Genomic DNA, 57,391 nt, shown 5'->3' with positions numbered 1-57,391 from the left:
AAGACAAAAACGGTCTGCGTCAAATCATGTATCAAATGGGCAGCTTAGCGCTTGGCGAGCTAGCTTCTGAGCGTATACAGGTGGCGTTCGTCACTGGCTCTACCGAAGATGAGCATGAATGCTTTAGTGATTTGACCCATTTAAGCTATGCCAATAATGCCCGCGGTATTCAAAATATCTTTAATGGCGGCTATAAAACCGTCGCTGGCAAGACAGTAGGCGGTTATGGACTAAAGAATTATCTTGTCGATACCGGCAATAAAGAAGCGGCTGATAAACTTGCTACTGATTTTGCTAACGTCGAAGCAGCGTTTAAAGTCATCGTTGAAAAAGCTGAGAAAGAAGGCATCAAGGTCGATCAGATGATTGCAACCGTAGGTCAAGCCAGCAAGCACGGTATTTCTGCTGAAGAGCAAAACAAACGCCGCGGCTGGATTGAAAGTAGTATCGCAAGCTTACAACAGCTAACCGATGGTATCGAAAATGCAGCAAAAGCCGTTGGCATTGATAATTTAGACGCTGATGCAGGTTCACAGTTTTAAGTAGGTCTTATTTAAAAGAGCGCTTATTTAAAAGGGCAGTTATTTAAAATGAAGTTTTCGGTTCCAATTTAGGAAGCCTTAATAGCCTGTATTTATGTGCCTGATGAGTCGTTATCAGTGAATGAGAATTATTTTTATAGAAAAATAATTTGGGTATAATATACACGTTGTCGACCGCTGTTGGCAGCGTGTTTTTTTATAGCGCAGCAATGATTTATCGAATTAAAATATTTATTGACTAAAAATGCTTATCAAATAAAAGTGAAAAAATTATAGCACGCGTTTTTAATGGTTCCATACCAGAACTAAGGTTCCCTATGAGTAGCAGTAATGTGTCAACCGCCAAACAATCTACCGCGTTTTATTTTCCTTTAATATTTAAAAATTCGCTATTAAAGCTATCGCTAGGAGTGACATGCGTGCTCTCATTAAGCGCCTGCCAGCCATCTCCAACGGACGACACCGCCAATAATAACGACAACAAAGCCCAAGACAGTAGCTATTTGCAAAATATAACGCCTGAGCGTACTCAAACGATTGAAGCGCTAGCGGGCGTCCCTATGCAGCAGCTTGCCAGCTTTGATGCGCAAGAAATCAAACAAGGTGGCGATACTGGCATTAGTATTACCACGAGCGAAAGCTACTCTAAACCTTCCTCAAATATCACCGCTTCGCGTAAAGGGTCTTTCTTTATCGGCAATGCGTTTTTTAGGCAACCTTGGGTGGTCGCGCCGGCGAGTACCGATAGCCGTGATGGGCTTGGTGCGTTATTTAACGTCGCTGCCTGTCAATCTTGCCATATCAAAGACGGTCGTGGTCATGCGCCGATGAACGCTGATGACGATGCCGACAGCTTGCTGATTCGACTTGCGATGCCGGCGACTACCGATGTGCAGCGTCAAAAACTAAAAGATTCTTTGATTGAAAAAGTCGTCCATCCTATGTATGGCGGTCAGCTGCAAGATCGCGGTGTGCAAGGTGTTCCTGCTGAAGCCCGAACTGTAGTACAGTGGACTGATAAACCCGTTACCTTTGCTGATGGTCATGTCGAGACCTTGCGCGCGCCAACCTTTAATCTGACTAAACCCGGTTATGGTCCATTTGATGATGCGCTGATGGTATCGCCGCGTGTTGCCTTACCAATGATTGGGCTTGGGTTACTCGAGCAGATTCCAGACGATGATATTAAAAAACAAGCAGTCAAAGTAAATAACGCTAATAACGACATTAGCGGTAAATTTAATATGGTCATGGACCCGCAAACGGGTAAAGTGGCATTAGGACGCTTTGGCTGGAAAGCGGGTCAGACCAAGCTGATTACTCAAAACCAAAGTGCGTTTAATGAAGATATGGGGCTGACTTCGAATATCCGTCCGCATGAATCGTGTATGCCAGCGCAGACCGCTTGTGTGAATGCCGCAACAGGGGCTGATGAGCAAGGTAATGGTAAGCCGCCTGTCGAAGTCAATGATGAGGTAGCAAAATTCGTCGAATTTTATACCCGTAATCTGGCGGTGCCGCATCGCCGCAATGCCGAAGACAAGCTGGTATTGGCAGGCAAAAAACGCTTTTATGATATGGGCTGTCAAAGCTGCCATACGCCGCGTTATCAGTTGCCAAAAACTGACGATGGCCATCTTGAGCAGCACGGACAAGTGATTTATCCTTATACCGATTTATTGTTGCATGACATGGGCGATGGCTTAGCTGATCGTACCATTGCGGGTAAGCTACCATCGAAAGATTTACAGGTTGAGTTTTTAGCCAACTCTTATGAGTGGCGTACGCCTGCTTTGTGGGGCATTGGTCTTGCGCAAACCGTCGATCCACAAGCGACGTTTTTACATGATGGGCGCGCGCGTACTTTGATGGAAGCGATACTTTGGCATGGCGGCGAAGCGGAAAAGCAGAAGCAAAAAGTACTTAAGCTTGATAAACAAGGACGCAGTGAGTTGAATGCGTTCTTAAAGTCATTATAAAAATAAGCGTATGAGCGTTAAAAGCGATGGTTATTCAACGTAAGAAATACCAAATTAAATAATTACTTATATCAATATTCATCCAAATACTGAGAAATCTATGAAAATAAATCCTGCTTTAGCAATGGCATTATCAGCGCTAAGTGCTGGTATTCTAATTAGCTGCGTCAAACCTGCGGAAGAAAATAAAGTATCAGAGGTAGATAGCCAAGTCGCCCAAGAAAGTGCTACTTCTACTACTCCTGACAAAAAAGACAATAATGCTGAAAAGATTAGCGCTGTTGATATTAGTCCTGATACCGAAAAAACCTATCTGACCCACGTGGCAAATGACATTGTCATTCCAGCCTATGCAGATGCCGCAAAGCAGAGTGATTTATTGCATGATTTGGCGAAGAAATCTTGTCAGCAAGCGCCCGTGAGCGGTGATGCGCTAAAAGAATTGCGCGACCAATGGTTGGTGCTCGCACAAGCTTGGGCAAGCGCTGAGATGGTTAACTTTGGACCAGCGACGGCGAGCATGAGTAATTTATATATCAATTACTATCCTGATGAGCGCGGACTGGTACATAGCGGGGTCGCTGATTTGATTGCTGCCAATTCCAAGCTTACCGCCGAGCAGTTGGCTAACGAGAGCGCCATCGTGCAAGGCGTGCCAGGCTTAGAAGAGGTGCTTTATGCCAATGATAATTTGGATGCTGGGCAGTGCGCTTATGTGATGAGCGCGAGCAGCGCTTTGAGCACACGTCTAAAAGATATCGAGAAAAACTGGCAGCAAAATGCTACTGATTTACTAGCAATTGATAAAACCGCCGAGAGCGATCAAGGTTTAAACCAATGGTTTAACTCGCTGCTGTCATTGGTTGAGACGATGAAATCTAACGCTATCGACCAGCCATTGGGTTTAACTGCTAAAGCAAAAGGTCATTTGCCAGCTGCAACCGCTGGACAAAGCCGCGCGATTATCACTGCGAAATTGGCAACCTTAAATCAAGCAATGACTGACCCTGTTTTGACTGCTATTCTTGGTGGCAATAATGAAAATGCAGTGGCGGATAATCTATCAACCGCGCTTGCTGATACCACGACGTTACTGGCACAAATGCCGGAAGATTTAGCGACTGCTGATAAAGCGACGCAGCAGGAACTACTTGATCATCTCACGAGCATTACGCGCATTATTAAGCGTCAATTGATTCCAACCCTTGGTCTGCGCGTTGGCTTTAACAGCACCGATGGCGATTAAAAAATGTACTCTCTCGATACTAAAACTGCAGGTAAATCACAAGAGCAGCAGCCTAATAATGAGCTGCTAGTAACATCTGCATTGACCACGCTTTCTGCTGTCATGGGTACAGCCGCGCTTGTCGGTATCCATCATAGTTTTCGTAAGCACAAGCAACCAGATGCCAGCTTATGGGATTATGTGGCAGGTATGGGCGCGCAGTTGCAGTTGATAAACTTGACGCCTAAACGCGAGCTTGTGCAATTTCGCCACGCTTGTCAGCAAGCGGCAGTTGCATGGCAGCAGGCTTATCGCTCACAGAGAGATGATGACGAGCAAAATAACAAGTCTCATAGCGTAAGCGATTTTAGCGCAGCCCATACGACCACAATACTGCCACGTCCAGTCTGCTGGGTAAGCGGCGTGGCGTCTATGCCAAAAAACATCGCTTTAGCAACTGAAGACAGTGACGGCAGTCATAATGAGCACGACTTCGGCGTGGTTGGTATCGACGCCGATAGACAAATCGTTTGGCAAACGACCATGCCCGAACGCGTGCATGATATTGTCGTTCAACCTATTTCTGATAAGCAAAAATTCTCTACTAAGAATAACCAAGCACGTGATGTGGTGGTGATGGGTCGGCGCCCGAGCGTAAGGTTTTGGGTATTAGACACGGCAACTGGGCAAGTAAAGTTTGCTATTAAAGCGTCTACGCATCGTCATTTTTATGGTCATGCCTGTTATAGCCTAGATGGTAAGCTGCTCTATGTGACCGAAAATGACACCCTAAGCTTAGACGGTAAAATCGGTATTTATAATGCTTGTGATCATTATCAAAAAATAGCAGAGTATGACTCGCATGGTATCGGCCCGCATGAGCTGATTATGCATCCTGATGGCGAGACATTGGTGATTGCCAATGGTGGTATCAAAACCGAGCAAGCGTCGCGTGAAGAGCTTAATTTAGATACGATGCGACCTTCATTGGTTTATCTCAATCGCCATACTGGCGATTTGCTTGAGCAGATTATGCCTGAGCACAATCAGAGGAGCGTGCGTCACCTCGCCATGCATGACGATGGTACGGTGATGATAGGTATTCAGTTTCAAGGCGAAAAGCATATCAATGTGCCGTTAGTATTGACCCATCAACGCGGTGAGTCTGATTTTAAACCCCTTATTATGCCCAATGATCAATGGCAACGTTTCCACCAATATATCGCTAGCGTCGCGGTTGATAGTGAGCGTAACCTATTATGTGTGACCACGCCAATTGGCGGTTGTGCGGCGATTTATGACTTAAATACTCGTACATTGATTGATGATATTAGCTTACCAGATTGTGCCGGTGCAGCCGTATTAGCAAATCAGCATATTGATAAAGCAGGCGATAACAATGCCAATGTTAAGGCTAAGGCTAATGCGCACTCAGGTTTTATCGTTAGTGATGGACAAGGTCAGTTAACCGCGTTAACTGTTAATCATTTAGCAACTGCTGAACTTGCTAGAGTAGATAATGTTGAGCGTATTTTTATCAACAGCAAATATCATCTGATGTCGTTTGACAATCACTTGCAAGCGCTGTGAGCATGAATGTGCTGTCACAGTATGATTCGCCCTTATTAAATAGCGCTATACGTTGTTTGGCGCAAGCGGATATTGAGCTACACATCAGCAAAAAGCGCGTTAAAAATATCAATTTTCGCTTAAAACCGCATAAATTAATGGTCTCTGTACCCATCTCTCTTAGCTCAGCGCAAACTGTTCAGGCGATAGAGAAACGCGTGCCTTGGGCAATCGCCAATCATGCGCACGTATTAGAACGCTATAAACGTCAGCAAATCCCATCACAGCAATCTATAAAAGAGACTTCAACTGCCGATCGCACACTGCTATTGTGGGGCGTAGAGCAATCATTCACCTTAAACCACGATAAAAAAATTGCCTACTATCGGCAACATCTCTCTGAAGTAATGCCTGCATTATTTAATAAATGGCAACCGATTGTCGGCGCTTATGCTAATGAAATACGTCTAAAGAAAATGCATACGCGTTGGGGCAGTTGCAATACCCGCGCCCGGCGAATTTGGTTGTCTGTCTATCTGCCAGCTTATCCTATCGAATGCACCGAATACGTCATCGTCCATGAGCTTTGTCATCTGCATCATGCCAATCATAGCCGTGCTTTTTGGCAAACGGTGGCAACGGCGATGCCCGATTATCGATACTGGCATAATATGTTGGCGGGTAAAACAGGGCAGCTAGACTAAAGTAGGAGCTACTGCTAAATAACCAGATGTCATGCCTTAATCTGCTAAGATAAGGTTTTTTTATCGAAACAAGGATGTGCTATGGAAAATGTCAATCAAGCGCAGTTTTGGCAGCAGCGTTATGAAGAGGAAAGTATCGGCTGGGATATGGGGCAAGTGTCACCACCGCTCAAAGCTTATATTGACCAGTTGCCTGAATCTGCTAAAGAGCAAGCGATTTTAGTACCGGGCGCGGGCAATGCTTATGAGGTCGGTTACCTGCATGAGCAAGGGTTTACCAATGTCACCTTGGTTGATTTTGCCTCTGCGCCGATTGAGGCTTTCGCAGAGCGCTATCCCAACTTTCCAGCAGAGCATTTGGTCGGTGCTGATTTTTTTGCGTTATCGCCAGCGCAATATCAGTTTGATTGGGTGCTTGAGCAGACGTTTTTTTGTGCCATAAATCCTGCGCACCGTGATGAATATGTGGCGCAGATGGCCGCATTATTGAAACCGAATGGTAAGCTGGTTGGGCTGCTGTTTGATAAGGATTTCGGACGAGAGGAACCGCCGTTTGGCGGCACGAAAGCTGAATACCAGCAGCGTTTTGCACCCTATTTCGATATTGAGACTATGGAAACAAGCTATAACTCGCATCCTGCGCGGCAGGGCAGTGAGCTGTTTATTAAGATGCATGTAAAATCTTAATCTCACGCTTGATGTTTTGCCGAGCCTGCGTTTCTAGCCGCGTAGAGTAATAATCCGTCAGATAAAGTGTTGGGTGCGCTAACAATTCTGTTAATACGGCTATACGTCCAACGCGATAATCTATGTTTGAGACATGCGCATATTCTTGCCGAACCGCTTGGGCATACTGCTCATACTCAAGCCAAGATGCTCCCAAAATACTCAAATCCATATCTAGTAAATAAGCGGCATCAAAGTTCTTTTGGGCGCTTGAGCACTCAGCGAGTCTATGATTGGCCGTCATTATAATGAGCGCATAAATATGTTGGCACTGCGCTGCCGATAAATAAGGGCGTAGCGTCTCTACGGCATATTCTGCACTTTTAAGCTCATTATCTGAGCGCGTTGGCGCATATATCACGTCGTGATAAAATAGTGCCAATGCGATAATATGCGGCTCATTTAAAACATGCTTAATCTGCTTAAACTGCGCAAATAACTGCTCAATATGCTGCAAGCTATGATAAGCACGTTGGTTTTCGCTATAACGTATAGCGATATCTTGCCAAAGATTGTTAACCTTTTCTGATTCTACAGCGCTATTAATAGCTGTAAAATGCTGCGCAAAAACCTTACCAAGCTCAGTCTCTATGTGCGCAAAAGCCTTTATCATTTAATTTCCTTATTCCTCATCCTTTTTAGCCAACTTCCATTCACCACCGGTCATTTATTTTTTATGATCTGCCTCTTCAAATGCTTGTTTAAATAATTGCCCAAGCAAATTAACATCATCAACGCGGGCATAGTTTAAGCGGGTGACAAAAGCGATATGACGATGTGGCCCTTTTTCTGCTAATGGCACTGCGACCGCATTTTGGTTTTGCAAATGCAGCTGATCGAGCGCCATCTCTGGCACCAAGGTCGTGCCCATATTGGCAAGCGCCATTTGTATTAGGGTGTTTAAGCTGGCATCAGAAAAGCTTGATTTCATTTGCGCGCGGTCGAAATGACAGACGGTTAAAGTTTGATCGGTCAGACAATGGCCTTCGCCAAGTAACATAAGATTGGCCGTTGCTAGCTCATCGGCATTAATTTTTTCAAGCTTGGCATGGACGTCATCCCGTGGAAAGACAGCAAAGAAATCTTCCGCCCAAAACTCAAAGGTATGCAAACCATCGACCGCATAAGGCAATGCAATAATGGCGGTATCAATATGACCATAGCGCACTTGCTCAAGCAAACGTTCGGTTTGCTGCTCGATAACGGTCATGCGAAATTCAGGGTAGTGTTTGCGCAGCGCAGGTAGGACTTTTGGCAGCAGATAAGGGGCAATCGTCGGAATGATACCAACCGTCATCGGGTACGCAAGCGGTGATTGATGGCTGTGCGCACGCGTAGTCAAATCATTGACTTCAGAAAATATACGCTGCGCCCGCGTCAAGATATCTTCACCGATAGGCGTAATCAAAACTTGCTTATTATTACGCTCAAAAATCTGCGTATCTAATTGTTTTTCTAACTCGGCGATACCTAAACTCAGTGCTGATTGTGAAATATTACAGTCTTCTGCTGCCCGTTTAAAATGACGATGTTTGGCAACTGCTAAGGCAAACTCAAGTTGACGTAAAGTAATCATAAAACCTCTCTATTAATGGGTTTTGGACGCCATTTGTTTTGGGCGTTTATCTTGTGTACTATAGCAATTTAATGCCGATGTTCGGATAAAAAAAGCCGTTAGAATAGTTTAACAAGTTTAATAAAACAAAACATCACATTAAAAACTTTTAACTGGATTAACCATAGAATTCGCGTATAGTTTGTCTTGTAACCCAGTTAATGAGTGGGTTAATCAAAACCCGCAGCCATAAACACAATTAACTTAACGACAATCAATCAAAAAAAGGAGCCAATCATGGCGTCAATTATCAATCAAGAAATTCCAGAGTTTTCAGCAGAAGCGTTTGTAAACGGTGATTTCAAAACCATCACTTCAGAAGACGTAAAAGGCAGTTGGGCAATCTTCCTATTTTACCCAGCTGACTTTACCTTTGTTTGCCCAACTGAACTTGAAGACATGGCAGCCCATTACGAAGAGCTTAAAGGCTTAGGCGTAGAAGTGTACTCAGTATCAACTGACACACATTTCACACATAAAGCATGGCATGATTCTTCAGACGCTATCGGCAAAGTCACTTATCCAATGATTGGTGACCCAACTGGCCGTATCACTCGTGGCTTCAATGTCATGATCGAAGAAGCAGGTTTGGCAGAGCGTGGTACTTTCTTAGTAGACCCAGACGGTAAAATCCAAGTCGCTGAAATCCATGCAGGCGGTATTGGCCGTAGTGCAAAAGACATGCTACGTAAAGTAAAAGCGGCACAGTACGTTCGTGATAACGACGGCGAAGTTTGCCCAGCAGCTTGGGAACAAGGACAAGAAACCCTTAAACCAAGCCTAGATCTAGTTGGTAAAATCTAAGGATATACTTAGATAACTTACTATTTAGACTAGCGAAAAGATAAGTATAAAATTTAATAGTGAGTTTTCGTTTTTAAAAGAAAACGCTATTAAATAATGACTTAAAAACGCCCCATCGGTTTTGATTGATGGGGCGTTTTTTTGTCTATTTTTTATAGGCAGATATTTAGAGATAGATAGTGTTAGGACAAGATTACAGGCTGTCTACAGATTGTCACCTAAGTTCATTCGATTTTTATCACAGGATGCTTATGATTTAAAGATATCTACTTCAACATCCATTTAAGTAGCATTATAAGCGTCATTAGTAAAAACGATACATCAATAATTTGATTACTTGCGATCAGGTTGAATGTTCTTTGCTTGCTGCCATCACAGTAGAGGCGACGAAGCACTCACCTTAGTTGCACAGAAATGGTTTTACATTGAACCTATCACATAAATCGGTAATGAAGAGAGGATATTATGAGTAAAGACAAATCATCTGCTAAAGAATTTCCGAAACAAGAACAATCGCTACCAGGCTCGCAGCAAAAGCAGCACCCAAGCCCTGAGGTACTGCCAAAAGAGTATCCAAATGGCAAGCTTGCTGGGAAAGTTGCTATTATCACTGGCGCGGATAGCGGGATTGGGCAAGCAGTGGCGATATTATTTGCCAAAGAAGGCGCGGACGTAGTAGTCAGCTACCTATGTGAAGATGATGATGCCAAGATGACCAAAAAGCACGTAGAGTCTTATCAGCAGCGCTGCTTACTGGTGGCGTCAGATTTATCAGAAGAAGCTAACTGTCAAAAGCTAATCGATACTGCCATCGCTGAGTTCGGCAAAATTGATATTTTAGTCAATAACGCTGGGATGCAGGTTGAGCAAGAATCGCTCACCGATATCAGTAGTGCGCAATTTGATAAAACCATTCATACCAATTTTTATCCGCACTTTTGGTTGAGTAAATTTGCCTTACCACACATGCCAGCGGGTAGCTCGATTATCAATACCACCTCTATCACCGCTTATCGCGGCAGTGACCATTTGATTGATTATGCTGCCACTAAGGGCGCGATTTTATCTTTCACCCGCGCTTTAGCCAATAATTTAATGAGTCAGGATAAAGGTATTCGCGTCAATGGCGTCGCACCCGGTCCTATTTGGACGCCGCTTATTGTGGCGTCATTTACCCCTGATGAGATAGAGAAGTTCGGTCAAAGCACGCCGATGGGCCGCGCCGGTCAGCCAAACGAGGTCGCGCCTGCTTATTTATACTTGGCCAGTGACGACGCAAGCTACGTTACAGGACAGGTTATCCATGTAAATGGCGGCGAGATTGTCGGTGGATAAAGTGAGTAGATGAGTGCTTCATTAAGTACATAGTTAATTTAGCCAATGCTCATCGAGCGTTTATTGACTTATATTGATTTAAGTCCAATAAAAGTCGCGGCAAAAAATAGCGGCTTGGTTCGATAAGCAAGTAAGCATCGCACCAAGCCGCTATTGAATCAGTTAGCGTTATAAACTAAAGCGTTTACACCGCAGAATTGAGTTTATTTTTATCGATTATTTTATAAATCTCATCTTTTAAGTGCAGCTTTCGCTTTTTCATTTTTTCTATTTCTTCGTCACAGCTGGCGTGCGTCACCAAATCCTTATCGAGCTGGTTGATTTGCTGATCAAGCTTGGTATGCTCATCAAAAATGGTCGCAAAGTAGCTGTCTTTTTGCTTAAGTTCGCAAATAATATCTCTGTTGTCTTGCCATGTATCAGTCTTTCTCATGTTGTCATCCTTGTTATGAAGCGCAGGCTTAGTAAAGCCATAGCGCATTTTAGTTAAGAGTGCTCTGATGAATTTATATGATTGTGAGACTTCAGTCTTACCAAGCCAAATCGCAATTCAGCTCAGTTTTGAACAGGCTTGTGCGCAGCAGAAAGGGCGTTTGTTAACGACAACTAGCAGTCAATCTGCCGACCGGTAAATAAGAGTGTTTCTTATTCGCCTCATCTGATTGTAGCGAAAAAATTTACCCGTTACCATGACTGTCATGGATTTTCTTTGATTGGTGGTTTTAAAATTAAATAATAATATCTATATATGATTTGTTTTATTAAACATAAAGTTTGAGTTTATCGGCTTGCGTGGTACGTCCAAAGCCTTGATAATAGACGTATCAAAGGTGGTAAGCCAAGTATTTATGGCTTTTTAAATCAGATACTTAGCTTGTCACCAAACCCTATTCAAATGTGCAGCGATATAGCTGACGTTACATAACCGATAATAATGAGGAACAAACATGATAGATCAAGGTTTATTAGACGCAGTCAAAAGCTATAGTGAAAACATGACCCGCCCCATTACCTTTGTATTGGGTAGCGGCGAACATAGTAAACGTGCTGAGCTGATTGATTTTTTGACTAAAATCGCTGGCACCACAGATAAGATCAATTTTGATGCAACAGCAACTGATAACAGCTTACCAAGTCCGATTAGCTTTAAAGTCGTCAGTCATATTGATAATGCATTGACCGATACGGGGATCGTTTTTAGCGGTATTCCGGGTGGTCATGAGTTTACCTCGTTGATTTTGGCGATTTTGCAAGCGGGCGGTCATACCTTAAAACTGGATGAAGGGATTCAAAAGCTGATTAAGCGCTTTAATAAGCCGCTACAGTTTCAGACTTATGTCTCTCTGTCTTGCCACAGCTGTCCGGATGTGGTGCAAGCGCTGAACCAATTTGCGCTGCTCAACGATGACATCAGTAATGAGATGATTGATGGTGCCTTGTTTCAAGAGCAAGTCGAAGCCAATAATATCCAAGGTGTACCAGCGGTATTTTTAAATGGTAAACCTTTTGCTAATGGTAAAATCGATACGGCTAAATTGATTGAGAAGTTACAAGAGCAGTTCCCTGATTTATTGAGCGAAGTGGCTGATGACGCTGAGCAGTTAGAGCAGCAAGACGTAACGATTATCGGTGCAGGCCCTGCTGGTGTGGCGGCGGCGATTTATACCGCGCGTAAAGGCCTAAAAGTTACTATGGTCGCCGACCGAATCGGTGGACAAGTGAAAGACACGCAAGATATCGAGAACTTAATCTCTGTGCCTTTAACAACCGGTAGTGAGCTGTCAGCGAACTTTGAAAAACATTTGCACGAATATGACATTACGCTCAAAGAGCATGTCAGCGTCAAAGAAATCAGTGAAACTGAAGAAGAAAACTACCGTATTCATCTCAATACTGGTGAGACGTTTGAGACGCGCAGTATCATCTTAGCGACCGGAGCCCAGTGGCGTAAGCTTGGTGTTCCCGGTGAAGATGAAAACGTGGGTCAAGGCGTAGCCTACTGTGCGCACTGTGATGGTCCATTCTTTAAAGGTAAGGATATTGCGGTCGTTGGCGGAGGTAACTCAGGTATCGAGGCAGCGCTAGACTTGGCAGGTATTGTTAAACACGTGACCGTCCTTGAATTTGCCGATGATTTAAAGGCGGACCAAGTACTGATTAATAAAGCCAAAGAGAAGAGTAATATTGATATTATTACTAGTGCTGCAACGCAAGAGATTAAAGCGCAAGATGGTAAAGTGACTTCGCTTGTTTATCAAGATCGTAGCAGCAGCGAAACCAAAGAGCTAGATACGTCAGCGGTGTTTGTGCAAATTGGTTTGGTACCAAATACTGAGTTTGTCAAAGGCTTTGTTGATTTAAACCGCTTTGGCGAGATTGAGATTGACGAGCGCTGTCGCACCGACCGCAAAGGTATCTTTGCTTGTGGTGACGTGACCACTGTACCATTTAAGCAAATTAACATTGCCATGGGCGAAGGTTCAAAAGCCGCATTATCAGCGTTTGAATACTTGGTTATGCAGTAAGTTATCCCTACCGTTAGTGTTAAAAGCCATCTCATTTGAGATGGCTTTTTTTGTGCTTATGCAATCAGTTTTTATTCCGAATCAACGCAATCACGGGAAGCGCAACCACATACATCAACACACCATATACCGCAGCGGGTAGAGCGATGACTGGCAACGTACTGACTCCCATAATAATAGGCGCCAAGGTAATCGCAGTCGTGCTGTTTTGAATACTGGTTTCTATCGAGATGGTTTTGGTATCAAACCAGCTGAGATTCATAGCTTTAGAGGTCAAAATACTTAACGCAAACAAGATGACAATGATAAAGACCAACTCAAACCCAATAGATGCCAGTTGCTCTTGTAGTAATTGCCAGTTGGTCGCAATAGCAGCAAAGACGATTAAGACAAAAAACAGACTGGCTAAGCCATTTAGGATGCCGCTTCTACGTACCATAAAGTCAGTAAATTTATAACGCGCGAGCATACCCAGTGTTACAGGTAAAGTTGTTAATAAAAACATTACCACGCCGATTTTTAGTGCGCTGATAGAACCTGCCTGATCTTGCATAAAGTGATTAAAAGCCAGTGTAATTAAGATAGGCAGCGTCACTACTGATAACAGGCTAACTACACCCGTGAGCGCCACTGACAGCGCGACATTCCCTTTAGCATAGTAGGTAAGCATGTTGCTAGTCACGCCGCCTGGGCAAAAGCTAATCAGCATGATACCAAAGGCAATGGCAGGTGGTGGCGACATGAATAAGACGACCGCTAACGCCACTAAAGGTACAAAAATAACTTGGTTAACTAAGCCGACGATAAACGCCTTTGGGTGATTGACGATGACCTTAAAATCACTTGGCTTAAGCCCTGTTCCTAAGGTAAACATAATATAGGCAAGGGCAAGCGGCAATAAAGCCAGTACGTTATTACTCATGAAACATTCCTTGTTAAATTGGAAGTCAGTTCAAATGATCTTTGCAAGTCGCTCACATTCCTTGTAGCGCTAGTTTTTGTCATAGTATTTTAAGTAGGGGCATAAACGTTATTTAGCCCATATATTAATATGGGCTAAATGATTGAATAGTCTGTTAAATTAATAAAACACTAAAGTATTAGTCGTCTAACAAATCCATACGCTTTGCTGCTTCATAGATACCTGTCGAGCGGTTACCGGTACGGCAAAAAATCAGTATAGGCTGCTCAGCTTGGTTAAAAAAGTCAGCAAATTCTTCGACATGGTTTTGATTGAGCTCGCTACCGGCAAAAGACACTTCTTTATAAGCAAGTCCTGCTTTTTTAGCCGCGGTTTCAATCTCAGCACTGGTTGGTTGGTTTGGTTCTTCACCATCTGGACGGTTGTTAATAATGGTCTTAAAACCATTTTCAGCAATCATAGGTACTTGATCAGGGGTGATTTGTCCGGTAAAACTCACTTCATGGCTCATAAGAGCTCCTTTTTATTTTTTAGCGTAAAAACGAAAATTTTGCGCTTGGATTAAAATATTTCAATAAAGCCTATCTGCTTTCTATAGTAAACCTTGCATCAGTGCACTTTGATAGAGCAATTTGGCGCGTGCACCCGTACCGCAAAACATCAGGATGGGTTTTGGCATGCTGCGATAAAAGGCGGCAAACTGCTCGACAGTCGCCATGCTTAAACGCTCATCATCGAACGGTAAATGCTGATAGTTGAGGTTGGCCTTTGCCGTTGCACTGGTAAAGTCACAGCTATTAGGCTGCGTCTCTGTCTCAGCATCAGGTCGAATATTGAGCACAGAGCGGTAGCCAAGCTCAGCAATCTTGACGCATTGGCTTGGGTAAATTTGCTTATAAATGGTTAAATCATCGGTCATAAGTTTTTCGGTCGCGTATATTAAATGGCGTAAGGTTTTGTCTATTTCTAGATTCTGTAAATTTTAATGGCTTATTACAATCTAGCATAACAAAGTGGTCATCATAGCTATATTTTGTCACTGATGTTTTCTCAAAAGCATTTTCTGTCAGGATTAATTTAAGCGAAAAATTGATTAGCTATAAGCTAATTATCTTTTAGCGCATTGACCGCATCCATGGTGCTTAAATAAACCTGCCCTGATAGATGGGTTATGACTGGTGTATGCTCGATAATATCCATCACCGGTCCCTTAATAAAGCTAAAGCTTAAGTGCTTTTTTTGATTCAATAGCTCTTGATTGAGGCTGATAAGCATCTCTTGTCCGGTCAAGTCAATATGATTGACCGCTGACATAATCAGGATAACCTCATGCGCATCGGGGTACTGCCGCGTCGCTTGTATGACGCTGCGATGCACGGATTCACTATTGCCAAAAAACAAGCTCTCATCGATACGCAGCATCAATAAATTGCTAAAGGTCACCACATCATGACGATTGATATTACGAAAATGTCCTGTACCCGCTAGCTGACCGACGACTGCGACATGCGGCTTGCTTGATTGCCAAATAAGGCTAGCAAACGACACCATCAAACCGATGACTAAGCCAGTATTTAACCCAAATATCAGCACCCCGATAAATGCCGCCAAAAAGCTCGCCGCATCTAAGCGGTCGCGTTGCCATGCTGACCTTAAAGTCGCCATATCAATGAGACCGATAATTGACGTCATAATAGTCGCGCCCAAGAGGGCGTAGGGCAGAGGAGCTAATAAATGACCAAAAGCGATTAACGCCGCAATCATAACCAACACAGTGACCAGACTTGCGACTGGCGTTTTGGCGCCTGAGTCGGCATTAATCGCCGTACGTGAAAAGCCGCCAGCAATGGTAAAGCTCTGAAAAAAGCCGCCAGCCATATTGGCCAGACCCAGTCCGGTTAACTCACGATTGGCATCAAAGGTTTCACCGCGCAGGCGTGCATAGTTGCTGGCTACTGAGCTGCTTGAAACAAAGATAATCAACGCCATTAAACCGGCGCTCGGTAATAGATTGAGCGCTTCATGAAAATCTGGCAAGTATGGCAGGGTAAAGCTAGGCAGCCCTTGCGGAATAGTACCAATTGTCGCTACGCCGTGCGTTGTCCAATGCAAACTCATACTTAATATAATGGCAAGAGCAAGCAAAATAAGCGGAAATAGACGCTCAGCCCATTTTGCATAAGAGGCTGACAACCAAGAGCGCCAGACCCATTTACTCGCATAGCGATTAGCAAATAATAGCGTAAATGCAATCACGCCGATGATCAAGGTTAGCGGATGCAGCTGGTGGCCATACATCTGCATACTCGATAAATAACCGATAAGGCCATTACCTGCAATAGGAATCCCCGTCAGATACTTAAGCTGACTGACAAAAATCAATACCGCCGCGCCACTGATAAAGCCTGCCGATACGCCGCGACTGATAAACTGCATAATCCAGCCAAGCTTCAGCCTTCCCGCCAGCCATAACATCGTGCCAACCATCAAAGACAGTAAACTGGCCATTAATATATATTGCTGCGTGCCATCATTGGCATAAGGGTGCAAACTACTGGCTGTCATAATCGCTGTAATGGCGACAGGCCCTACGGCTTGGACATTGCTCGAGCCTATCCAAGCATATACCAGCACGGGTACAATGGCCGCATAGAGTCCATAGACCGGCGGCAACCCTGCTAGCACCGCATAGCCTAGGCTTTGCGGAATGACGAGCACCCCAACGACCAATCCCGCGATGACATCAGTCGGCAGGGCAGACAGCTGGTACTGACGTAACCAAGCAGGAATCAGATGAGCAGCGATAGAAGGCATAGCAATATAGGTCATCACAATAAATAAATTTAAGAAGAGCTAAGAGCTAAATGACCAGTTAGGCGTCTGTTTTGGCACAAAAGCGCTCATATAATAACTGCAATACCGATAATGCGTCCTCACTTGCGATACTATAGTAGATTTGCTTACCTTCACGGCGAGTAGTGACCAGCTCGTCTTTACGCAAGATACCTAGCTGCTGCGATAAACTCGGCTGACCGACACCAACCAAGCCCTCAAGCTCACTGACACAGTATTCACCTTGTGTCAGCTGACATAAAAGTAATAAGCGATCAGGATGCGAGAGCGATTTTAATAACTGGCTGGCTTGCATGGAAGCTTGTTGCATTTGCTCTGCAAGGTCTTTGGGCGCAAAGTCTGCGACGTTGGCAGATGCAGGCTTGCCAGTGGGGGTGGTGGTTGTGCTCAATGCTGAAGTTGAAGTAGTCAGAGCGAGCTCCTTATAAAAGATATAAATAGAAAAAGCAGAGTTTATAGATAAGTTATGGATATATATAATTAATTATCAATGATATTGCGATTTATAGCAAGTTATCATTATTTACATTATATAAATTGATAAAATGTATAATGATTGCTATAGTGCTGGTAGTGTTAGGCAGAAGCATAGGAAATATAGGCAACACTAGGGATAGATACTATAGATCAGCAGCAAATACCATAAATAAATGCCCATTATACGGAACAATATCTTAAAAACTAAAACATTCCTATACAAGTAAAGAGGTAGCCATGCAAGTTCATTCTTTCTTACATAGCGACACAGAGACTTACACTCACGTACTCACGGATGTGCAACAGCAAGTGTGTGCCATCATCGATCCTGTACTGGATTTAGATGCCAAATCCGGACATACGGATACCGCGAGTGTCGATGAAGTGATAGGATTCGTTCGAGAGCAGGGCTGGACGCTGGTTTATATTATAGAAACCCATGCTCATGCCGACCATATATCAGCTGCTATCCATGTAAAAGATGAGCTTGGCGGTAAACTGGTCATCGGGCAATATATCACCGAAGTGCAAAAAATATTTAAGCAAATCTTTAACTTTGATAGCAGCTTTCGTACCGATGCCAGTCAGTTTGATATCTTGACCGATGAAGGCGAGACCTTGACGCTTGGCGGTATTACGATTACTGCTATGTATGTGCCTGGTCATACCCGCGCGGATATGGCGTATCTTGCCGCTGACGATGAAAAAACCGTGGTCTTTGTCGGTGATACGCTATTTGCCCCAGATGTCGGTACAGCGCGCTGCGACTTCCCCGGAGGCGACGCCAAAACCCTGTATCAGTCTATCCAAAAATTGCTCGCACTGCCTGACGAAACCATCATGTATCTGTGTCATGACTATCCGAGTCAAGGTCGCAAGCATTGCCCAACCACGACGGTAGCCGCGCAAAAGCTTGGTAATATCCATGTCAAAGAGGGTATCAATGAAGCGGAGTTTGTCGAGATGCGCGAGCGCCGCGATGCCACGCTAGAGATGCCGCGGCTGATTATCCCATCAGTACAACTCAATATCAATGCCGGACATTTTCCAGAACCCGAAGACAATGGCACCCGTTATCTAAAAGTGCCACTTAATGCGCTTTAGGCAGTCATGCGTTTGATTTATTCATCCAAGATTGATATGTAATTAATAGGTAAAAAATACGCAGACCGTTACGCAATCACAATACGTGCAACGGTTATCTTGATGCTAGTCTATTTATGAGAGCGTTACTAAGACGCCCGCCGCTGTTATTTTTAAAGGAGTTGTATTATGAGTGAGCAAAACTCTCATCTAGTCTGTCCGCATTGCAGTGCCACCAATCGCATACCTGCAGCGCGCCTTAATGCAGCACCGAAATGCGGCAAATGTGGTCAGCCATTATTAACGGCCACTCCACATGAACTCAATGCGCAAACGGTTAGCAAAGTTATTCAAAAAAATGAGGTATTGACCATCGTTGATTTTTGGGCGAGCTGGTGCCAGCCGTGTCTAATGATGGCACCGCAGTTTAAAGCCGCAGCCAGTCAGCTGCCACAAGTGGTGTTTGCTAAAATACAAACCGATAAATATGAGCAAGCGGCGGCACCTTATAATATTCGTAGCTTGCCGACGATGGTGGCCTTCAAAAACGGCAAAGAAATCGCGCGCCAGTCTGGAGCTTTACCGAGCGATCAAATCGTGCAGTGGGTGAGAAGCTTAAACTCTTAATCTCAGACTGAGTTAGTGCTCGTCATGATTAAACATAAAAAAGCCAATATGCTTATCGCGTATTGGCTTTTTTTGTAAGAGACTTTCAAAACTATGAAACAGCTATGAATGATTACTCACCATAAATCTTAATACCATTGGCAAAGCTACAGCGCTGGATACGAGCCGATTGGATAATGGCATCACGCTCACCATAGAGGCGAGATAATTTGGCATCACGAGCTTTGGTATTATTACTTTTACCCACGCCAAAGCTGATATTAGGCGAGATACCCCAACGTCCAGCGGAAACCCCAACGCCGACACCCGAGGTAGCTATGGTCGATTGCTCATTGCGTGCTGCATTGACATAGCGATTGACACGGTTATATTCTTGGCTCAGTGCTTGGCAGTCATAGCTTTGATAAGTGCTCGGTGGCACGTATTGCGGCGTAATGTTACCCGTTGAGGCGCAGCCCGAGAGAGCAAAAACGCCAGCTGTTGCGAGTAGTGTTGCTGCAGTAAGAGTTTTCATAATGTCTCCGTTAGGCTACGTTGATGTGATGGTATCTATTTAAGATATCAAAAAAACGGCGATTAAGATATTGAAAAAATATGTCTTTTAGTCCCGATTAAAACAAATTACCCGGCTTGGTAAAGGCGAGTACCAAGATACCAACATAGGCGATACCCGCGATCAGAATGCCCGTTTTTCTTTGGCTAGGCGTGGCTTTATCATTAAAGGCTTTAATACTGGCACTGAGTGCGGCAACCAACAAGATGACTTTAGCAAATACCCACTGTACTGGCGCATTAACACTCATGAGTTGCACCAACATGCCAGCCCCTGAAATAATAATGACGGCATAGAGAATATGGGTCGATATTTTTACCGCAAATGGTGGCTTTTTGTTTGCGCTTAATACCACATAGCTTTGGTATAAAAACAGCGCAATCAACAGGACGGCCATGAGCATATGTAGATGTTTCATTGGATAGGGTTTCCTTTAAAGGTGCCGTTTGCCAGCTTATCTATGTTATTTGGGAATAGCGTTAAGACTAATTTTTGAGACTAGCCTTTATTTTGCCCTGCGCATAATGGGCTGTCAGGGCTTTGGCCTTGCCATTCTGTTGGCGTATAAGCGTGGATAGCCAAGGCGTGGATTTGACCACCTTGTGAGGTCAAAAGTGGATTTGCTAGATTGTACACGAGCTGATGCCGCGCCACCAAGCGTTTGCCTTCAAAGGCATCACTGACAATGGTCAGTTTAAAGTGACTTTCTTTGCCGTCAAAATAACCGGCATGGTTCATTGATTCATTCACCAGTTCAATATGCTGTGCTTGCAGGGCTTGCAGTTCCTTATTTAGGGCGTCTGCAGTCGGCGTATGAGTTGTCATAGTATTCCTCGTTATTATAACGCTTGGCCTTTCAAATGGCTGATGGCACTTATTATAGCAGACCCTGATATTTATGCTGCAATGCCCTCTATGCAAGTGTCATGACACGTTAGTTATGCGCATAAAAAAGCAGAGCGTAACCTTATTACGCTCTGCTTTTATCGTCTATTATTGTCGTCTATTACTATTTACTATGAATACCATTTGCCATTAAATTTTAACGACGTGCTTTTTGATATAACGGCATTACCTTAGGCATCAATGATTGCAATTGCGCAATTCGGTTGCTGCTGGTTGGGTGAGTGCTCAAAAATTGTGGTGGCTCACCTTGACTGGCGCGTTGCATTTTTTGCCACAAGGTAATCGCGGCTTGCGGGTTGTAACCTGCACGTGCCATCAGCTCAAGACCGATTTGGTCAGCTTCTGCTTCTTGCGTGCGGCTGTGCGGACGGCTTAAACCTAAGTCTCCTGCAACGTTAGCAAGCTCAGCCTGACCTTGCGATAGACCAAAAATACTGGCTGCGACACCGATACCCGTTTGCGTGGCATATTGACGCGATAAGCGCTCGCGTGAATGCTCACGTAGGGCATGAGACATCTCATGACCCATAATAGCGGCGATTTCGTCATCGCTAAGATTTAAGCGATCAATGATACCGGTGTAAAACATAATCTTACCACCTGGCATCACAAAGGCGTTCAAATCGTTAGACTTAATGGTGTGAACTTCCCACTTCCATTTCGCTGCGTCAGGACGATAAACGCCCACTTGGCCAATCAAACGGTTAGAGATATTTTTTAAACGATTGAGCTGGGCCTTATTGGTATCAAGCAAACCGCGTGCGCGTGCTTCTTGGATATTTTTATTGTAGCTTTGCGCTGATAGTTGCTGTACTTGCTCGCTAGAAACCAAAAGCAACTGCTGACGGTCAACGCCGACAGCGCCGGTACTGGTGGTACTTGAGCAACCAGTCAGGGTCAATGCCGACAAAGATGCCGCCATGATGGTGGTGGTAAATAGCTTCTTCATAAAAAGTCCTCGCTGTAAATATATAAAAAAATTAAACAATATTGAAATTAAAAGGGTCGCGGTAAAGATGGTTTTTTATTAAAAAAGGTTAACTGATTAAAAACTTGTCATGCCTGCTGATCTACCGAAACGATAAAGCTCTACCGCAACTATCTATCGTTAGGCATAAGTATAATAATGTTGGCAAGTGAAAACCTAGACAGAAAAAGTAACAATAGGCAGTAGGATTGTAAATACGTTAAGTGCAAGTTTGCTACGCGTTTATAGTAGGCGTCATAAAATTTGCTACGATTTCTAAATATTTTAAATTTATAGCGTTATTATTAGGAATGAAAATAGTAATTGAAATCAATAATATATATGTTTTCTTGCCTTGAAAACCACTCAAAGCTTCAGTTACGGGCTAAAAAATTGAAAAAAGCTATTGACACCTACAGAATATTTGCTAAAATAGCCAGCCTATCGAGACGTAGTCGTTGTTAACAATATTACGATTTGATATTTAGCGGGATTAGCTCAGTGGTAGAGCACAACCTTGCCAAGGTTGGGGTCGAGAGTTCGAATCTCTTATCCCGCTCCAAATATAGCTTGCGAAAGCACTAAAGCCTTACTTCTTATAAGAAGTAAGGCTTTTTTTTATATTTTAAATTTAGCACTTAACATTTAAAAGGCAAGTTTGCAGCGCTATTAAAAGCTTATAGATATACTAAAAACCCCTGCCTTATAAAATGCACCCGTTACAAATTACGGATAATTTGTCACACTCATTTAATTTTAGTCGCGCATAATAATAGTCTGTAGATTTTAAAAATAATAATAACGATGATAAGGATTTTTTATGCAAGAATTTCAATATATAGTCAGCTCAAAATAAAATTGTTATGGTTGGGACAAACATCATAAAACAATTTGGATAAGTCGTTTTCCATCCAGCCTTGGCGTAGAAACTTCACCTGAGCCCATTTTTTCTCCCACTCGAGCACAGCTCTCGTCTTGCGCTCGGGCAAAGCAGTGCTTTGCTTTATCCTCGCTCAGGATTCAGATCAGGGCTGTACGGCGGCAGCCATAGAATACGATGCCCGTGCCTGTTTAGTAGCTTTTGAATACGTTTGCTCTTATGAAATCTGGCGTTATCCATCACAATCACGCATTTGGTTTTAAGACTTGGGATTAGGGTTTGTTTGCACCAGTTGTAGAATATGCTGCTGTTGATGTTTGTCTCAAAGTAATCAAGCGCAAACAGCATCTTTTCATACAGAGCACCAATAACGTTGGTTCGCTTTTTACCTTGCCAGTTGTAGCTATCGATACAAGGTGTACCAATCGGTGCATAACCATGAGAGCGAATGGTTTCAGCCTCAAAGCCACGCGCGTATATATAAACGATGGGATAGCCTTGTTGTTTAAAAGTATCAAGCTTACTTTGATATATCGCTCTTTTTATCAAACAGGCTTTTGGATGCTCTAAAGTCTTTTTTTTGACTGATGCCTAGGCGCTTTAGGGCATGATGAATGCCTGTTTTACTACAGTTTAAACGACGTGCTCGCTCGTACTGATAATCATCAGGATGTTCTTTGACATCATTGAGTAGCACGTCATCTGGTATTTTATAGGGTTTGGTTTGCCTGGTTGTTTTACTATGAACACGTCTCTTCCAGTTTTGTATGGTGGTTGGGCTGAGGTTATAGAATTTAGCTGCCTCGGCAAAGGTCATACCCTCGTCTAAGCTTTTTAGTACTTGTTTGCGGAAATCTAGTGAGTAAGTCATGGTCTTTATAATAACAATTGGGTTTGATAATTAGTTTATAACATTTTTAAGTAGGATTGACTATAAATCCATGTCGCATCTCCTTATGACTGATGGATAACTTAAAATCATACTAGCAGTATAGTTTGAGAATTTATAGCGACTTAAAAAAACTGCTCAGTGTGCCAAATTGGTTTTATTAGAATTTATCCCAATAAGGGTCATCACCAAAACGCTCGGCAATAAAATCAATGAGATAGCGACAGCGCTGCGACAAAAAGCGATTTTTCGGGTAGACCGCATAAGCGTTTAAAGTGGGCAGTTGGTACTGCTGCATAATGGGCACCAGCTTACCACTGGCTAGGGTTTTATAAGTGATGAAATTGGGCAAAAAAGCAATACCGTGTCCCTTTACCGCCATATCGCGCAAAAAATCGCCGTTATTGACTTTTATTTTTGAATTGATAGCGACTTGATGTTTTTTGCCTTGCTCGTCTATCAGCTCTATCGTGCTAGATTTACTCAGACCGTATTGTAAAAACGCATGCTTGGCCAAATCTTCTATGGTTTTTGGTGTGCCCATTCTAGTCAGATATTCAGGACTGGCACATAAGGTATAACGAATCAGCGCCAGACGTTTGGCTTGATAGCTTGAATCTTGCAGCTCTCTAATCCGAATCGCTAATTCAAAGCCTTCTTCGACCAAATCGGTATGGCGGTCAGAAAAGTTTAATTCAAAGTTCAGATTAGGATGCTGATTGGCATATTCATCGATGACATCGTTTAAGTGCATCAAGCCAAATGACAAAGGCGCAGTCATTTTTAAGGTGCCCTCGATACGTGTCGGCGCGCCACTGGTTTCCTCGTTTAGCGCGTCCACTTCGCTGAGGATATTGTTCACCTTTTGGTAATATTGCTCGCCAGCTTGGGTTAAGTTTGATTGGCGCGTGGTACGGCTAATCAGTTGACTGCCCAAACGCGTCTCTAAATCCTTGAGTCGGCGGCTCACTGCTGATTTAGCAATATTAAGTTGCTCGGCGGCCTTGGTAATGCTACCCGCTTCGACTATACGCACAAACATCGCCATATCTTCTAGTTGTCCCATCTTAGCTACCTCCTTACTGTTATTTGGCTGTTATTATTTAGCGGTTAATCATATAAAAAATAAAAGACCGAGTTAAAAACCCAGTCTTTTTATCAATAACGCCAAATAGTTTAGACTGTGTTCCGTATAAAATACGGTTTAAAGTCGTCAAGCCGTCTTATTTAAGATCGGCTTTTTTACTGCCTTCTACCTGAACGACCAGTTTGATGTCTTTCATCATACCGCCATCGGTAAAGGTGTTGATGCCCCATTTGGTTCTATCGATCGTGGTTTCAAAATCACCACCGCACGCTTCAGCTTTTAATAAAGGACTGTCATAACAGTTAAATTTAGTGGCCGTTAAAGTGATTGGATGCGTCTGACCTAGCAGCGTTAAATCGCCTTTGACCGCTTTGACTTTATCGCCGTCAAATTCCCACTTAGTCGATTTAAAATAAGCGGTTGGGTGTTCTTTTACATTGAAGAAATCGGCAGATTTAAGGTGACCATCAAACGCTTTAATACCTGTGCTCAAGCTGCCCATCGGGATAGTAATACCGACAAAGCCTTTTTTCTCTTTAGGTGCGTACTCAAGCGTACCTGATAGATTATAAAAGCCGCCAGCGTTGGTCGTGGTACCAAAGTGATCGACGAAAAAACGTACGGCGGTATGTTTGGAATCAAGCTCATAAGTTGCAGCGTGACCTAGTGTGCTAAGCAAACCAAGCGTACCGATAGCAGCAAAAGTAATGGCGCGGTTTGTTTTTTTAATAGAATTTATAGTGATCATAAATCATCCTTTTTAGGTAAGTAAGTAGAAGCTAGCGTTAAGTATGTCTTACATAATAACATAATGAGTGTAGAAAAAAATTAGGATATTAAACGCTAAATGGCATCGAAAAATGTTTCTTTCTGTGGCGCTTATCTCTAGCGTCTAATAGTATGGCTAAAATGCTAACTGTCTTAATAGTGAGTATAAATAGCACGTAACGCTATTGACGTTTTTAATATTGTACCAGTAGAATTGCTATTTGACTGTTCTCTAAAAGAGAACTTATATTTGCGATTATCTTGGTTTATCTGCTATTAAGCAACGACTACAATAATGCCATCATTTAATCGAACAAAAGTCTTTTGGGTAAAATTTTTATAATGATGACTTTTATGTTATTGGAGAATACTTATGGATAAGCTGTAAGAGCTGAGCGCCCCAATTGGTCGCTTATTGTTATCGATGATCTTTATCTTTTCTGGCTTTACCAAAATTACTGGCTACGCGGCCACCCAAGGTTACATGGAATCGATGGGCGTACCTGGTATGCTATTGCCTTTAGTCATTGCTGTTGAGCTGCTTGGCGGTATCGCAATTTTATTAGGCTTCAAAGCGCGCTTGGTGGCGATTTTAATGGCTGGTTTTAGCATTGTGTCGGCGCTACTTTTCCATCAATTTTGGATTGATGAATCACAAATGAACCCGTTTATGAAAAATATTGCCATGGCAGGCGGTTTCTTGATGATTTTTGCTCATGGACCAGGCTCATATTCAATTGATAACAGTCATACGCGCAGAATCTAGTAGAGTAAATGGTTTAAACAATATCATCTTATGATCATAATCAAGGAGCCCCTATGAGCGCATCCATAAATATCGCATTAATTATCGGTAGTTTGCGAAAAGAATCCATCAATCGTAAATTTGCAAGCCAGTCGTCGCGTGCCTAATCCTATCTCTGCAGAGGCTGCCAAGCCGCCCAGTTTTTGGCAACGTCATCAAACGCCCGTATTATTAACCGTGGTCGGCGGTGCGATTGATACCATTGGTTTTATCACCTTGTTTGGTTTTTTTACTGCCCATGTCACGGGTAACTTGGTGATGGCTGGTAGTGGCTTGGTGAAAGGTGAGGCGGGTTTATGGATTAAACTTGCCGCTTTACCGTTGTTCATTTTAACGGTTATGGTCACCAAGATATTTATTGACCATAGTCAGAATAAACAACTGACCTTGAGCTATTTATTTTTAGCAGAAGCGGCTTTTTTGACCGCATTTATGGTGGCTGGGCTTTATTATCAGCCGTTTGTTGATGCCGGCGATATTACCGTAGCAATAACGGGTGGACTCGGTCTCATTGCACTGGCGATTCGTAATACCGCTAGCAAGACAGTGATTAAGCACATGAGCCCGACGGTATTGATGACTGGAAATACCACGCAACTGGGTATCAATTTGACTGATTATCTCCTTAACCGAAACGCCGATAATGGCAAAAAACTGGCACACAGCTCAGTATTGGTGTTTAGCTTTTTAGTTGGCGCGTTAGTCGGTGCGCTGCTATATACGCAGCTGAGTTTTTGGGCTGTAGGTTTGTTTGTATTGCCCGTGCTGTATTTATCAGTGATGGCACGCGATAAAGAATTCTTAGCGCATATCGCTTAAGGAATACTACCAATAATAAATCTCACCTAAACCATTGCCAATAAAAAACGCCCTAGCTTTATTGATAGGGCGTTTTTCTTGCTTGCTGGTTAAGCACTTATGTATCGCTATTCAAGGCGTAGCGTTATGAAATACTGAATTGTCTTGGTACTCTGGATGCTTGTCAATATAAGACTTTACATAAGAACAAGTTGGTTTCACTCGCAGGTTTTTCGCCGCTGCATCATCCAAAATGTATTTGACCAGATAGCTTGCAATGCCTTGACCACCTAACTCTGCTGGCACTTCGGTATGTTTGTATTCAATACCTTTTTCGCCGGCGCTCGTGGTGAAAAATCCATAATCCTCTAAAGCGATTTTGTCATCGATATGAATCTCAAAACGCTTCTTTTCGGAATTATTAATAACTTCATAATGTAATGGTTGTTTATTCCCTACATCTGTCTTTGCCATATCTGACATGGTTAAATTTCCTTATATCGTATGATTAACATCTTCTAGACTTAATTTACACCTGCTCGCGTTACTTTTTTCATCACACTTTTATCGTAACTTTGGTCATAGTAACAGCTCATGCTAGTTGTACTGTTATGAGTATACAGAGTTCTGTTATAAATATATTACCTTAAATTTATGATGATATTGTTCTAAAAATAAGAATAGTCAATTGCGGATATTGTTATTTATCTGTTAGTAGACAACAATTATAATAGTTTCATTGTTTAAACGAGTTAATGAATGTCAAATTCTAAAGCAGTTTAACTTATTAATAATTAAGGATACATTATGAGAACCATCTATCATGCAGCAGATTCTCGTGGCGATGCCAACCATGGTTGGCTAAAGAGCAAACATACCTTTAGCTTTGCCAATTATCACAATCCAGAACGTATGGGCTTTGGGGCGCTACGTGTTATTAATGATGATTTTGTCATCGCAGGTCAGGGTTTTGGTAAACATTCACATCGCGATATGGAAATTATCAGCATTCCTTTATCAGGCAAGCTCGGTCACGGCGATAACATCGGTAATAATGGCATCATTGAAACCGGTGAAATCCAAGTCATGTCGGCGGGCACGGGTATCACCCACAGTGAAATGAACGCCGATGACCATGAAGCGGTGAGTTTTTTACAGATTTGGGTCATTCCAAACAAAATGAACGCTGAGCCTCGTTATCAGCAAATCCGTATGGATGAATTGATGAAGCCAAATGCGTTTAACCAAATTTTATCGCCTAATAGCGATGATGCAGGCGTGTGGATTCATCAAGATGCTTGGTTTAGCATGGGTGATTTTGATAAAGGCGTGACAGAGACATATCAGCTTAAAAATCCTAACAATGGCGTCTATATTTTTGTCATTAGCGGTAAAGTCGTTATAAACGGTAACACTTTGGATACCCGCGATGGTCTAGGTGTTTGGGATACCAAGAACTTTACGATGGATGTCCTCGATGGTGCTAAAGTATTACTAATGGAAGTACCTATAAACTTTTAAGACTAAATGAGCTTTTAATGCCAAATAATAGACATTAATTTTTATCTTTTGGTCACACTAGATTCTATATCACATCATAAGAGGTAAATTATGAGTATTGAAACCCTAGAGCCGCGCTTAGCAGATGTGGGCGGCATTCCCATTGCTCGTCTGTTACCCAATAAAGGTAAGCAGCCAATTGGTGCTTGGTGCTTTCTAGACCATGCAGGTCCTGCTGAATTTAGCGAAGATGAAAGCGGTATGCAAGTCGGTCGTCATCCGCACACCAACCTGCAAACCTTTAGCTGGATGCTAAATGGTGAAGTACTGCACAAAGACAGCTTGGGTAATAAGCAAGTGATTACCAAAAACCAAGTCAACGTCATGACAGCAGGTACTGGCCTTACCCAAGGTATCAGTCATACAGAGCAGAGCGTTTTTCCTGATACCGGTGGTTCGGCAGATGCCGCTCGTGGTCTAAGTATGGTACAACTGTGGATTGCGCTACCGACCGATCAACAAATCGAACGCAGTTTCCACCATTATCCAGAGCTACCGACATGGCGTGAAGATAACGTCGAGATGGTATTGACGACGGGCAGCTATGACAGCGTCACAGGTAAGCGCTATGAAGCGCCAACCATTCAGTACTCAAAAATGGTCGGTATCGACGTTTACTTTTTAGAGGATGGTGAAGTTACGCTTAACCTAGAACCGGGTTTTGAATATGGTATCTTGGTGACAGAAGGACAGATTGAGTCTGAAGGCAAAATTTGTGAGCAAGATCAATTGTTCCGCTTCCACGATAGCGACGTTGCCAATAATAAAAGCATCAAGCTAGTCGCCAAAAAAGGCACCCGTGTGATGTTTATCGGCGGTGAGCCATTAAACAATCAAGTGCTGCTGTGGTGGAACTTTGTCGCCGACAACAAAGAAGAGATTGAGCAATCTATCATCGACTGGAACAACGGTCATGAGCGTTTTGGTAATATCGACTCAGACATGAAACGCTTGCCAGCACCAGAATTACCGCAAGGCTTTAAAGGTTAGTTTGTTTAGTTTATTTTGGTTTTCATAAACTATTAATAAGATATAATTACAAAAAGGAAGTATTGATTAAGGTCAATCTTTCTTATAATACAGCAGATTTGTTGATAGTACGCTTGCTTGGTATTACCCATTAATCGTACTCGTATTCATTAGCTTCTAATCACTAATATTCCTAATAAATAATATGGAGAAAATTATGTCAGACCTAAAAACATTAGAGAAATTGGCAGAAAAACGTCGTTCAGTTTATGCTTTGAGCGATCAATTACCCGTTTCAAATGATGAGATCGTCAAGTTGGTTGAACATGCGGTTTTACATACGCCATCGTCATTTAACTCGCAATCAACGCGTATCGCTGTTTTGTTTGGTGACGACCATAACAAGCTTTGGCAACTAACCGAAGATACCCTACACGATATCGTCGATAACGAAGAGCAATTTGCGGCGACCAAGCAAAAAATGGATGGCTTTAAAGCAGGTGCTGGTACTATCTTGTTTTTTGAAGATCATAGCGTCGTCAGAGACATGCAAGCTGCTGCGCCTTTGTATGCAGACAAATTTCCAATTTGGGCGCACCAAACCAATGCGATGCACCAGTACATTATTTGGACGGCGTTAGCCAGTATTGATGTCGGCGCCAACTTACAGCATTACAATCCTATTATCGATAAAAAAGTCGCTGAAGAGTGGAATATTGATGAGCATTGGGAGATGAACGCGCAATTGGTATTTGGCGCTATCGAACAACCCGCAGGCGACAAGGAATTTAAGCCTCTCGAAGAGCGTATGAAAGTATTTGGTAAATAAGCTATTTTTTAAAATAGCTAGCAATTAGAAAGAGCGCCACTCAATGGATTATTGGGTGGCGCTTTTTCAACTGTATTAAACGGAAAAGTTAAGCTAGTAGCAGCATTAAATACCGTTTATTGAGCTTTTTTACGGCGCATCAAGCTATTAGCTACCCATGCTGGACCAATCAGCAAGAACTGCAAATCTTCAAAGAAAGACGGTTTTTTGCCTTCAATTTTATGGCCAACAAATTGTCCAATCCAAGCAACCACAAAGATAGCTGCCCAAACCTTAAAGCCCCACGGCAGTAGCGTCATCACTGATAAGCAAATGAGAATAAATATGCCCATTGCCAAAAACAGCGGCGTCGATAAACGCATATAAAATATTAAAACTAAGGCGCTCATCACCAAGGTGAACCAGACCGATAGCGACATGCCCATGCCTAAGATACTGACAAAAATGGTTGGAACACAGAGCCAATGGATTTTTTTATTGACTAGGTTTTGATGGCTGACAGAATATTCACTGAGCCATTGCTCAAGTGTGCGTTTTGACATACGGCCTTGACGGGTACGAGACATACTAACCTCCTTGTTAGCAAATAAATTTATTCTTACCAGTTGTAGCACTAATTGGCACAACCTGCCATTTTATCTGGTAAACCGCACAGTCAAAACATACTATCTTATTAACCTCATTTGTCTGTTTTTCAACTTTTTATGTTTTACCAAAATTATCCCTTAACCTACTGGTTGGGTTGACTCTCTAGAGTCTTGCTCGCTGCGATACCATTCATACAGTCCGACAAATGAATTAACTTGGTAAACCATGGTTTGAATGGCAAAGATATAATTGCCCGACATTAGGTTAACGGTTAGCCAAACGAAATTGGATAAAATCCATAACCACCAGTTAAATGAATAACGCAGAATCATCGCTGCCTGCGCAGTGATAGACAGCACAAAAGCGATAACATTAATCCAAAAGAAAGAGATAAAGCCCAAAAACTTACTATTATCATCTTCAACGACGGCGTAACCATAGCTGGCAAGTAAGTTATTTACTGTAGGAAACAGCGCCAAACCGATGACCATAAAAGCGATGGTTAATAGCCAAATCCAGCGACTGGCAGATTTGGGCACCATATCGCCATCGTCGTCGGTATGCTTGGACCAATAAAAAATCCCATAAAGATGACTAAAAAAGTTAAATAACGGTGCGAGCATCAAACCAACGGCGCCAGAAGTCGCTTGAACCACAAATTCACCTGCGGTCGCCGCCATCCCAAAACCATTACCCAAAATATTTTTGCGGAACGATAATGACACCACGCAAATCAAACCGATAAATGACACGGCTAAATAAAACCAATCAAGGGTATTGTGTTCGGTAGTCAGCCAAAAGCCTGCTGATAAAGCAATGACACCGCAAATAAACCATAGGACAATCCATTGAATCGCCCATTTGCCGGTGATGTTGTCTAGAAGCTGAATACGCATAACGTCTTTTTCCTCAAAGTATGGAAGCTATTATCGTTTTTTTCTTATTTTAGAGTTATTTTTTTAACCGTATTTTTTCTATGGTTTTTTTAAGTTTGTTATTTACCATAGATAAGCTTATCAATAATTAATAAAGCATGCTGATAGCGGGCATTATAATCGGGCTGATCAATCATATGGAGCTCAATATCATGACGGGCAAAAATATCTAATAAGCGCTGCTCAAAGCGACCGCGAGCCTCAGGTGTACCCAATGAGCGCATGCCATCGTCAACCCATGGAGTATTGTTATCAAGCATGATGGTATGGTCTAAGCGAAACTCATCGATACATGCGCTCACAAAGGGATGGGTACGACCTTCGTACTCTTCACAAAAAGCCTGCGTGGTGACAAAATCTGTATCGATAATGGTTACGGGCGCTGTTGCCCTAGCAGCGGCAGCACGGATCGCTTGGGCATGATTGAGGGCAATGGGACCATAATCGCTATACTGCAATCCAATCTCGCTACCGCCCAAATCTGTACCGACATACAGCCGTCCCATCTCAAGCGCAAAGCTGGCTCCATAATAGTTGGCAAGCTTATGTACCAAAGTCGTCTTGCCCGAGCTTTCACCGCCAACAATTGCCACCGTTTTGGTATAGTCGCCGCGCACTTGTGGGTGCAGCGCCGACCAGTGGGCGACCGGATTACGTGCAATAGCGTGAGAATCAAATTCAGATTGCAATGGCGTCGTGACTACTGGCATGACTAACTGTCCAGAAACGTCCGACTGCGCCAAAGGATGGTTCTCTGCAACGAATAATACCGTTTCTGTTGGCAGGCCTAATGCATCTTTTAAACGTTGCAGCTTGGCATTGCTCGCCACAATATCGATGCTTACATCGGCAAAGCTTTCATGTAGCGGCAGCTCAATCTCATCAGTGGTATGAATATGGATAAATGGCAAATCTGCACACGCCATCTGTAGCCAACGTGCCTTATCTTGCAAGGTAATATTGAAGTCTGGATGTGGAGCAGGGTGCATCATAATCACAATATGTAGCGTCTTTGCTTGTCCTGCGGCATCCAATATACTGCGCATTTGTCCTAAATGTAGCGGTTCAAAATGTCCAATCATTAATCCTGACTCGTACATAGCTTTCCTTATGTGCTGTTTTTATTTTAGTTATGATTCATCGTGGCAATTCATATTTCCTAAGCCTTGATGATTTAATAGCATGGTATAAAGGTTTGGATAGATTTACAGGTAGGTTATTGTAAATAGGCATTATTTTATAAAGGACTTTTAATATCAAATTATCAATAGATAATAAAGTTTTTCCACCTAAACAGATTTAAAGTGATTGCTTGAACTTTTTAAAGTTGTAACAGAATATGTAATATAAGCGAAACAAAGTGAATGATGAAACATTTTGAAATAGCTATTTAAAATCAGGAGTTTAGGCGTAATTATGAGAGCTTAGAGTAAGCTTAAGTAGCATAAACTCACAAAGCACGTCTACATCCTCAACAGATATAATAGGAATAGTTGCTATACTGATTCGTAAGTTGAAAAGACTGATATGAATTTAAGAATAGTTTTGAAAAATAATATTCAAAAATAACGATAAATAATAGCTATAAAATAAATATAACCAATATTAAGAGAGGTATTTGATTTGGCTAAGTTAGCAAAATTACATCGCTCACAAAATAATCGCATGATAGCAGGTGTGATGGGCGGTATTGCAGAATATGTTGGCTGGTCGCCAACATGGGTTAGATTGTTATTTGTTATTGTCTCCACCATGAGCGCCGCTGTTCCAGGCATCTTAATTTATATTATCTTATGGATAATCATGCCTAAAGCAAATAATCAGTCTTATCACTAAAAGCAAAGTTATAAAGTTAAGATGAATATTGTTTGTCGATATTAGCGTTATCTAAATCTAAAGTCATCTAAATAAAGACAACGTTAAGAACATAAAATATGAGGCTAAAATAAAAACAATAGCCCATGAAAAACAAAAAGCCTGACTCATCAGGATGCCTGCGACACACTTTTCCTCCTGCCCGAATGCTCACGCATTTGGGTATTTTTTTATCTTGTTTTTATATCTATCGGCTTAACGACGCTGATAGGTAGATTTTGATGATGAACCAAGCAAATAACTGACTATTTAAGCGGTTTAGACAAATTTAATTGTGCTAAATATAGATAAAATGGTCAATTTTTAGTAAGGTGAGCAGGCAAATAGCGTCGTTGCCAAATAGGCCATACGCGCGCTATCAATATCTTATTTTATAATACCCATTCCACCGCGGCGTTATGACATGCCCCAAACTATGACAATCCAAACTATGACATCTCAAGCGACAACTTCGATGACACAAGAAAAACATGCTCAGCCGATGACTTTTCAAGATTTAATTCTCACCTTACAGAACTATTGGGCTGATAAGGGCTGTGTGGTCTTGCAGCCTTATGATATGGAAGTCGGCGCTGGTACCTTTCATACCGCGACATTTTTGCGCTCGCTAGGTCCTGAGCGCTGGAATGCGGCTTACGTGCAACCATCGCGCCGTCCAACCGATGGCCGCTACGGTGATAACCCGAACCGTTTGCAGCATTATTATCAATTTCAGGTGGTTCTAAAGCCCAATCCACCCAATATCCAAGAGCTGTATTTGGATTCACTACGCGCTATCGGTATTGATCCATTGGTACATGATGTGCGTTTTGTTGAAGACAACTGGGAGTCGCCAACGCTTGGTGCGTGGGGGCTTGGTTGGGAGATTTGGCTTAACGGCATGGAAGTGACGCAGTTTACTTATTTTCAACAAGTTGGCGGTATCGAGTGTTTCCCTGTGACAGGCGAGATTACTTATGGTCTTGAGCGCTTGGCGATGTATGTACAAGGCGTTGATAGCGTCTATGATTTGGTCTGGGCAGATGGCGAATTTGGTCGCGTAACCTATGGCGATGTTTTCCATCAAAACGAAGTTGAACAATCAACCTATAACTTTGAGCATGCTGATGTGCCAATGATGGGTCAGATGTTTGACTTTTATGAGCAGCAGGCTGATAAGTTGGTTGCTGAAGGGTTGCCATTACCAGCTTATGAGATGGTACTAAAAGCCTCGCATGCCTTTAACTTACTTGATGCGCGCGGTGCGATTTCAGTGACCGAACGACAGCGTTTTATTTTGCGAGTGCGTACACTGGCACGTAAAGTCGCCATTGGTTATGTCGAAGCACGCGCTAAGTTAGGCTTCCCATTGGCTGATGAGGCGCATCGTCAAGCGGCGCTCGATAAGTATTTGCCAAAAGAAGATGAAATAACTGAAAACACAAATGACAATCAAACTACTAACAATAACCAAACTAACAATAAATAGGAGCATCCCATGAGTACTATTCTATTTGAACTGGGGTGTGAAGAATTACCTCCAAAAAGCCTAAAACCTTTACGTGATGCGCTACAAGCCAGTGTCACCGAGCAGTTAAATGAAGCTGAAATTGGCTTCGATAGTATTAAAGCCTTTGCTGCGCCGCGTCGTTTGGCGATTCAAATTGAGGGTATCAGCGACAAGCAGCCTGATCGTAGCGAGCAAAAACGTGGTCCTGCGATTAAAGCGGCGTTTGATAGCGATGGTAATCCAACGCGCGCAGCGATGGGTTTTGCTAAGGGTTTAGGTATCGACGCCAGCGAGCTGATCACTATCAACACCGATAAAGGTGATTATGTCGGCTATGAGCAGATTATTCAGGGTCAAGCGACGACTGAGTTACTACCTACTATTTTCCAAACCGCGCTTGATAATTTGCCGATTGCTAAGCGTATGCGTTCTGGCGCGAGCCGCAATGAGTTTGTACGTCCGGTACAATGGGCGGTATTGATGCAAGATGATGCGGTCATTGATACGACTATCCAAGGACATCAAACTGGCAAGCAAACGCGCGGTCATCGCTTCCACAGTCCTGACTATCACGAGATTACGCATGCTAACGATTATGAGCAGCTGCTCGATGGTTTAAAAGTCGTGGCGGATTTTGATAAGCGTCAAACGTTGATTAAAAACCAAGTCAAAACGCTAGCCGATGAAGTTAATGCCGATCCGATCGTGCCGCAAGATTTGTTAGATGAAGTGACGGCGTTGGTTGATTTCCCGATTGCGCTACGAGCAAACTTTGAAGCGCGCTTTTTACAAGTGCCGCAAGAAGCGCTTATCTCGACCATGCAAGCGGATCAAAAATATTTTTGCTTGACCGATAAGGAAGGCAAATTGCAGCCTTACTTTATTTTTATCACCAATATTGAGTCAAAAGACCCGAATCAAATCATCGAAGGCAACGAGAAAGTCGTGCGTCCGCGTTTGGCGGATGCGGAGTTTTTCTTCTTGCAAGACCAAAAGCAGCCTTTATTTGCTTTGACTGAAAGCCTAAAAACGCGTGTCTTCCAAGATAAGCTCGGTACGATATGGGAAAAATCTGAGCGTATTGCCAAGCTTGCTGCCTTTATCGCTACACTGATGCAGCAGCAAGGTCGCGATATTAATGTTGATGAAACGGTACGAGCCGCAATATTATCCAAAGCGGATTTGGCCAGCTCATTGGTCGGTGAATATCCTGAGCTACAAGGTATCGCGGGTACGTATTATGCGCGCTTAAATAATGAACCTGAAGCCGTCGCGGCCAGCCTGCAAGAGCAATATTTGCCTAAGTTCAGCGGTGATGTATTACCGCAGACACCGATTGGTATTTGCTTAGCGTTGGCTGATCGTTTAGATACGTTGGTTGGTATTTTCGCCATTGACCAAGCACCGACTGGCTCAAAAGACCCATTTAGCTTACGTCGTTCAGCCATTGGAATTTTGCGTATTTTGATTGAAAAGCAATTACCAATTAATTTGGTGGCGCTCGTTGAGCAAGCGATTAAAGGTTATAGCACCAGTGAAGGCAGTAAAATTGCTAAAATGGGCGATACCTTTACCCAAGTGATGGCGTTCTTAAACTCGCGCTATCGGGCGATGTATACCGAGCAGGGCATTAGCGTCGATACCATTCAGGCAGTACAGGCAATCAATCCGCATATGCCGCTTGATTTTGATCAGCGTATTCGCGCTGTGCAAACCTTTAGTGAATTGCCACAAGCCGAAGAGCTTGCCGATTCAAACAAACGTGTTGCCAACATTTTAGCGAAATCAGAAGTAAGTGTCGCTGACACTGTGGATGAAGCGCTATTATCTGAAGCTGCTGAGCAAACGTTATATCAAGCGGTTCAGCAAGCGCAAACGGCGGTCAAACCTTTGCTAGAAACCGCTGACTATACGCAAGTATTGCAAACGCTGGTCAGTTTAGATGCGCCATTGACCCAGTTTTTCGCTGATGTCATGGTCAATAGTGAAGATGCGGCGCTAAAGAACAATCGCTTAGCACTGCTCAAGCAAGTGCGCGCCTTATTCTTAACCGTGGCTGACATCAGTGAGCTGCAGCTATAGTTGGTTGATTATAGTTCGACAGTGATAGACCGACGTTAGTTTAAGCGTCTATGCGGTTAATTTATTAACGATACAAAAAACTGGCTGTATATGGCCAGTTTTTTATGCGTTTATTCTACTGCGTTAGGTTTATAATGTTTTAGACCCTATTCGAAGGAGCACTGCCGTGTTGGCCGTTATCATTGTAATTCTTATTATCTGGGCTGTGATGTGGGGCTTTTATAAGTTTATGTACCCGCGTGCGCCAAAAAGCATGATGCCAAAAAAGGGCGATGTGACCACGCCGCGCCAGTGTGATTTTTGTGGCAACAGTTTGGCTGAGTATCGCGGTGTGCTGGAATCTACACCTACTTTAAATAGTAATAATGATATGGCCGCTAATAAAGCATTGTTCTTTTGCAATTATGAGCATCAAGCAGACTTTCATGCTGGTAAGACTTATCAAGCAGATGCCTAACTTGTAAGCCATAAGTTGTTAATCACAAGTCGATAAGCTTTTATCACCATTTAAAGAAGCGCTTAGCTCTGATGAGTTAAGCGCTTATCTTTTTAGAATACCTATTTCATATTGAGGCAAATTTATAGAACAGAATGCGCATCTTTCATAATTTTGTTGAGCAGTGCTTCAGACTGTTTGCTTTGTTGGAGACGATCTTCTTCGTTTCTTTCATGAGTTTGGATTTTTTCATATAAATTTAAGCAGGTTAATACCAGTAGGTTTTCTTGGCTAAGACTTGGTGCATCTCTTCTTAACTTTAGAGCAAAGTCGTTGATATAGGAAACTGCTGCACGCAATTCTTCTTGCTCGTGTACAGGACAAAAAATAGGGTAGGTTACGCCAGCAATCGCCACATCGACCTTTTTAATTTGCGGCTCAGGGGCACTTTCAGGTTTAGCAGCGCTATTTACCGTACTATTAGTTGTCTTGTTGCTATTTGCATTGTTATTTGCGTTATTGTTTACATTGCTATTTGCATTGTTATTTTGCAGGTTCGAATTATTTGGCATGGCTTTTTGTGGTTGCGTGGTTTGTGTTTGACTGTCTTTTGCTGGAGTGGCTGTTGATTGAGTGGTTGTGGGTTGAATATTTGTGGGTTGAATGTTATTGGTCTGACTGCTTGGCAGCTGACGCTCTACAGGGTTTGCGCGGTCATCGGTCATGATAAATCCTACAATATGTGTCATTAAAGTGAATAATTAACTGTCATTCCTATAAATAGGGTGCTGATAAACTTAAATGCTGAATAGATAAAGTTAATCAGCAAAATTGCTCAAATTAAGCATAATGAATATCAACGTCTGCTTAACTTTCGGCTTGGTCAATACGTGTCAAACGCTGTAAAACCACTTGGGTACGCTCAGCGGCCAATTCATTTTTCTTCTTCAAGTCACTATTTTGCTGCTTAATATCGCTATACTGCTGTTTTAATTCATTATTACGCTGCTGCAAGGCATGGTTTTGATGCTGTAATTGCTCGATTTGCTTGTGCAATTTGTCTTGTTCTTCACCAATCATATGATGCGCTTCGGCAAGGCTTTGATAGCGCTTATCAAGATCGTTTAATTGTTTTTTGGCACCGTCACGCTCGCTATAGCTGCTATCAAGCTTGGTTTTAAGAGCGGTAAGCTCTTTTGGGTCAGTCACTGGTTGTTGTTTGAGGCTGCTAAGTTCAGCACTGACAAGCTGATACTGTTTTTTGATGTCGAGTACCATTTTTTCTAATATTCTAAGTTGGTCATACATAGTCAGTTTTTATCCTTAACAAGTAAGCGTAAATGAATTTTGTTCTCTGCGTTTAATAATGCCATAGGTGACCGCATAATATCTATATCAACAAAGTAATTGTATGGCGCTTTGCTTTGTGACTTTTATCACTTGCCGCTTTATGAGTAATATTGGGCGGCGTCTGTTGGTATTTACCATTATTAATCAATCACTAGGACATCTATTATGAATGACAATATCTCTGGCTGGAATACTTGGCTGGCTGCGTTTGATGACTGGACGGACGTTTCTATCAGCGAGGTACACGGCTTGATGACGGGGCTGATGACCGCCTGTAATGCACCTGACGAGCCAGTTTGGGCAAAGGTGTTTGAGGAGTTGAGCTTTGCGCCGTTACCTGATGCCGCATTAACCTTGCTCACCGAAGAGGCAGAAGACATTGTTTTTCAGTTAAAAGACAAAGACGATGCTTATGCGTATATGCCACTGGTGCCAGATGATGAACATGACCTGTACGAGCGCGTGATGGCGCTGAAACAGTGGGCAAATGGCTTTATGACCGGTTTTGGTATTACCGATTGTGGTCTAAGCGCTGAAGAAAACGAGATGCTATCGGATTTGGCAAAAATTGGTGCGATACGTTTAGAAGATGATGAAGACTTCGAAGGTGGCGAAGAGTCTTATCTGCATATTTTTGAATTTGCACGCATGGTACCGGTCAGTTTTGCTACGCGTCAACGCAAGCCTGTGAAAGATATCGCTCTGATTGCTGGACTGGCTATCGATGCCAAAACCACCAAAGAGCTACAAGCAGAAGGTAGGTTGCCTAAACCGATGCCGCCGGTCGTTGATGTGATGAATCAAAACCGCCCATCATAATTAACATGATAGGATGAAGGGCATGAGAAATAGCTGAGATTGATGCCAGAGAAATGGTACTTGGCTATTGGATAGCTGTCCAAAATAATAAAAGGGATATGATGATGACTACTGATAATGAGATGGTTTATTTACGCCGCTGCGTAGAGCTTGCTGCTGAAGCGTTAGAGGCGGGCGATGCGCCGTTTGGTAGCGTGTTGGTCGATGGCAATGGCAAAGTATTACAAGAAGATCGTAATCGTGCCAATACGGTTGATGCGACTTACCATCCTGAAATTGCCGTCGCTAAATGGGCCGCGCAAAATATGACCCCTGAGGCGCGGGCAAAAGCCGTGGTATATACCTCGGGTGAGCATTGCGCCATGTGCTCAGCGGCGCATGCATGGGCGGGTCTGGGTCGTATTGTCTATATCAGCTCATCGAAACAGCTCAGTAAATGGATGGACGAGATGGGTGTGAGCTCAACATCGCCCATCCATTCATTAAGTATCCAAGAAGTCGCGCCGAATGTGCCCGTCGAAGGTCCGATTGCCGGTTTAGATGAAGAAATCAGAGCCCTACAGCAGCGTTCATTTCAAAAAAATAAGTAAAAAACTTAAATAAAAAATCTGCTTAAAAAGGCTAGGGCGTGTCTTCATTATTACGCTTATTAAAAAAGCTGTGCCTTTTTATCTTAGTACGATAAGGAAGTCTTATGACGCTAAAAAATTACGATAACGTTGCAGAACGAGAAACGCCCAATACTCATCATTCTATTGGCAATTATCCAAATGACAGTATTGACTGGCTAACAAGATTAATTGCGTTTGATACGGTCAGTCGCCATTCAAATTTGGCGTTGATTGACGATGTGAAAGCGTATTGCGAGCAATTGGGCCTGACGGTAGATTTAACCTTTAATGATGCTAAAAATAAAGCCAATTTATTCGTTACGGTGCCAGCGGGAAAAAACGCCAATGAAATGAATCATGGTCTGGTACTATCGGGTCATACCGATGTCGTACCAGTAGATGGGCAAGAGTGGACGTCGGAGCCGTTTACTGCGACCATTCGTGGTGACAAGCTATACGGGCGCGGTGCTTGCGATATGAAAGGTTTTATTGCTTGTGCGCTTAACTTATTGCCGCAAGCGGTCAAATTGTCTAACGCAGGCCAGCTGCGCCGACCGCTGCATTTGGCGCTGTCGTTTGATGAAGAAGTGGGCTGTTTGGGCGCGCCCCTACTCTTGGCAGATTTAAAAGCGCGCGGTATTACGCCTGACTACTGTATCGTCGGTGAGCCGACTAACATGGCGATGGTGGTGGCGCATAAAGGCATCGCGGTTTACCGTTGCCGTGTCCATGGCAAGTCAGCGCATTCGTCATTAACTGCTCAAGGTGTTAACGCTATTAGCTATGCCAGTCGTTTGATTGGTTATGTTGATACTTTAGCAGAAGAAATCAGCCAGCGCGACGATAATGACGCCATGTTTGATGTGCCTTATTCGACATTGTCTGTTGGCACCATACAAGGCGGTACCGCGACCAATATCGTCCCTAATCTGTGTGAATTTACCTTTGATTATCGTAATCTGCCGCATATGACACAAGACGATATCCTCGCACCGATTGCGGCAAAAGTTGCAGAGCTCAGCGCCCAAATGCAAGCACGCGCTGCCGATACCGGCATTGAGCTGCTACAAGAAGAAAGTGTGCCAGCGATGACCGATAACGACAGCGCTGAGCTACAAGCATTAATAGCGGCACTAACGGGCGACGATACACGCCATAAAGTCGCTTATGCAACTGAAGGTGGTCAGTTTACTAATAGCGGCATTCCAACGATTATTTGCGGTCCTGGTAGCATTGAGCAGGCGCATAAAGCCGATGAATATGTCGCGCTAAGTGAAATGGCACGTTGTGATGAGTTTTTACAAAAGCTGCTAAACAGTTGCGCTATCAGCTGATAAAATAGTCAATAAGCAATTTTATTGCAATATAGATGCGCATGACATACACCGTCTTTATGGCGGTGTTTATTTTTTCAACATGGCGTATGCTTTTCAACATGGCGCATGTATTATTTAAATTTTTATAAAAAAGTAGGGGTTCGTTGATGTCTTGGCATCTGTTTGCGGTATTTTTTGCAAGTACGTTTTTTATCTCAGCGACCCCCGGTCCAAACATGCTACTGGCCTTTCAGTACGGCCTTAATTACGGCGTCAAGCGTACCTTATGGACGCTAGCAGGTTTAAGCCTTGGGTTGTTTATTTTGCTGCTGTCAACGCTACTTGGACTTGATGTTATCAGCCGTCAATCGCCATGGTTATTGACAGTGATTAAAACCGTTGGTGCGATTTACCTTATTTATCTAGGTGTCGCATCGTGGCGCGATAGTGGTAGTAGCAGCTTAATAAGTGATGCCAGCGAGCTGAGTACAGAAGTTCATAAAGAGCTGACTGCGACTGCGGAAATGGCAGATAAGCCTATGCCGCGCTCACTTTCGAGCGCCGCTGTCAAAGCACCGCCTAGCGATTGGTTATTGTTTCGAACTGGCATGTGGGTATCACTGTCTAACCCAAAAGCGATTTTATTCTTTGCCGCCTTTTTTCCCAAATTTATTAATTTTAGCGCGCCGCTGTGGCCGCAATATATTATGCTGACTTGTGGGCTGTTTTTGAGCGAGACGATTTGGCAACTTATTTATACCATTGGCGGTAAAAAGCTGGCTGGTTGGCTTGATGTTGGTGAGCGTTTGGCATGGCTCAATCGCGGTTGCGGGGTGATATTTATTTTAATTGCCGCGGCGTTATTGGCTGAGGTTTTAAATGGTTTCTTGGCTTAGGAATTAATCTGGTTTATGTTTAACGTGATTTTTTAACAAGCGATACGTTTTCTAGAAAATTTTATATAATTAAATTAATTATTGACTTTGTTTTTTAAATCGTTATTATTATCTCATTAATTTATAGCGCTTATCTTTTATAGGTGCTATATCATCCCAGTTAATCTGCTATTGTCGCTCTGACATTGGCCACAACCTACGGAGGAATCATCGTGTCCTATTTAAACATCAAGACGTTCTCAAAGATTGAACGTATAAATTGCATGACAGCAATGACGACTTCGAAAAGGTTTGGCTGAATGTATATATCAGCTATGAGTGATATCTTGTTTATTGGTATTAACGCATAGCCTTCTATATCTACTCACTCTATCCCTCTTCTAAGTGCGCTATGTCAACATAGCTCGTAGTCGTGCTCGGTATTTCCGTGCTTGCTGTTAGCTGTTTATTCAAAATTTTACCTTACTATTATCACCAATATTCTCGCTCAGCTCACGCTATTATTTAGTAAGTAACTATTTATGTGTGTGCTATTTAAGTTGGCTATTTTTAATCTTAATATTTAGGTAACGTAAAACTTCTTTTTAAAACGTCCATCATAAATTAATCATACATTTTTATTGATTTTTTAATTAATAAAGAAGCGGTATTTTATTGTCTATTTTTTATAAAAAATAACTTATTGTGTGTTTTACTTAATGGTAATCAATAAGTAAATTATAAAGTTAACAGAATAGGTAAATTAAAATATATTTTGTATGGTGATTAAAATAATAAAATGGAAATAATACATTATGAGCATTCAATTAGTATTAAATGAAAATAGTAAATCTGGCGTACCAGTCAAGATTTATACCTCAGATATTGAACAAGAGGCGATGCAGCAATTACGCAATTTGGCTCAGCTGGAGTTTGTACATTCGCATATTGCAGTGATGCCTGATGTACACGTTGGCAAAGGCGCTACCGTTGGAAGTGTGATTCCGACCAAATCCGCCATCATTCCGGCTGCAGTCGGGGTCGATATTGGCTGCGGTATGAACGCGGTGCGTCTATCTCTGACGGCAAGCGATTTACCTGATAGCTTAAGGGCATTACGCTCAGTAGTTGAGCAGCAAGTGCCAGTTGGCTTTAATATGCACAAACAAATCCAAGCCAAAAACTCAACGCTCGACCCGTTAGGTAAACGCCTAAGACCGATTACTGATAAGCATCCAGGTTTGCTCAAAATGCTCAGAGGTTTTGAGCGCACGTGGGCAAAGCAACTTGGCACATTGGGTGGTGGCAATCATTTCATTGAGCTGTGCTTAGATGAAAACAATGATGTCTGGGTCATGCTACATTCTGGTAGCCGCGGCATTGGTAATTGTATTGGTCAGTACTTCATTAATCTTGCCAAAAAAGAGCGTCAATCGCGCTTTGGTCATGTGCCAGATAGGGATTTGTCTTACTTTGCTGAAGGCTCTGATAGTTTTGCTGATTATGTTGAGGCGGTAGGCTGGGCGCAGGATTATGCGCTAGAAAACCGCCGTGAGATGATGCGTTTGGTCATTAAAGCCATGCCGTCACCACAAGCGGGGTTGCCACGTTTTCAGCTTACCAAAGAAGCCATCAATTGCCATCACAACTACGTCAATGAAGAGGTGCATTTTGGTGAGCAAGTCTATGTCACGCGTAAAGGCGCTATCAGTGCCTACCAAGGTGAGCTGGGGATTATTCCCGGCTCTATGGGCGCAAAATCCTTTATCGTCCGAGGTCTTGGCAATGATGAATCGTTTTGCTCGTGCTCGCATGGCGCAGGGCGACAAATGAGCCGAGGCAAAGCCATACGAGCATTTACCATTGATGAGCTCAAAGCGCAAACCGAAGGCGTTGAGTGCCGTAAGGACAAAGGCGTCATCGACGAGATACCTGGTGCTTATAAAGACATTGAAGAAGTGATGGCCAACCAAGCCGACTTAGTTGAAGTGGTGCATACGCTAAAGCAAGTAATGTGCATTAAGGGTTAGTTGGTTTTGCAAAACAGATTTAGAGATATTAAAAATATAGGTAACAATATGAGCTTAAAACAAACCTTAAAAAAGGCCAAACAGATTGAACAGCAGCTGGAACAGCAAGATGCTACAGCCAATAAAAACTTATTTGGTGCTATAAAACCGCGAAATTATCTGGCGCTAAATCCACTGCTCAAAAAAGGCGGTATTCATGAAAAAGAAGATATTGATATCGTGCGCAAAAAACGTCGCCGCGAAACCAAGCAGCAATTGCGGAAGACCGATTGGTTATCGCAGTAAAGACAATCAATTTTAACATCCACGCACAAAAAAGCCGCTCTCTACTTAAATAGAGAGCGGCTTTTTCATTTATACAGCTTTTTATAAAGGGTTAAGCCAATACCTCGATAAGCTCGCCTTTTACCATATGCGGACTGACAAAATCGGTCACGCGTACACTGACGATTTTACCCAGTAGCTCATCTACTTTATCAACGTCAAAAGGGAACATCACGGTACGGGTGTTGTCTGCTGTGCCGATTAAGCAATCAGGATGACGATTGGCCACTTGCTCGACCAAGACGCGAGTCGTAGTGCCAACCATCTCATGGGTTTTGGCAAGGGTTGAATCGATAATAACCTGTTGAAATTCTGCCAAGCGTGCCTTTTTAGTTGCGAAGCTCACATCGTCGGGTAGTTCTGCCGCTGGTGTGCCCGGACGCTTAGAATAGATAAAGCTATAAGAGTGATCGAAGTTCAATTCTTTTGCCAAGTTTAAGGTATCTTGAAAGTCCTCATCAGTCTCGCCAGGGAAACCAATAATAAAGTCACTCGATAGGTGAATATCAGGGCGTACGGCTTTGAGCTTATTAATCTGATTGATATAAACATCAATGGTATGGTTGCGTTTCATCGCCGCCAAAATAGCATTTGAGCCACTTTGAACCGGTAGATGCAGGTGTGACACCAGCTCTGGCAACTTGGCATAAGCATCGATAATATCATCGGTGAACTCTAGCGGATGGCTGGTGGTATAGCGAATGCGCTCGACACCATCGACATGCGAGACATAATGCAAGAGCTCAGCGAAACGGCAAATACTGCCGTCGTTTTTTTCGCCGCGATAGCCGTTGACGTTTTGACCTAGTAAATTAATTTCACGCACGCCTTGAGCGGCTAAGCTGTCAATTTCAGCCAAGACATCATCGAGCGGACGCGACAATTCTTCTCCGCGCGTATAAGGCACCACGCAAAATGAGCAATATTTTGAGCAGCCTTCCATGATGGATACAAAGGCCTTAAACCCTTCTACTCTTGGTTCTGGTAAAAAATCAAACTTTTCGATACTTGGGAATGACACATCCACCGTACCGATACGGTTTTTAGGCGAGATAGAGCGCTGCTCATGAGACTGGTCATACAGCTCTGGCAGACGGTGTAAGGTTTGTGGACCAAAAACCATATCAACATAAGGTGCGCGTTTTTGAATATTATCGCCTTCTTGCGAGGCCACGCAGCCGCCAACGCCGATGACCAAATCAGGGCGTTTTTCTTTCAATTTGCGCCAGCGGCCCAATTCTGAAAACACCTTTTCTTGCGCTTTTTCGCGAATCGAGCAGGTATTCATTAATAGCACATCGGCTTCGTCAATATTATGGGTGACTTCCATCCCGTGTGAATCGCCCAATACATCAAGCATTTTGCCAGAGTCATAGACGTTCATCTGACAGCCTTGAGTGGTAACAAAGACTTTTTTCGGCGCGCCACTTTCATTGACACTGACTGGGGTTTGGGCAGTAGACCCTTGAACAGAGTTTGACGCTTCGAGTGCCGTAACGGCAGGCGCAGTAACCCTGTTCTCAACAGCAGCGTCATCGATGCGGGGATTAAATACAGTAACACTCATAAGCGAAGTCCATGATTGACTAAAAATATAGCGGGGTAGGCGATTAACCGGTGGCGTATTTTATCATAATCTGCCATCAATGTGAAAAGTTAGCATGGGCTTAAACTGTTGACACCATTTGATTATTTATAATAGTATCAATTGCTTATCTATTACCATAGCTCAGATAATGGCTTTTAGCACAATTAAGCCTAGTAAAAGCGCCGTAACACCTTTGTGTTACGCATGGCTATCCAATTTATTAACGAAAAGTAAAGCTGATGGTTGAATGTGCAACGAGTATAGTATGATGCAGACAACCATATCCGCACTATTGTTTAAATGAGCGTTCTAAGCAGGGTGAAAAATACCATTTCAAGCCTAGATTTAAGCTGTTTATTTAGCCAAATTATTTAGACTTATTATAAAGAGAGTCCGTATGTCAAAGCCGCAAGTTGCCCCGAGTATCAAGGATAAAGATGCCAATTATCAAAATCATATGCCTAAAAATCATAAAACAACGATGCTAAAAACCAGTGTGCTGAGTGTGGCAACGGCGATGGGCGCGCTGGCATTGTCACAAGGAGCTTATGCTGAGCTTACTTGGGGCAATAATACCAGTAGTAATGTCAATAGTTATCAGCCACAAGGTAGCTACCAACCGGACAACTATCAACCGCAAAGCTATCAACCTGATAACTATAAAGCGCCAAGCTCGCAGCCAAACAGCAATTATCAAGCAAACAGCGGTTACCAAGCGGATAGTGGCGCAAGCTCATTTACAGCAGCAGCTATCGCCGCAGATCGCGGTGATGTCAACGCCCTTTATAATTATGAGCAGGAGATGAATGGCGGTTTGTTTGCCATGTATCCGCCTTATTGGCGTATGAATTTGGACCTAAACTCACAAAGCCCAGCGGCGGTTACACAGTTTGTCCGCCAGTATCCAGAGACGGTAATGGCAGAAAAGCTGGTTGCCGATTTTGCAGAAACCAAAGCGGGTTCCAATGATTATGCCGCCGTACGCCAAGTGGCAAATCTCATTACCAATGCCGATGACAGTGAAAAGTGCGCCGTTGCCCTTGGGTTTAATAACGGCGGCGATAGCATGCGCGCGATGGCGGCCAAGTCCGATGTCTGGCTGACCACCAAAAAACAGCCAGCGCTGTGTGATCAATTGGCGTTAGAGATGAATAATAATGCGCTGATTAGCAATCAAGATAGGGTATCGCGTCTCAAACGTATGCTGCGTAAAGGTAAGACTGGCGATATTATGGCTTTGTCATCAAAGTTGGGTACACCGATTCCTTACTCGTCGTTAAGTGAAATTCAGCTCAATCCCTCAGCATTTTTTAGCCGTTTTGCTCGCGAGCCAAACAGCCAGATGAATCAATATCTGTATTTGTATGCCATGGGGCGCTTGGCAGAAAAGTCCTACCGTGAGGCAGCGCTACAATTAGATTTTGATGTGAAACAAGACAATCAGCGCGCAGCGAAGTTATTAAACGATGACACCCGTCGCTATGCTTATCGCATTCTTGGCGTTCAGCGTATGAACCACAATACTGACGATGGTTTTAATGTGGAAGCGGTCGATTGGTTCCGTAATAGCTTAGATAATGATTTTAGCTTTGAAGAAGCCGAATATTATGCCATGGCGGCGATTCGTTTTAGTCGTTGGGATGATGTGGTCGAAGCCATCTCAAAAATGGACGCTGAAATGCAAAAAACCAATCAATGGCAATATTGGTTGGCGCGTGCTTATGAGCAATCAAGTGATGCCAACAAACGCAACACTGCCAAAAAAATGTATCAAAATCTTGCAAAAAGCAATGAATACTATGGTTTGATGGCCAAGGATAAAGTCGGTCAACGTTTTGATGCCAGCCGCTTGGGTGGCAGTAATTTGCCTAACGTTAGTAGCGCCGACCGTGCCCGCGTCATGCAAAACCCGCACTTTGCGCGCGCATTTGCTCTATATAATGCCGATGCTAGCCGCGCTTATGCCAATCGCGAGTGGAACTGGGCAGTGAAAAAAGCGCGTGACAATCGCGATAATAATTTGATTATTGCGGCGGCGCGTCAAGCCTATGATATCGGTTGGCTCGATCGAGCAATTTATGCCATTGATAACACTGATACGGTAAATAACTTGGCTCTATCACATCCGATGCCGCACCAATCGGCGGTCGTGCGCCATAGTCAATCGGCTGGTATCGATCCGGCATGGGCGTATGGCATCATGCGTCAAGAGAGTCGTTTTGTCTCGTCAGCACGCTCAAACGTTGGCGCGAGCGGGCTAATGCAAGTCATGCCTGATACCGCTAAATATATCGCACGTAATTTGGGCGAAACTTATAGCGCCAGCCGTGCCAATAGTGGTGATACCAATATCCGTTATGGCACCTGGTATATGGGCGATATCTTTGGTAAATTGAATAGCCAGCCAGTTTTGGCCACAGCGGGTTACAATGCTGGACCCAACAATGCCAAACGTTGGCAGCCAGTTTATGGCTCACTTGCGGCCGACCAATATGTCGAGTCGATTGCCTTTCCTGAAACGCGCAATTACGTCAAGCATGTAATGGAAAACGCCACCATCTATAGCAGTTTGCTGGGTCGCGGTCAGCCTATTAGTCAGCGCATGGGAACCATTCCCGCCGCCTTCTAATTCTCTTTGTTTTCTAAAAAAGCCATTAATCGCTCGCTGTTAATGGCTTTTTTTTATATCGTTCATTTAAAAGCAGTATACAATCTATAGTCAAAATATCCTAAAAACGCGACGGTATTGCTGATATCAATTTTTTGTAGCCTCTGTCTGCGTAGACACAGCAAGCAAGAAAAATTGATATCAGCAGTGCGTGATGTATTGATATGACTTTTCACTCACTACATTACACGATGCATCAGCCATGTTTACGTTTCTGCTATAGATTAAAAAAAGCAATTTGCTACCATTGTTTGAGTTTCCGTCTGAATTTCCTGTTGGCTCACTCCCAGCCTGCGGACTTACTCCCAGAAGGCTAAATACTTTCAAGCGACCTAATGTGATCAGTGTCTTAGTTTGGATTGTGGAAATTAATGAATCCTAAAAGCTCCTATTCGTCATTGCTAGATGCTCTAACTTCTTATGATTAAAAAATATTTCAAGTTGCCCATATCGTCGCAAGCTAAGCGTCAATTAACTCTTCAGACAAAGGTGGGCTCGATGTCAAAGACAGCGCTATCAGAGCATTTTCATAAATATTGGTTACGTACAAAGTATGACAATAAAGGTAATGCTGCACTTGGTATAAGCGCTTTGCTATTGTTGCAGGGTGCAATAACGCTGCCAGCCCAAGCGGCGAATGCCAGTAAACCGGGTCAGCGGGTGTTGATGATTGAGATGACGCCAGCGTTATGTAGCTTACAGCCAACGCGCGCGCGTATGCGTCAGTGCTTAGAAGGCTATTCGCTTACCGTTTCAGGTCTCGATATGGGCTATGGCGAGCGCTGCGGCCGCGGCAGTGAGCCACGCTTGACGCCCTTACAGTTAAAAGTTGTCAACCGTATCATGCCTGATACCACGGTGCGCACCCAAGCATGGCAACGCTATGGCGCTTGTAGCCCTCTCAGCGCCAGTAGTTATTTTCGCCAAATTACCAATTATGCCGGCGACTTAAAGCTACCGAATGAGTTAAATACAGGCAACAGCTATACGGTGTTAAAATCGCGTTTTGTCGGTCAGATGACCCGCTTGAATAATGGTATGTCAGCGAATAGCGTTGATTTGATTTGTCAGGTAGGCACGCGGCGGCAAATGGTATTGACTGATGTGCATGTGTGTTATGAGGGCAGCTCATTCGGCACTTGTAGCAATATCGTCGACAACTGCGGTAGTAAGTTTATTATTTCAGGCGGCAAATAATTCTATTTTGACATTGAGTTATTGTGCATTAATCACCTTCTTTCTGCCTTTAATGAATAAAACAGTGAAGTACAAATGGCAAAAATATAGGCAATTTTTCTTATAACTCTCCTAAAATATTAGCCATTATTCTATCTAAAACGCCTTTTCGCCGTCTTTTAATACTTCTTTTGCACCTTTCTTGAAGTTCCTCTAACGCCTTGCTCCTCTAATGTTGTGCCAAAAATTTCATTATCTATCTGTATAAAATGTAACAATATAATTTGTATTGTCCGCAAACGCGTTCGCGCTTTCTCTAGACGGTTAATAGGCTGAGGTGCTACACTAGTGAACGGTTTATGACTGCTATATTCAGCGAGCAGGTCGCTATCTCAAACGATATTCATCAATCAAAACCATCTATTACAACCATCCATTAGAATCGTAAATTATCTAATCTATAATTAGGGAGTATTCAATGTCAATGAAACAGCCTTTACGTGTTGCCGTCACTGGTGCCGCTGGTAATATCAGCTATGCTATGTTATTTCGTATTGCATCTGGTGAAATGCTAGGTAAAGATCAGCCAGTTATTTTGCAATTACTTGAAATCGCCCCAGCACTTGACGCCCTAAAGGGTGTGGTCATGGAGTTAGAAGACTGTGCATTCCCATTATTGGCCGGTATCGTTCAAACTGATGATGCGACCGTTGCATTCAAAGATGTAGACTATGCTTTGCTAGTCGGTTCACGTCCTCGTGGCCCAGGTATGGAACGTAAAGATTTGCTAGAAGCCAACGCTGCGATTTTCTCAGCCCAAGGTAAAGCATTGAACGACGTTGCAAGCCGTGATGTAAAAGTATTGGTCGTCGGTAACCCTGCCAACACCAACGCGCTTATCGCTCAGCGTAATGCACCAGATTTAGATCCACGTAACTTTACTGCTATGACTCGCCTAGATCATAACCGTGCCATGGCACAGTTGGCTGAGAAAACAGACAGCACTGTTAACGACATCAAAAACATGACTATCTGGGGCAACCACTCATCTACTCAGTATCCAGATCTAACGTCTGCAACTGTAAACGGTAAGCCAGCACTAGATTTAGTCGATCGCGAATGGTACGAAGCCACTTATATCCCAGAAGTACAACAACGCGGCGCTGCTATCATCAAAGCTCGCGGTGCATCATCTGCCGCTTCTGCTGCCAACGCTGCCATTGCGCACGTACGTACATGGGCACTAGGTACTGATGAGAATGATTGGGTATCTATGGGCGTTTACTCAAACGGCGAATACGGTATTGCTGAAGGCTTAATCTACTCATTCCCAGTAACCTGCGCTAACGGCGACTGGTCTATCGTAGAAGGCGTTGACGTGTCATCAGGTTTCTCAAAAGAGAAAATGGCCGCAACTGAGCAAGAGCTTAGCGAAGAGCGTGATGCCGTAGCACACCTGCTTCCTTAAGCAATCAATTGGCTAAAGCTAATATATAAGCATGAAGCTAAATCATTGTTAAGCTAAAAAGCCCTCTTATGAGAGGGCTTTTTTGTGGCTTAAATAATAGACAATACAATTGATAACGTTAGCTAAACGTTGATTTACAGCTATTCAAATAAAGCTTGCTACAATAGAGTGGTAAATCCAAACAATAAACACAATTAAATCTGTATCATTTAAGGAGAAAAGGTATGTTGGGTGAACCAGAATACAATATGAATGAGTTATTTGCGCAGTTAGGGCTTGATAGCTCGGATGAAGCGATTGACAGTTTTGTCGAAAATAATAAACTGGCAAAAGAAGAGAAGTTAATCGAAGCGGCGGTATGGAATGACAACCAGCGTGCCTTTTTGCAAGAAGAGTGGAATAAAGATGCCGCATGGGTAGAAGTTATCGATGACTTAAACGTGCGTATGCATCCTGATGCTTAAAAGATAATAAAATATTAGACTAAATAAAAACCCACAAACGTTATTCACGCTGTGGGTTTTTTTATACATTACGCTTTTATAGGCTCATAACTACTATTTTAATTCGACTGCTTAGCACGCCATTCGAGTAAATCTATAACATCATTATGAATACCTGCTTTTAAGGCTTCTAAACTCTCGTAATGGCGCTCGCCATGTAAATAATGCAAGAAGCGTACTTGTAAGGTTAAACCGTATAAATCTGCTTGTAGCTTAGGGAAATGTACCTCTAAGCGCCAATCATGCTCTTTATCTACTGACGGCCTAATACCAATATTGGCAGTACCAAATAAACTATGCGGGCGTAAACCTGCAACCCCTGGGTTTTCGCTATCTGTCAGTGCGGTCAAGCCGTTCGGTATGACATTACCATTATCATCAAGGCTGACGACATCGACAGCAAAGATGCCATGTAGAGCAGGTTTTATGCGTTTTAAATCAACGTTTGCAGTAGGGAAGTCCATGGTACGACCGATTTTATCACCACCAACGACGACGCCTGTCATCGCATAATCGCGACCCAATAAGGCATTAGCCGCATCGATGTCACCGGCCAACAATAGGTTACGTATACGCGTAGAGCTAATGCGCGCGCCTTTGCCTTTATCATCGACCACGGTATGCAGATTGGTCACATCTAAGCCGTAATCACGCAAAAACTGACTGTCACCGGTACGATCATGACCAAATTTAAAATCATCACCCAATACCAATGCTTGTACATTCAAACGCTGCGCTAAGATATCGGCAAATGCATTTGCTGATAGCGAGCGAAACTCCGCATCAAAGCTTGCGACAATCAAAGTCTCAATGCCATACTCTGCCAGCAAAGCCTGCTTTTCGGTAAGATTGGTGAGGCGGGCAGGCGCGGTAGCTGGCGCAAAAAACTCACGCGGCTGCGGTTCAAATATCATGACTGCCGAGCCAATATTTTGCGCCTTGGCAATATCACGCACGTGCGCAAGCATCGCTTGATGACCCAAATGTACGCCATCAAAATTACCGATAGTCAGCACGCAGGGCGCTAAATCTACTGGGCTAGTATTGGCAGACAAAGCGCTTGGCGATGCCATCAGTTGCTCAAGAAAATAGGTGTTCATAAATTTTCAGCTATGATAGATAAGACCGGATAAAAAAGAAAAAACACACCTCTACCAAAGATTGATGTGTCTAAAATCAGTCATTATAAAGTAAAATAGCCATACTAACATCCTATAGTCTGTTGTTAATCAAACAACCATGCTAACAGCCCAAAAGGTATGGTTTTTATCTGGCTTCCGCTACGTACAGCTAGATTAGATGAGAGATGCAACGATTAAGTGTTAAGCCTTAAGTATTAGACATTAATGACTAATTAGCCGTTATTTATCATTCATTTTTACTATTAATAACCATGGAAACGCTATGTCTGCTGCTATCTCTGTCGCTACTTGTCATAAAGCCTCTCATTCGATGGCACCTGTCTTGGCAATTAATAAGCTCAATGAGGGCTTTACGGTACAGCGTGCCAAAAAAGAAGATTTACCCGCAATTTTAGCCATTTATAACCAAAGTATCGCCGGCAAGCAAGCAACCGCAAATCTCACACCCGTGACTTGCGCAGAGCGTCAAGATTGGTTTGATGAACATCTAAATAGTGCCACGCGGCCGATTTATATTGTTAGAGCTGTGCTTGAAGATGCAGATATGAGTGTCGAAAAAATGGTTTTGCCAATCGTCGCTTGGGGTAGCTTTAGCGATTTGTATACACGGCCCGCTTATCATATCAGTACGGAGATTAGTATCTACTTACATCAAGAGTATCATGGTCAAAAATTGGGCAGCTTGTTGACACGCTGGATGCTGATGCAAGCGCCGAGCTTAGGTATCCATAACGTGGTTGCGCTTATCTTTGCCCATAATCAGCCAAGCTTAGGATTGTTCCGTAAACTTGGCTTTGAGCAATGGGGCTATATGCCAAAGGTTTGTGATATGGAGGGTTTTATTGCCGATGTCGTGATGCTTGGTAAAGCGGTCATTGCCGATAGTAATGATCAATGAAGATAGCGATGATTAATAAAAATAGTAATGACCAGTAATAACGCCAAATGAAGAAAATTTAGAGAATAGCAGTCAGATACCTTATCCTAAAATCTTCCATTTGCCGTCGATTTTTTGTAGCTCATAAGTCAATGGCGCAGGCTCGCTTTGACCTCTTAACATAATCTCACCTATGATGGTGGCACGGGTTTTATCATCGTTGTATTTAGTATCAGTAAAAGTCACCCCATCAACCGTTTGCTGAAACGCGGATTGCGTTTTGGCAAGCTCTTCCTCAAAGTTTGCCATGTCGACTTTATAATACGTTGCAGCTTGTTTGGCGTCGCCATAATACAAACTGTCTAATGCTTTTTTAACCGTATCTTCTGGCGTGCCATTTTGAGTTGGATTGGTCACCAAGCTTTTTTGCTTACTATCAGCAGTCACTGGATTGATATTATCACTCGTGATGATGGTTTTATCTTGAGTGCTATCTGTTACTTGCGCATCTTCACTCATATTATCTGTACCCACTGATTTTGCTTCATCAGTCACAGTGTCATCAGATGTTTCAGCGATTGCTGTAGTGTCTTCATTATTATTGACAGCAGTCTCAGTGTCACCCTTATCATTATTGCTACAACCACTTAAAAGTAGTCCAGTAGACAGGATGCCAACAGTCAATATGCTTGGTAAACGTGACAAGGTTGTTGATAAAGCTGTCTGTGAAGCTGATGATTTGTTCGTCATGTTAGTCCCCGAAATTATGTATTTAGTAGTAATTATGGCAACTATCAGCCGCATTCACTGTCAATTCTCATACCTAGCTTGTTTTGGTTTGGTAAGTTACAGCCCTACTCAGGGCTTAACAATAAATGCTTAATAATAAGTGCTTAACCATGCTTTAGCTGGCGCGGCCGGAAACCTGTTGCTAGTAGCACGACGCCATAAACCACCGCACCAACGACGCACATAATCAGCAGCGCAACGATACGTTTCCACTGCGCATCATTGGTTGGGAAATAGGGCAGCATGACATAAAGCACCGCAACCATAGAGGCGGTAGAAAGCCCAAACTGGCCAAACAGCTTTTTCCAATGACTGCCAAAGCGGAAAATCTCGCGCTTATGCAAGAAGTAATATAACAAGCCTGCGTTCACAAATGCCGCACCCGTCGTTGCCAATGCCAAACCACCATGTAGCGGCATATCTAAGAAATAAAAGATACCGATAAAAATCACACTAAAAATCATATTGGCAAAGACGGAGATAATACCGATTCTGACTGGCGTTCTGGTGTCTTGACGGGCAAAAAAGGCGGGCGCGAAGATTTTAATTAACATAAAACCTAAGATGCCGCCTGCCATGCTTTTTAGCGCAAGAGAGCTCATTTGCGCATCGCGTAGGGTAAATTCGCCACGTAAAAACAGCGCTTGCATGAGTACGTCGGAGAGTATAAATAATGCTGCCGATGCCGGAACGCCGACCAAAATAATTAAGCGCGCTGCCCAGTCGATGGTCTTTTTAAAGCTGACGTCGTCTTTTTGCGCTTCACTTTTCGATAGACTTGGTAAAATAACTGTACCGATAGCCACCCCAATTAAGCCAAGTGGCAACTCGCTCATACGCTCAGCAGCATAAAGCCAAGAAACCGAACCGCCAATCATTAACGAGGCAAATACGGTGTTGAGCAGCAAATTAATCTGGGTGACAGAAACGCCAAAAATAGCCGGCAGCATCAGCTTTAAAATACGGCGCACGCCTTCGTGTTGAAAGTCTATTTTTGGGGCGACCAGTAGTTTTTGTTGCGAGAGCTGTGGTAGTTGTATCAATAACTGCAGTAAACCTGCAATAGCGACAGAATAACCCAGCGCCATGATAGGCACATCAAACATCGGCGCAAACACTAGGGCGCCACCAATCATACATAGATTTAGCAAAACAGGCGCAAAGGCGGGCGCGGCAAAACGTCCGTAACTTTGTAAAATACCGCTGGCAAAAGCGGTCATAGAAATAAACAATAAATAAGGGAAAGTTAAGCGTAGCAGTTCAGCAGTGATAGCAAATTTATCGGGTTGATCAGCAAAGCCTGGGGCAAATAAGGTCACCACCCAAGGGGCGATTAAAATCACCACGACCGTTAGCATGGATAAAACCAGCAGCAGTGCGCCTGACGTGCGACTGACTAAAATCTGAACCTGCTCTAGGCTGTATTTTTCTTTATATTCAGACAGCACAGGAACAAACGCTTGGCTAAAGGCGCCTTCGGCAAATAGGCGGCGTAAAAAGTTGGGTATCTTAAAGGCGACCAAAAAGGCGTCCATTAGACCACCGGCGCCAAAGACGCCTAACAAAACGACATCACGCACCAAACCTAAGATACGCGACAGCATGGTCATACTGCTGACCACCATGGTTGAACGAAATAACCGACTTTTTGCCATGAGAACCTATTTTGCTAATTTGTTTGCTGATGCAGAATTGTTAAAAAACTGACGGATTATAGCACTTTCATTACACTGATAAACGCATTGAATGTGGAATAACATCTGTCGATTACAGAGATTTTAATAAGAGTGTTTACTCAATCTTAGTTGTAAAGTGATGACTGACTTGCAAAATGGCGGGCAACCATCTCTCGCAACTTTGTCCATTCAAAATAATCACCGGGGTCAGTTTTGCGACCGGGCGCGATATCACTATGACCAGTAAGATGCCTACGAGTTTTTGGATAAGCGTCATAGATAGCGACGATAACTTGGGCAAGCGTTTCGTATTGAGCCGCGCTAAAGGACACAAAATCTGAACCTTCAAGCTCAATGCCAATGCTATAATCATTACATTCAGGGCGACCCAAGTAGCTGGAGCGCCCAGCATGCCACGCGCGTTCGTTAAAATCGACAAACTGGGTAATCGCGCCATCACGCTCTATAAATAAATGTGCTGAGACTTCTGCACCTTTAATAGTCTGAAAGTATGGATGCGCCTCCCAGTCTAATTGATTGGTAAACAAGGCTTTGACGTAATGTAGACCGTCAGCATCACAAGCGCCAAACTCATTGGGCGGCAAGCTAATATTGTGAATAACGATAGCATCAATCGCGGTATTTTCAGGACGTTTATTAAAGTTGGGCGAGGCAAGCCAAGTCGCAGCGGATAACCGACCGGCATGGATAGTCATTGGCGATGCTGTGGACATAATACTCTCTTTTATAATGTGATAATAAGGGCGCAGTAAATAC

At 43.2% G+C, this 57,391-nt stretch carries 58 protein-coding genes and 1 tRNA gene (1 of these 59 only partly in view); 32 read left to right on the top strand and 27 right to left on the bottom strand.

Features of this window, described 5'->3' with window-relative positions; translation table 11 throughout:
- The 6 genes from ACPEGP_RS07035 to ACPEGP_RS07010 form a co-directional block, all read left to right on the top strand.
- Positions 1–542: the final stretch of an imelysin family protein gene (locus ACPEGP_RS07035; RefSeq protein WP_423813004.1), read on the top strand. It extends 913 nt beyond the left edge of the window; the window shows 542 of its 1,455 coding nt (coding positions 914–1,455); its start codon lies beyond the left edge, outside the window; the stop codon is at positions 540–542.
- A gap of 317 nt (positions 543–859) precedes the next feature.
- Positions 860–2,521, top strand: coding sequence for a di-heme oxidoredictase family protein (locus ACPEGP_RS07030; RefSeq protein ID WP_423813003.1), 1,662 nt, complete (start codon positions 860–862; stop codon positions 2,519–2,521).
- Positions 2,522–2,621: 100 nt separating this feature from the next.
- Positions 2,622–3,767, top strand: coding sequence for an imelysin family protein (locus tag ACPEGP_RS07025; protein WP_423813002.1), 1,146 nt, complete (start codon positions 2,622–2,624; stop codon positions 3,765–3,767).
- Between the two features lie 3 nt (positions 3,768–3,770).
- A complete protein-coding gene (locus ACPEGP_RS07020; RefSeq protein ID WP_423813001.1) occupies positions 3,771–5,336 on the top strand; it encodes a DUF1513 domain-containing protein in 1,566 nt (521 codons plus the stop codon).
- A gap of 2 nt (positions 5,337–5,338) precedes the next feature.
- Positions 5,339–6,019, top strand: a complete 681-nt coding sequence (locus tag ACPEGP_RS07015) for a M48 family metallopeptidase (protein ID WP_423813000.1) — start codon at positions 5,339–5,341, stop codon at positions 6,017–6,019.
- An 81-nt stretch (positions 6,020–6,100) separates the two neighbouring features.
- Complete coding sequence (locus ACPEGP_RS07010; RefSeq protein ID WP_423812999.1) at positions 6,101–6,706, top strand: methyltransferase domain-containing protein; 606 nt, start codon at positions 6,101–6,103, stop codon at positions 6,704–6,706.
- On the opposite strand, the gene ACPEGP_RS07005 is transcribed toward ACPEGP_RS07010, so the two are convergent.
- A complete protein-coding gene (locus ACPEGP_RS07005) occupies positions 6,684–7,358 on the bottom strand; it encodes a hypothetical protein (protein ID WP_423812998.1) in 675 nt (224 codons plus the stop codon). The genes ACPEGP_RS07010 and ACPEGP_RS07005 overlap by 23 nt on opposite strands.
- A 54-nt stretch (positions 7,359–7,412) precedes the next feature.
- Entirely contained in the window at positions 7,413–8,321 is a 909-nt protein-coding gene (locus tag ACPEGP_RS07000; RefSeq protein ID WP_201589453.1) for a hydrogen peroxide-inducible genes activator, read from the bottom strand.
- A 276-nt stretch (positions 8,322–8,597) separates the two neighbouring features.
- On the opposite strand from ACPEGP_RS07000, the gene ahpC reads away from it, so the two are divergent.
- Both ahpC and ACPEGP_RS06990 read left to right on the top strand, forming a co-directional pair.
- Positions 8,598–9,164 carry an alkyl hydroperoxide reductase subunit C gene (gene ahpC, locus ACPEGP_RS06995; RefSeq protein ID WP_068407548.1) on the top strand — a complete coding sequence of 189 codons (567 nt, stop codon included), beginning with the start codon at positions 8,598–8,600 and terminating at the stop codon, positions 9,162–9,164.
- Positions 9,165–9,629: 465 nt separating this feature from the next.
- The gene (locus ACPEGP_RS06990; protein ID WP_423812997.1) at positions 9,630–10,499 is read left to right on the top strand and encodes a glucose 1-dehydrogenase; all 870 of its coding nucleotides are present in this window, start codon (positions 9,630–9,632) and stop codon (positions 10,497–10,499) included.
- A 184-nt stretch (positions 10,500–10,683) separates the two neighbouring features.
- Here ACPEGP_RS06990 and ACPEGP_RS06985 read toward each other — a convergent pair whose 3' ends face one another.
- Complete coding sequence (locus ACPEGP_RS06985; RefSeq protein ID WP_144296708.1) at positions 10,684–10,932, bottom strand: YdcH family protein; 249 nt, start codon at positions 10,930–10,932, stop codon at positions 10,684–10,686.
- A gap of 514 nt (positions 10,933–11,446) precedes the next feature.
- On the opposite strand from ACPEGP_RS06985, the gene ahpF reads away from it, so the two are divergent.
- Entirely contained in the window at positions 11,447–13,024 is a 1,578-nt protein-coding gene (gene ahpF / locus ACPEGP_RS06980) for an alkyl hydroperoxide reductase subunit F (RefSeq protein ID WP_144296707.1), read from the top strand.
- Between the two features lie 64 nt (positions 13,025–13,088).
- Here the strand turns inward: ahpF and ACPEGP_RS06975 are convergent, their stop codons facing one another.
- The 5 genes from ACPEGP_RS06975 to ACPEGP_RS06955 form a co-directional block, all read right to left on the bottom strand.
- Positions 13,089–13,946 (bottom strand): bile acid:sodium symporter family protein, encoded by an 858-nt coding sequence (locus tag ACPEGP_RS06975; RefSeq protein ID WP_423812996.1) that lies wholly within the window; start codon positions 13,944–13,946, stop codon positions 13,089–13,091.
- 178 nt (positions 13,947–14,124) lie between these two features.
- On the bottom strand, positions 14,125–14,457 hold the full coding sequence (locus ACPEGP_RS06970; RefSeq protein WP_423812995.1) for a TIGR01244 family sulfur transferase: 333 nt from the start codon (positions 14,455–14,457) through the stop codon (positions 14,125–14,127).
- Positions 14,458–14,538: 81 nt separating this feature from the next.
- Positions 14,539–14,865 carry a beta-lactamase hydrolase domain-containing protein gene (locus tag ACPEGP_RS06965; RefSeq protein ID WP_200661803.1) on the bottom strand — a complete coding sequence of 109 codons (327 nt, stop codon included), beginning with the start codon at positions 14,863–14,865 and terminating at the stop codon, positions 14,539–14,541.
- 185 nt (positions 14,866–15,050) lie between these two features.
- On the bottom strand, positions 15,051–16,760 hold the full coding sequence (locus ACPEGP_RS06960) for a SulP family inorganic anion transporter (protein WP_423812994.1): 1,710 nt from the start codon (positions 16,758–16,760) through the stop codon (positions 15,051–15,053).
- Between the two features lie 58 nt (positions 16,761–16,818).
- Positions 16,819–17,190 (bottom strand): ArsR/SmtB family transcription factor, encoded by a 372-nt coding sequence (locus ACPEGP_RS06955; protein ID WP_313474222.1) that lies wholly within the window; start codon positions 17,188–17,190, stop codon positions 16,819–16,821.
- A 323-nt stretch (positions 17,191–17,513) separates the two neighbouring features.
- Between ACPEGP_RS06955 and ACPEGP_RS06950 the strand changes: the two genes are divergently transcribed.
- Positions 17,514–18,380 carry an MBL fold metallo-hydrolase gene (locus tag ACPEGP_RS06950; protein WP_423812993.1) on the top strand — a complete coding sequence of 289 codons (867 nt, stop codon included), beginning with the start codon at positions 17,514–17,516 and terminating at the stop codon, positions 18,378–18,380.
- A 168-nt stretch (positions 18,381–18,548) separates the two neighbouring features.
- Entirely contained in the window at positions 18,549–18,986 is a 438-nt protein-coding gene (gene trxC, locus ACPEGP_RS06945) for a thioredoxin TrxC (RefSeq protein WP_286797483.1), read from the top strand.
- A gap of 112 nt (positions 18,987–19,098) precedes the next feature.
- On the opposite strand, the gene ACPEGP_RS06940 is transcribed toward trxC, so the two are convergent.
- From ACPEGP_RS06940 to ACPEGP_RS06925, 4 genes are all read right to left on the bottom strand, one after another.
- Positions 19,099–19,500, bottom strand: coding sequence for a hypothetical protein (locus ACPEGP_RS06940; protein ID WP_423812992.1), 402 nt, complete (start codon positions 19,498–19,500; stop codon positions 19,099–19,101).
- A 97-nt stretch (positions 19,501–19,597) separates the two neighbouring features.
- Entirely contained in the window at positions 19,598–19,957 is a 360-nt protein-coding gene (locus ACPEGP_RS06935; protein WP_068407573.1) for a SirB2 family protein, read from the bottom strand.
- Between the two features lie 80 nt (positions 19,958–20,037).
- The gene (locus tag ACPEGP_RS06930) at positions 20,038–20,364 is read right to left on the bottom strand and encodes a BolA family protein (protein ID WP_333614848.1); all 327 of its coding nucleotides are present in this window, start codon (positions 20,362–20,364) and stop codon (positions 20,038–20,040) included.
- A gap of 217 nt (positions 20,365–20,581) precedes the next feature.
- Positions 20,582–21,394, bottom strand: coding sequence for a M48 family metallopeptidase (locus ACPEGP_RS06925; RefSeq protein WP_068407582.1), 813 nt, complete (start codon positions 21,392–21,394; stop codon positions 20,582–20,584).
- 505 nt (positions 21,395–21,899) lie between these two features.
- On the opposite strand from ACPEGP_RS06925, the gene ACPEGP_RS06920 reads away from it, so the two are divergent.
- Positions 21,900–21,974: transfer RNA gene (locus ACPEGP_RS06920), tRNA-Gly, on the top strand.
- 441 nt (positions 21,975–22,415) lie between these two features.
- Here the strand turns inward: ACPEGP_RS06920 and ACPEGP_RS06915 are convergent.
- The 4 genes from ACPEGP_RS06915 to ACPEGP_RS06900 all read right to left on the bottom strand — a co-directional run bounded on the left by ACPEGP_RS06915 (position 22,416) and on the right by ACPEGP_RS06900 (position 25,016).
- Positions 22,416–22,841: a transposase gene (locus ACPEGP_RS06915; RefSeq protein ID WP_423812991.1), complete on the bottom strand. Its 426-nt coding sequence runs from the start codon at positions 22,839–22,841 to the stop codon at positions 22,416–22,418.
- Complete coding sequence (locus ACPEGP_RS06910) at positions 22,813–23,163, bottom strand: IS630 transposase-related protein (RefSeq protein ID WP_423812990.1); 351 nt, start codon at positions 23,161–23,163, stop codon at positions 22,813–22,815. The genes ACPEGP_RS06915 and ACPEGP_RS06910 overlap by 29 nt, the downstream gene beginning before the upstream one ends.
- Before the next feature lie 178 nt (positions 23,164–23,341).
- The gene (locus ACPEGP_RS06905; protein ID WP_423812989.1) at positions 23,342–24,247 is read right to left on the bottom strand and encodes a LysR family transcriptional regulator; all 906 of its coding nucleotides are present in this window, start codon (positions 24,245–24,247) and stop codon (positions 23,342–23,344) included.
- A gap of 157 nt (positions 24,248–24,404) precedes the next feature.
- Positions 24,405–25,016 carry a YceI family protein gene (locus tag ACPEGP_RS06900; protein ID WP_423812988.1) on the bottom strand — a complete coding sequence of 204 codons (612 nt, stop codon included), beginning with the start codon at positions 25,014–25,016 and terminating at the stop codon, positions 24,405–24,407.
- 411 nt (positions 25,017–25,427) lie between these two features.
- Between ACPEGP_RS06900 and ACPEGP_RS06895 the strand changes: the two genes are divergently transcribed.
- On the top strand, positions 25,428–25,802 hold the full coding sequence (locus ACPEGP_RS06895; protein WP_423814260.1) for a DoxX family protein: 375 nt from the start codon (positions 25,428–25,430) through the stop codon (positions 25,800–25,802).
- 138 nt (positions 25,803–25,940) lie between these two features.
- Positions 25,941–26,660, top strand: coding sequence for a YoaK family protein (locus tag ACPEGP_RS06890; protein ID WP_406947861.1), 720 nt, complete (start codon positions 25,941–25,943; stop codon positions 26,658–26,660).
- Positions 26,661–26,771: 111 nt separating this feature from the next.
- On the opposite strand, the gene ACPEGP_RS06885 is transcribed toward ACPEGP_RS06890, so the two are convergent.
- Complete coding sequence (locus ACPEGP_RS06885; RefSeq protein WP_423812987.1) at positions 26,772–27,122, bottom strand: GNAT family N-acetyltransferase; 351 nt, start codon at positions 27,120–27,122, stop codon at positions 26,772–26,774.
- Between the two features lie 324 nt (positions 27,123–27,446).
- Between ACPEGP_RS06885 and ACPEGP_RS06880 the strand changes: the two genes are divergently transcribed.
- From ACPEGP_RS06880 to ACPEGP_RS06870, 3 genes are all read left to right on the top strand, one after another.
- Positions 27,447–28,160, top strand: a complete 714-nt coding sequence (locus tag ACPEGP_RS06880; RefSeq protein ID WP_191692533.1) for a pirin family protein — start codon at positions 27,447–27,449, stop codon at positions 28,158–28,160.
- 90 nt (positions 28,161–28,250) lie between these two features.
- The gene (locus ACPEGP_RS06875) at positions 28,251–29,189 is read left to right on the top strand and encodes a pirin family protein (protein ID WP_191692534.1); all 939 of its coding nucleotides are present in this window, start codon (positions 28,251–28,253) and stop codon (positions 29,187–29,189) included.
- A 196-nt stretch (positions 29,190–29,385) separates the two neighbouring features.
- On the top strand, positions 29,386–29,997 hold the full coding sequence (locus tag ACPEGP_RS06870) for a nitroreductase family protein (protein ID WP_068407496.1): 612 nt from the start codon (positions 29,386–29,388) through the stop codon (positions 29,995–29,997).
- Between the two features lie 116 nt (positions 29,998–30,113).
- Here ACPEGP_RS06870 and ACPEGP_RS06865 read toward each other — a convergent pair whose 3' ends face one another.
- The 3 genes from ACPEGP_RS06865 to nadR form a co-directional block, all read right to left on the bottom strand.
- A complete protein-coding gene (locus ACPEGP_RS06865; RefSeq protein WP_144296691.1) occupies positions 30,114–30,563 on the bottom strand; it encodes a DUF962 domain-containing protein in 450 nt (149 codons plus the stop codon).
- 159 nt (positions 30,564–30,722) lie between these two features.
- The gene (pnuC, locus tag ACPEGP_RS06860; RefSeq protein ID WP_423812986.1) at positions 30,723–31,481 is read right to left on the bottom strand and encodes a nicotinamide riboside transporter PnuC; all 759 of its coding nucleotides are present in this window, start codon (positions 31,479–31,481) and stop codon (positions 30,723–30,725) included.
- A gap of 98 nt (positions 31,482–31,579) precedes the next feature.
- Complete coding sequence (gene nadR / locus ACPEGP_RS06855) at positions 31,580–32,620, bottom strand: multifunctional transcriptional regulator/nicotinamide-nucleotide adenylyltransferase/ribosylnicotinamide kinase NadR (RefSeq protein WP_423812985.1); 1,041 nt, start codon at positions 32,618–32,620, stop codon at positions 31,580–31,582.
- Positions 32,621–33,143: 523 nt separating this feature from the next.
- On the opposite strand from nadR, the gene ACPEGP_RS06850 reads away from it, so the two are divergent.
- From ACPEGP_RS06850 to ACPEGP_RS06835, 4 genes are all read left to right on the top strand, one after another.
- Entirely contained in the window at positions 33,144–33,356 is a 213-nt protein-coding gene (locus ACPEGP_RS06850; RefSeq protein WP_289047297.1) for a PspC domain-containing protein, read from the top strand.
- Positions 33,357–33,825: 469 nt separating this feature from the next.
- Positions 33,826–34,863 carry a glycine--tRNA ligase subunit alpha gene (glyQ, locus tag ACPEGP_RS06845; RefSeq protein ID WP_423812984.1) on the top strand — a complete coding sequence of 346 codons (1,038 nt, stop codon included), beginning with the start codon at positions 33,826–33,828 and terminating at the stop codon, positions 34,861–34,863.
- 9 nt (positions 34,864–34,872) lie between these two features.
- Positions 34,873–36,966, top strand: coding sequence for a glycine--tRNA ligase subunit beta (gene glyS / locus ACPEGP_RS06840; protein ID WP_423812983.1), 2,094 nt, complete (start codon positions 34,873–34,875; stop codon positions 36,964–36,966).
- A gap of 166 nt (positions 36,967–37,132) precedes the next feature.
- Positions 37,133–37,423: a hypothetical protein gene (locus ACPEGP_RS06835; protein ID WP_369957748.1), complete on the top strand. Its 291-nt coding sequence runs from the start codon at positions 37,133–37,135 to the stop codon at positions 37,421–37,423.
- 122 nt (positions 37,424–37,545) lie between these two features.
- On the opposite strand, the gene ACPEGP_RS06830 is transcribed toward ACPEGP_RS06835, so the two are convergent.
- On the bottom strand, positions 37,546–38,127 hold the full coding sequence (locus tag ACPEGP_RS06830) for a cell division protein ZapA (protein WP_423812982.1): 582 nt from the start codon (positions 38,125–38,127) through the stop codon (positions 37,546–37,548).
- A 142-nt stretch (positions 38,128–38,269) separates the two neighbouring features.
- Positions 38,270–38,710: a hypothetical protein gene (locus ACPEGP_RS06825; protein ID WP_102077499.1), complete on the bottom strand. Its 441-nt coding sequence runs from the start codon at positions 38,708–38,710 to the stop codon at positions 38,270–38,272.
- Positions 38,711–38,917: 207 nt separating this feature from the next.
- On the opposite strand from ACPEGP_RS06825, the gene ACPEGP_RS06820 reads away from it, so the two are divergent.
- The 6 genes from ACPEGP_RS06820 (at position 38,918) to ACPEGP_RS06795 (ending at position 44,688) form a co-directional block, all read left to right on the top strand.
- Complete coding sequence (locus ACPEGP_RS06820) at positions 38,918–39,571, top strand: UPF0149 family protein (RefSeq protein WP_068407473.1); 654 nt, start codon at positions 38,918–38,920, stop codon at positions 39,569–39,571.
- A 104-nt stretch (positions 39,572–39,675) separates the two neighbouring features.
- Entirely contained in the window at positions 39,676–40,161 is a 486-nt protein-coding gene (locus tag ACPEGP_RS06815; protein WP_423812981.1) for a nucleoside deaminase, read from the top strand.
- A 104-nt stretch (positions 40,162–40,265) separates the two neighbouring features.
- Complete coding sequence (gene argE / locus ACPEGP_RS06810; protein ID WP_423812980.1) at positions 40,266–41,516, top strand: acetylornithine deacetylase; 1,251 nt, start codon at positions 40,266–40,268, stop codon at positions 41,514–41,516.
- A gap of 149 nt (positions 41,517–41,665) precedes the next feature.
- Positions 41,666–42,394, top strand: coding sequence for a LysE family translocator (locus ACPEGP_RS06805; RefSeq protein ID WP_200661820.1), 729 nt, complete (start codon positions 41,666–41,668; stop codon positions 42,392–42,394).
- 794 nt (positions 42,395–43,188) lie between these two features.
- Positions 43,189–44,403: an RtcB family protein gene (locus tag ACPEGP_RS06800; protein ID WP_423812979.1), complete on the top strand. Its 1,215-nt coding sequence runs from the start codon at positions 43,189–43,191 to the stop codon at positions 44,401–44,403.
- Positions 44,404–44,451: 48 nt separating this feature from the next.
- Positions 44,452–44,688 carry a hypothetical protein gene (locus ACPEGP_RS06795; RefSeq protein WP_423812978.1) on the top strand — a complete coding sequence of 79 codons (237 nt, stop codon included), beginning with the start codon at positions 44,452–44,454 and terminating at the stop codon, positions 44,686–44,688.
- Positions 44,689–44,779: 91 nt separating this feature from the next.
- Here the strand turns inward: ACPEGP_RS06795 and miaB are convergent, their stop codons facing one another.
- The gene (gene miaB, locus ACPEGP_RS06790; RefSeq protein ID WP_423812977.1) at positions 44,780–46,294 is read right to left on the bottom strand and encodes a tRNA (N6-isopentenyl adenosine(37)-C2)-methylthiotransferase MiaB; all 1,515 of its coding nucleotides are present in this window, start codon (positions 46,292–46,294) and stop codon (positions 44,780–44,782) included.
- A gap of 418 nt (positions 46,295–46,712) precedes the next feature.
- Here miaB and ACPEGP_RS06785 point away from each other — a divergent pair, with 418 nt between their 5' ends.
- From ACPEGP_RS06785 to ACPEGP_RS06770, 4 genes are all read left to right on the top strand, one after another.
- Positions 46,713–48,944 (top strand): transglycosylase SLT domain-containing protein, encoded by a 2,232-nt coding sequence (locus ACPEGP_RS06785; RefSeq protein WP_423812976.1) that lies wholly within the window; start codon positions 46,713–46,715, stop codon positions 48,942–48,944.
- 537 nt (positions 48,945–49,481) lie between these two features.
- Positions 49,482–50,180, top strand: a complete 699-nt coding sequence (locus ACPEGP_RS06780; RefSeq protein ID WP_227671142.1) for a hypothetical protein — start codon at positions 49,482–49,484, stop codon at positions 50,178–50,180.
- Between the two features lie 457 nt (positions 50,181–50,637).
- Positions 50,638–51,627 (top strand): malate dehydrogenase, encoded by a 990-nt coding sequence (locus ACPEGP_RS06775; protein WP_423812975.1) that lies wholly within the window; start codon positions 50,638–50,640, stop codon positions 51,625–51,627.
- 224 nt (positions 51,628–51,851) lie between these two features.
- A complete protein-coding gene (locus ACPEGP_RS06770; protein WP_183620354.1) occupies positions 51,852–52,091 on the top strand; it encodes a DUF2789 family protein in 240 nt (79 codons plus the stop codon).
- A gap of 98 nt (positions 52,092–52,189) precedes the next feature.
- Here ACPEGP_RS06770 and ribF read toward each other — a convergent pair whose 3' ends face one another.
- Entirely contained in the window at positions 52,190–53,230 is a 1,041-nt protein-coding gene (gene ribF / locus ACPEGP_RS06765) for a riboflavin biosynthesis protein RibF (protein ID WP_191690990.1), read from the bottom strand.
- A 304-nt stretch (positions 53,231–53,534) separates the two neighbouring features.
- Between ribF and ACPEGP_RS06760 the strand changes: the two genes are divergently transcribed.
- A complete protein-coding gene (locus ACPEGP_RS06760; RefSeq protein WP_423812974.1) occupies positions 53,535–54,170 on the top strand; it encodes an N-acetyltransferase family protein in 636 nt (211 codons plus the stop codon).
- 81 nt (positions 54,171–54,251) lie between these two features.
- On the opposite strand, the gene ACPEGP_RS06755 is transcribed toward ACPEGP_RS06760, so the two are convergent.
- The 3 genes from ACPEGP_RS06755 to ampD all read right to left on the bottom strand — a co-directional run bounded on the left by ACPEGP_RS06755 (position 54,252) and on the right by ampD (position 57,348).
- Positions 54,252–54,899 (bottom strand): hypothetical protein, encoded by a 648-nt coding sequence (locus ACPEGP_RS06755; protein ID WP_286797455.1) that lies wholly within the window; start codon positions 54,897–54,899, stop codon positions 54,252–54,254.
- A 143-nt stretch (positions 54,900–55,042) separates the two neighbouring features.
- The gene (murJ, locus tag ACPEGP_RS06750; RefSeq protein ID WP_068403772.1) at positions 55,043–56,593 is read right to left on the bottom strand and encodes a murein biosynthesis integral membrane protein MurJ; all 1,551 of its coding nucleotides are present in this window, start codon (positions 56,591–56,593) and stop codon (positions 55,043–55,045) included.
- A gap of 146 nt (positions 56,594–56,739) precedes the next feature.
- Positions 56,740–57,348 (bottom strand): 1,6-anhydro-N-acetylmuramyl-L-alanine amidase AmpD, encoded by a 609-nt coding sequence (gene ampD / locus ACPEGP_RS06745; protein WP_423812973.1) that lies wholly within the window; start codon positions 57,346–57,348, stop codon positions 56,740–56,742.
- Positions 57,349–57,391: the final 43 nt, after the last annotated feature.

It is taken from the genome of Psychrobacter sp. 219-2-C, from assembly GCF_049560815.1.
GTDB classification, from domain to species: Bacteria; Pseudomonadota; Gammaproteobacteria; order Pseudomonadales; family Moraxellaceae; genus Psychrobacter; species Psychrobacter faecalis.
This window is presented reverse-complemented; position numbering and strand designations above follow the sequence as displayed.

Excerpts from the sequence above, each read along its gene's own strand:
- ACPEGP_RS07030 (WP_423813003.1), top strand. The coding sequence starts at position 860 with ATGAGTAGCAGTAATGTGTCAACCGCCAAACAATCTACCGCGTTTTAT.
- ACPEGP_RS07025 (WP_423813002.1), top strand. The coding sequence starts at position 2,622 with ATGAAAATAAATCCTGCTTTAGCAATGGCATTATCAGCGCTAAGTGCT.
- ACPEGP_RS07020 (WP_423813001.1), top strand. The coding sequence starts at position 3,771 with ATGTACTCTCTCGATACTAAAACTGCAGGTAAATCACAAGAGCAGCAG.
- ACPEGP_RS07015 (WP_423813000.1), top strand. The coding sequence starts at position 5,339 with ATGAATGTGCTGTCACAGTATGATTCGCCCTTATTAAATAGCGCTATA.
- ACPEGP_RS07010 (WP_423812999.1), top strand. The coding sequence starts at position 6,101 with ATGGAAAATGTCAATCAAGCGCAGTTTTGGCAGCAGCGTTATGAAGAG.
- ACPEGP_RS07005 (WP_423812998.1), bottom strand. The coding sequence starts at position 7,358 with ATGATAAAGGCTTTTGCGCACATAGAGACTGAGCTTGGTAAGGTTTTT.
- ACPEGP_RS07000 (WP_201589453.1), bottom strand. The coding sequence starts at position 8,321 with ATGATTACTTTACGTCAACTTGAGTTTGCCTTAGCAGTTGCCAAACAT.
- ahpC (WP_068407548.1), top strand. The coding sequence starts at position 8,598 with ATGGCGTCAATTATCAATCAAGAAATTCCAGAGTTTTCAGCAGAAGCG.
- ACPEGP_RS06990 (WP_423812997.1), top strand. The coding sequence starts at position 9,630 with ATGAGTAAAGACAAATCATCTGCTAAAGAATTTCCGAAACAAGAACAA.
- ACPEGP_RS06985 (WP_144296708.1), bottom strand. The coding sequence starts at position 10,932 with ATGAGAAAGACTGATACATGGCAAGACAACAGAGATATTATTTGCGAA.
- ahpF (WP_144296707.1), top strand. The coding sequence starts at position 11,447 with ATGATAGATCAAGGTTTATTAGACGCAGTCAAAAGCTATAGTGAAAAC.
- ACPEGP_RS06975 (WP_423812996.1), bottom strand. The coding sequence starts at position 13,946 with ATGAGTAATAACGTACTGGCTTTATTGCCGCTTGCCCTTGCCTATATT.
- ACPEGP_RS06970 (WP_423812995.1), bottom strand. The coding sequence starts at position 14,457 with ATGAGCCATGAAGTGAGTTTTACCGGACAAATCACCCCTGATCAAGTA.
- ACPEGP_RS06965 (WP_200661803.1), bottom strand. The coding sequence starts at position 14,865 with ATGACCGATGATTTAACCATTTATAAGCAAATTTACCCAAGCCAATGC.
- ACPEGP_RS06960 (WP_423812994.1), bottom strand. The coding sequence starts at position 16,760 with ATGCCTTCTATCGCTGCTCATCTGATTCCTGCTTGGTTACGTCAGTAC.
- ACPEGP_RS06950 (WP_423812993.1), top strand. The coding sequence starts at position 17,514 with ATGCAAGTTCATTCTTTCTTACATAGCGACACAGAGACTTACACTCAC.
- trxC (WP_286797483.1), top strand. The coding sequence starts at position 18,549 with ATGAGTGAGCAAAACTCTCATCTAGTCTGTCCGCATTGCAGTGCCACC.
- ACPEGP_RS06940 (WP_423812992.1), bottom strand. The coding sequence starts at position 19,500 with ATGAAAACTCTTACTGCAGCAACACTACTCGCAACAGCTGGCGTTTTT.
- ACPEGP_RS06935 (WP_068407573.1), bottom strand. The coding sequence starts at position 19,957 with ATGAAACATCTACATATGCTCATGGCCGTCCTGTTGATTGCGCTGTTT.
- ACPEGP_RS06930 (WP_333614848.1), bottom strand. The coding sequence starts at position 20,364 with ATGACAACTCATACGCCGACTGCAGACGCCCTAAATAAGGAACTGCAA.
- ACPEGP_RS06925 (WP_068407582.1), bottom strand. The coding sequence starts at position 21,394 with ATGAAGAAGCTATTTACCACCACCATCATGGCGGCATCTTTGTCGGCA.
- ACPEGP_RS06910 (WP_423812990.1), bottom strand. The coding sequence starts at position 23,163 with ATGACTTACTCACTAGATTTCCGCAAACAAGTACTAAAAAGCTTAGAC.
- ACPEGP_RS06905 (WP_423812989.1), bottom strand. The coding sequence starts at position 24,247 with ATGGGACAACTAGAAGATATGGCGATGTTTGTGCGTATAGTCGAAGCG.
- ACPEGP_RS06900 (WP_423812988.1), bottom strand. The coding sequence starts at position 25,016 with ATGATCACTATAAATTCTATTAAAAAAACAAACCGCGCCATTACTTTT.
- ACPEGP_RS06885 (WP_423812987.1), bottom strand. The coding sequence starts at position 27,122 with ATGTCAGATATGGCAAAGACAGATGTAGGGAATAAACAACCATTACAT.
- ACPEGP_RS06880 (WP_191692533.1), top strand. The coding sequence starts at position 27,447 with ATGAGAACCATCTATCATGCAGCAGATTCTCGTGGCGATGCCAACCAT.
- ACPEGP_RS06875 (WP_191692534.1), top strand. The coding sequence starts at position 28,251 with ATGAGTATTGAAACCCTAGAGCCGCGCTTAGCAGATGTGGGCGGCATT.
- ACPEGP_RS06870 (WP_068407496.1), top strand. The coding sequence starts at position 29,386 with ATGTCAGACCTAAAAACATTAGAGAAATTGGCAGAAAAACGTCGTTCA.
- ACPEGP_RS06865 (WP_144296691.1), bottom strand. The coding sequence starts at position 30,563 with ATGTCTCGTACCCGTCAAGGCCGTATGTCAAAACGCACACTTGAGCAA.
- pnuC (WP_423812986.1), bottom strand. The coding sequence starts at position 31,481 with ATGCGTATTCAGCTTCTAGACAACATCACCGGCAAATGGGCGATTCAA.
- nadR (WP_423812985.1), bottom strand. The coding sequence starts at position 32,620 with ATGTACGAGTCAGGATTAATGATTGGACATTTTGAACCGCTACATTTA.
- glyQ (WP_423812984.1), top strand. The coding sequence starts at position 33,826 with ATGACATCTCAAGCGACAACTTCGATGACACAAGAAAAACATGCTCAG.
- glyS (WP_423812983.1), top strand. The coding sequence starts at position 34,873 with ATGAGTACTATTCTATTTGAACTGGGGTGTGAAGAATTACCTCCAAAA.
- ACPEGP_RS06830 (WP_423812982.1), bottom strand. The coding sequence starts at position 38,127 with ATGACCGATGACCGCGCAAACCCTGTAGAGCGTCAGCTGCCAAGCAGT.
- ACPEGP_RS06825 (WP_102077499.1), bottom strand. The coding sequence starts at position 38,710 with ATGTATGACCAACTTAGAATATTAGAAAAAATGGTACTCGACATCAAA.
- ACPEGP_RS06820 (WP_068407473.1), top strand. The coding sequence starts at position 38,918 with ATGAATGACAATATCTCTGGCTGGAATACTTGGCTGGCTGCGTTTGAT.
- ACPEGP_RS06815 (WP_423812981.1), top strand. The coding sequence starts at position 39,676 with ATGACTACTGATAATGAGATGGTTTATTTACGCCGCTGCGTAGAGCTT.
- argE (WP_423812980.1), top strand. The coding sequence starts at position 40,266 with ATGACGCTAAAAAATTACGATAACGTTGCAGAACGAGAAACGCCCAAT.
- ACPEGP_RS06805 (WP_200661820.1), top strand. The coding sequence starts at position 41,666 with ATGTCTTGGCATCTGTTTGCGGTATTTTTTGCAAGTACGTTTTTTATC.
- ACPEGP_RS06800 (WP_423812979.1), top strand. The coding sequence starts at position 43,189 with ATGAGCATTCAATTAGTATTAAATGAAAATAGTAAATCTGGCGTACCA.
- ACPEGP_RS06795 (WP_423812978.1), top strand. The coding sequence starts at position 44,452 with ATGAGCTTAAAACAAACCTTAAAAAAGGCCAAACAGATTGAACAGCAG.
- miaB (WP_423812977.1), bottom strand. The coding sequence starts at position 46,294 with ATGAGTGTTACTGTATTTAATCCCCGCATCGATGACGCTGCTGTTGAG.
- ACPEGP_RS06785 (WP_423812976.1), top strand. The coding sequence starts at position 46,713 with ATGTCAAAGCCGCAAGTTGCCCCGAGTATCAAGGATAAAGATGCCAAT.
- ACPEGP_RS06780 (WP_227671142.1), top strand. The coding sequence starts at position 49,482 with ATGTCAAAGACAGCGCTATCAGAGCATTTTCATAAATATTGGTTACGT.
- ACPEGP_RS06775 (WP_423812975.1), top strand. The coding sequence starts at position 50,638 with ATGTCAATGAAACAGCCTTTACGTGTTGCCGTCACTGGTGCCGCTGGT.
- ACPEGP_RS06770 (WP_183620354.1), top strand. The coding sequence starts at position 51,852 with ATGTTGGGTGAACCAGAATACAATATGAATGAGTTATTTGCGCAGTTA.
- ribF (WP_191690990.1), bottom strand. The coding sequence starts at position 53,230 with ATGAACACCTATTTTCTTGAGCAACTGATGGCATCGCCAAGCGCTTTG.
- ACPEGP_RS06760 (WP_423812974.1), top strand. The coding sequence starts at position 53,535 with ATGTCTGCTGCTATCTCTGTCGCTACTTGTCATAAAGCCTCTCATTCG.
- ACPEGP_RS06755 (WP_286797455.1), bottom strand. The coding sequence starts at position 54,899 with ATGACGAACAAATCATCAGCTTCACAGACAGCTTTATCAACAACCTTG.
- murJ (WP_068403772.1), bottom strand. The coding sequence starts at position 56,593 with ATGGCAAAAAGTCGGTTATTTCGTTCAACCATGGTGGTCAGCAGTATG.
- ampD (WP_423812973.1), bottom strand. The coding sequence starts at position 57,348 with ATGTCCACAGCATCGCCAATGACTATCCATGCCGGTCGGTTATCCGCT.